Consider the following 57,671-nt stretch of genomic DNA (forward strand, 5'->3'; position numbering starts at 1 on the left):
ATCAGTAATCGAAGCTGCCTATGATGTTAAATCAGAAGACGGTCGCGTATGGTTAGATGGCGTATTAAGCCGTAAGAAGCAAGTTGTACCACCACTACAAGACGCTTTTGCAAAAATCTAATCAGAACTGTTAGATACAAAAAAGCCGATGTTACATCGGCTTTTTTTGTGTCTGAAATTTTCGCGGTAGTTAGATTTGCGTTGCATTACGCTGACGTAACACTTCAAATAAACAAATACCGGTCGCAACTGACACATTTAAACTAGATACCGAACCAGCCATTGGGATTTTAACTAATAAATCACAATGCTCACGAGTAAGGCGGCGCATACCATCCCCTTCAGCCCCCATAACAACAGCCATTGGCCCTGTTAGGTTTGCATCAAATAACTCAGTATCTGTTTCACCGGCAGTGCCGACAACCCAAACGCCAGCATCTTTAATTTCACGTAACGTACGCGCAAGATTGGTTACTTGAACTAATGGCACTGTTTCTGCTGCACCGCATGCTACTTTGCGCGCTGTGCCGTTCAGTTTTGCAGACTTATCTTTAGGAACGATTATCGCGTGCACGCCCGCAGCATCTGCACTACGTAAACAGGCACCTAAGTTATGTGGATCAGTAATACCATCAAGTACCAGTAAGAAAGGCGTTTCTTCACGGGCAATGATCTCATCTAGATCTTTTTCGTTATACATGCGCGCCGCTTTTACATTAGCGATAATGCCTTGGTGCTGCTCACCATTTGCTTTATTATCAAGCGCTTTACGCTGCATAAATTGTACAGAAATACCGAATTTACGTGCTTGGTCAATAACCGGGTTTAAACGTTTATCTTCACGCCCTTTTAAAGCGTATATTTCTAAAAAGCGCTCAGGCTCTTTTGCTAATATTGCTTCAACTGAGTGAAAACCAAAAATTAATTCATTACTCACGTATTATTTGCTCCTCGGCCATTACGTTTACGGGCATTCTTACCCGGTCTTTTTGCCTTTTTGGTGGCTTTTTTCTTACTCTTCTTTTTGCCGGCTTTTACAGCATCAGCTTGTTTACTATTAGGCTTTTTACGCCCTTTAGAAGATGAAGACATGCCACGTTTTTCATTCTCTTTGTCGCCTGATTTTGCCTCAAAGCTGCCTGACTGCGCTTTTTTACCAGGAATTTTACCTGCTTTAAGCTGGGCACGAACACTTGGTTTTGCAGGGGCACTACGGCCACGACGACGCGCATAACGGTCTTGTTGCGCTTCACCTGCTAACACTAAGTTTATGCGTCGCTCGTCAAGACTGACAGATGACACCTGAACCGTTAGTTTATCGCCTAAACGATAAACGGTGTGAGTTTGTTCACCAATTAAGCAATGCTTAGCACCATCGTAATGGAAGTACTCATTGCCCAGGTTAGTTACATGGATCATGCCGTCGATTTGTAAATCGTCTAAGCGTACAAATAAACCAAAGTTAGTTACCGATGAGATCACCCCACCAAATTCGTCACCAACATGGTCTTGCATAAATTCACATTTCAGCCAATCTGCTACTTCGCGAGTCGCATCATCAGCACGGCGTTCAGTGGTTGAACACTGCTCACCTAAAATATCAACTTCGTCATCAGTGTAGGCATACTCACCCGATGTTTGCTGACCTTGCGCTTTAAGTACCGCTTTAATTGCACGGTGCACCACTAAATCAGGGTAACGACGAATTGGCGATGTAAAGTGGGCATAGGCTGGTAAAGCTAAACCAAAGTGGCCAATGTTATCTGGCTGATAAACCGCTTGCTTCATTGAACGGAGCAACATGGTTTGAATAAGCTCAGCTTCTGGGCGGTCGCCTAATTTAGCTAACACTTGCGTTATTTCTTTTGGTGTTGGCTCATCAGAAATCGCAGTTTCGATACCAAGCTCTGATAAAAAGTTTCTGAAGAAACCAAGCTTTTCAGCATCAGGCTCATCATGCACACGATAAAGCGCACTCGCCTCGTGCTTTTCTAATAATCGGGCTGCCGATACGTTCGCTAAAATCATGCACTCTTCGATAAGTTTGTGCGCATCATTGCGAACCACAGGCACAATTGATTCAATCTTACGATGTGCATTAAACACAAAGCGCGTTTCTAAGGTTTCAAACTCAATCGCACCACGCTCTTGGCGAGCAGCTTTAAGTGCCATGTACATTTGCTGTAAGTCAGTTAAATGTGGCACCATTTTAGCGTACTCTTCACGTAGCTTTTCATCGCCTTGTAAAATCGCATTCACTTTGGTGTAAGTAAAACGAGCGTGTGAATTCATCACCGCTTCGTAAAATTTATACCCAGACAACTTACCCGCTTCTGACACCGTCATCTCAGCAACCATACATAAACGGTCAACTTCTGGGTTCAATGAGCACAAGCCATTCGATAGCACTTTTGGCAGCATCGGAATAACTTGCTCAGGGAAGTATACTGAGTTACCACGTTCAATCGCTTCTTTATTCAGAGGCGTGTTCATTCCTACGTAGTGCGACACATCGGCAATGGCCACCCATAAACGCCAACCACCTGATGGTTTGCGCTCACAATAAACTGCATCGTCAAAGTCACGGGCATCTTCACCGTCGATTGTAACTAGCGGTAAGTCACGTAAATCAACGCGACCTTGCTTTGCTTGTTCATCAACAAACTCACCTAAATGAGCAATTTGCTTTTCAACCGCTTCTGGCCAAACGTGGGGAATATCGTGATTGCGTAGTGCAACTTCAATTTCCATACCCGGTGCTAAGTGCTCACCCAGTACCTCAGTGACTTTGCCTACCGCATTCATATGTCGGCTTGGGTTTTGGGTAATTTGCACTTGCACCATTTGGTTGTGGCGCGCGCCATTTTCACTACCCGGTAGTATCATAATATCTTGCGTTATGCGTGGGTCTTCAGCCACAACAACTGCAATACCATGCTCAACAAAATAGCGGCCAACAATCGGTGCACGTTCATTGGTTAATACCTTAATGATGCGTGCATCGCATTTGCCACTTGAGCCTTTGCGATTGCCTTTAGCAAGCACAATGTCACCGTGCAACACCATATTCATTTGGTGCTTTGCGATAAACCAATCTTTACTCTCACCTTCAACTTCTAAAAAGCCGAATCCGTCACGATGACCAATGACCTTGCCTTTAACTAGCCCAGATTCATCAATCAATGCGTAGCATTTAAACTTATTGAAATACAGTTGACCATCGCGTTCCATAGCACGTAAACGACGTTTGAACGCAATTTGACGCTCTGTATCATTCACATGTAATTCGTCACAAAGTTGTGTGAAGTTTGCTGGTTTGGCGCGAGATTCTAAGTGAGTAAGTATAAACTCACGGCTAGGGACGGGGTTTTCGTACTTTTCTTGTTCTCGACTGAGATTGGGATCCTGTTTTGACATTCACTATCTTGTTAGTTGGTTATGTTGTTATTTTAACCCATAACCTAACAATGAGACAGGCAAAAGCTATGAAACTTTTAAGAAATTGATTAAACCAGTTTTCGCACTCAAATTGTTCAATAATTTAATAGCAAAATTAAGGACCTTATAACCACCCTTTTTGTCTTGCTATGCGAGCAGCATCTACTCGGTTTACCGCATTTAGTTTACTCATTGCTTCTGAAAGATAATTTCTAACCGTCCCTTCTGATAAAAACAATGTTTTTGCAATATCTTGAGTTTTTAAGCCATCACCGGCTAATTTTAATGCTTTGCGTTCTTTATTAGTCAATGGATCAGTGTCAGATAATGCAAGTAAAGCAAGTTCGGGATCAATGACTCTTCGGCCTTGATTGACTGATTTTATTGCATTAATTAAATGCTCTGATGGCGCTTCCTTTAAAATAAAGGCGCGAACATCTGCTTTCATAGCACGCTTTATGTAACCTGCCTTTGAAAATGTAGTTATTATCATGGTTTTAATATCAGAATGGCGCTTACTCAGTATTTCTACCAATTCGATGCCTGACATATTGGGCATTTCAATATCTGATAACACCATATCAATCTTATTTTGTTCAATAAATTTAAGTGCAGCTTTGCCATCCTCTGCTTGCCCAACGACATTAATAAATGGATCAAGTCCAACAAGCGCACTAATTGCTTCCCTAACCATTTGCTGATCTTCAACAATGAGTAAATTAATCATGATAAATTCGCTTGAAAATTCATAGTCAGGTTAAACCCTTTTTTATTTTCCACAATAAGCTCTCCGCCAAGTGCTTCAGTACGCTGCTTAATGCCATTAATGCCATTGCCACTTTTAAATGTGGTTACTATACCGTTATCCTTAATTGATATTAGTTCCTTACTAATATCAATTAAAACTTCATTCCCTTTACTATGCCTTAAAATATTAGTGCAAGCCTCAGTAAGAATAAGCGATACGGTTTTTTGTGTTGCTGTCGATAAGTTTGTTAATTCATTGTTTACTATTACATTAAAGCCATTTTGTGTTAGCTCTTCTTGTAAAAACTCTAACTGTTTAGTGAGGTTAAACTGTTTCATATTTGTTACTGCTTTACGAATATCACTGAGTAAATCTCGGCTAATGGCCGCCACTTGCTTTATTTCACTCTGTGCTTGCTCAACCTTATCATTAACAATTAACTTTTCGGCTAGTTCTGCTTTTAGAGCAATCGACGATAGACTGTGACCAGCTAAATCATGAAGGTCTCGTGCAATGCGTTCACGTTCAGCAATCATTGCCAACTGTTCTATTTGATGTTGACTTTTTTGTTCACTTAACTGGTGTATTCGTTCACGCCTCTCAGCACGTCCCATAAAATAAAGTGCAATGCTGATGATGAGTGCTGGCGCAATAAAATATGGATTATTCAAATCAAATAAATACACCGCGAAAAAAATACTTAAAGCAACAGCAACTAGCCCTAAAACGCCTTTTTGTTGTCTAAAGTTGAACCCAAAAAAATAGCAAGCAAAGCCAAATAAAGTTTGTGTTCCAAGAGTTAAATATGTACCAAAAGTTGCGATAATAACAATGATAGACACTGGAATGAGCGCATCTTCACCTTTTGCGTTAGCAGCTTTAACATAGTAAAAAATAAAAGTTATATATATCATAACTATAATAAAAATATCTAAAGCTGCGAATTGCTCAAAACTTAGAATCAACGGTAAAAAATAAAAACTTGAAAAAACAAGTGGCCCCCAGACCCAGTAAGGCTTTTTTTCAATTGCTAAGCTTTGTCTAAAACTATCACTTTTCATTTATGCTCAATCCCATTTTTTGGCTTTTTTAAATCTTATCTAAACTTGGGCAGCATATGGCTGCCCACGATTAGTTACTGCTTATTTTTATTTATCAAAATTTTAGGCCATGTATAGTTTGGTGCAAGGTCAAGTGATGTTTGCCAATCTTGCACTGCTTTTTGCACATCATTTAGTGCTAAATATGTTAACCCACGCCAGACATATGCTTCCGCCTGCCCCCATTTATAACCATCATTATTATCATTTTGATAGTGAATTAGAGACTCATTCAATGAACTAAGCGCTTGCTGTTTACTGCCACCAAACATGCTAGGTGTGTTTAAAGCAATTATACCTTTAACTAGATGAGCACGAGGATTACTTTTGTCAATTTGCACCGCATTATTTAACGCATTGTTCGATTTTATGCCGTAGTAAAAACCTGTAATAGGTTTAATCGAAATACGATAACCATACACTTGAGCAAGCAATGCGTTTGCCTCACTTTTATCTGCGTCAAGTTTATCGTCTAAAAGCGCTGTTTGTGCAATATCAAGTAAGGCAAGCGCTTTTTCAGTTTCACCCATGATATTATGTGTAATAGCAAGGCGATAATTCACAAGCGCTGCATCATACCCTGCTGCATTTTTTGCTATTTCGGTAAGTTCTGACAAGTTATGCTGTTGAGATGCAAGTTCAATACTATCTATAGTACTTTGTTCAGCAAATACGTAATTTGTGTTAAATGTAATTGCCGCAGCGAATAACGCGTAAAAATTTTTAGTAATTAGATTCATAGCTATACCCTTTATATTAATGAATGACAAACCGACATGTATCGGTACAGATATAGTGTTACTTAAAAAAGAATGAGTGTTTAACGACATTTGTAAGCAATACATCATGACAATTGTCATAAAAAAGCGATGAAACTTTTAAGAAATTGATTAATTCTGCCAAAAATGAAGCGTTGATATTCTTTGCAACAAACACTCTGTGTTAATATTTTCGGAAAATAACAACAAGCTAACATAATTATATGGATATTAACTTAACCCACTACCTCGCAACGATGGCCTACAACAGCGCCTATATTGGTCTGTTCATTGCGATCATAGCCGTTGCAAAACTGTCGTATAACTTAGCAACCCCTTATAACACCACCAGCCAATTAACCGATAATGCCAACAGTGCCTTGGGTTTATCTATTGGCGGCTACTTAGGGGCAATTACCATTATTTATGGCTTTGTTTTAGCTGGACCTAGCCAAGGTTTACTAAGAGATTTGATGAATGTATCACTGTACAGTGTATTAGGTATGGTGCTGCTAACCTGCTCACGTATTTTAAATGACAAATTACTGCTGCGCTTGTTCTGCAACCAAGAGCAATTAATTAACCAACAAAACGAGGCAGTAGGCCTAGTACAAGCGGCAAACTATATGGCTGCTGCACTGATCATTGGTGGCGCATTAACCGGCGAAGGCAGCTGGTTATCGGCCATTGTGTTTTATTTTTTAGGGCAACTAATGCTGATCATTTTTGCCAAAGGCTATGATCACCTCACTGCTTTTAATCTTCACGAACAGCTCGAAAAAGGCAACAAAGCCGTTGCACTTAGCTTTTCTGGCACTATGTTGGCGTTAGCTATTATCTTGTGTCATGCGCTCATTGGTGGCTTTCATACTTGGCAACAAAGCTTAAGCTTATTCTTTATTGACGCATTATTTGGCTTTTTAATTTTACCAATTGTGCGTTACCTCGTTGATAAAATTATCTTTAGCAAAATTTCACTCGACCAAGCAATGCACGACAAAAACACCGCCGTTGCGGTTATTGAAAGCAGCATTGCAATCTGTGTTGCTGTTATCATCACTATCGCTATTTAAGCTTATTTATGGAGTAATGGATGAACATCTATAAGCTTTTTATTATTGCCGCTATCACATTTGTTGTTTGCTTAGTGATACGTGCAGATCTACAAGCGCCACTTATTAGTGGCCAATATGGCAACTTTAAAGACTACGACGGACAAGACAAACCTTACCTATTTACAGTGCCAGAAGATGGCCAAATGATGCGCTTAGAAATTAAAGGCAGACTGCCTTTAAACTCTTGGAAAGCTATTGATATCGAAATTTTTGACCCTGATGGTAACTACTTATTTAGTTACTCTGATGAACTTTGGGCCGAAACCGGACACGATTCAGATGGCAAATGGACTGAGTACCGTGATTATACTCATCACGATGTCCACTTCCCAAAGAAGGGGCAATATAGCGCCTACGTCAGTAGTACGTTTGGCCCAAATAAGCGTGCCGAACATTTTAGTTATACGTTTCGTATTATCCCAATCAAAGGTAACAGTAATTTCATGCTACCGCTGTTATGGATTTCTGGCTTCATCGGCGGTGTAGCGCTATTTGTAATGCTGCATCGTTTAGAAGCTGAGCGTGAAGGCTCCGATATTACTTATAAACCAATCAATAAGTTAAACCCTGAGGCTATAAAAGCAATGGAATCGCGCATCTCTGTTTGGCCTATTGTGTTACTGTTTTTAGCACCCGTGCTCTTCTTTTCCTTCTTGGCATATAGCAAAGGTGACAAAGAGCAAGATTGGCAAGTTTACTCCTATCACCACCTCACAATAAGCGTTGATAAACAATTACGTGAGCAAAGTATTGGTAGTGCAGGTTTCCGTTCACGAGGCGGCCCTGGTGGTAAATAAATCAATTCGCGAAAGCCACATTTTACTGTTTAGTATTTTTGTTGCTGGCCTTTGCTCAATTATCTATGAGCTACTGATCGCAACCACTGGTGCCTACTTTTTGGGTGATAGCATCACTCAATTTTCCCTGACGATTGGCGTCTATATGGCAGCAATGGGGGTTGGCTCTTATTTTTCCCGCTTTGTGCCTGATAAGCCATTGCTGGTGTATTTTATTGGTTTTGAGCTTGCGCTTGCACTACTTGGCGGTTTGAGTGTGCCATTGCTGTATTTCTGCTATGCGTTTGGTTTACCACTGCAAGCAATTAGTATTTTACTCACTACGCTAATAGGGATTTTGATTGGCTTAGAAATTCCGCTGTTAAGTCGCCTAATGGAAAAACATTATGCGCTAAAAGCAAACCTCGCTAATGTGTTATCTATTGACTACTTTGGCGCCCTGCTTGCGACTTTACTGTTTCCTTTTCTATTTTTACCTTGGCTTGGGGTTTTTAAAACAGCCTTAAGCTTTGGCTTAATGAATCTAAGTATTGCGCTGTTATTGCTGTGGTACTTTATCGACCATATCAGCCCAAATCGTCGAAAAGTGCTTAGACTCACATTAGTTTTAGTCTGCTCAGTATTAGTGCTTTGCTTATTTGCTAGTAAACAGCTCACCCATCTTTGGCAAAGCCAAATCTACGATGACCGTGTTGTACACTCAGAGCAAACGCCCTACCAACAAATTGTACTGACTCGTCATAAAGATGATATTCGGCTTTATTTAAACGGTGGCTTACAGTTTTCATCGATTGATGAGTATCGCTATCACGAAGCGCTTATTCATCCCGCTATGGTGCGCCATGGTAATGCCAAACGTATTCTAATTTTAGGCGGTGGCGATGGCTTAGCAACCAGAGAGCTTTTGAAATACCCGCAAATAGAATCTATTACCCTAGTCGATTTAGACCCGGCAGTCGCTAGGCTTGCGCAAACTAATCACAACCTGACAACTCTTAACAAGCACTCACTCAGTGACCCTAAAGTGACGGTTATTCATCAAGATGCTTATGTGTTTGTTGAGCAAAACGAACAGCTTTTCGATATTATTTTTATTGATTTACCGGATCCAAAAGCAATCAATTTAGCACGGCTTTACAGTCAGCAGTTTTATCAACTAGTAAAAACACGATTACCAAATAACGGTATAGTAGTGACCCAGGCCACCAGCCCATTTTTTGCGAAGCAAGCATTTTGGTCTATCAATAACACACTCAGTGCAGCAGGCTTTGCGCATACCTTGCCATATCATTTAAATGTGCCCTCTTTTGGCGAATGGGGCTTTATTATGGCTTGCAACTTGATGTGCAGTAACCAACAAGTATTGCCAGTTAAAACCCGCTTTTACCGCCCAGAAAATGACGCACAATTGTTTATTTTTACGCCGGATATTAGCGCTAACAATGAAAAAGTATCGACACTTGATGAGCCTAATGTGCTGCACTATTACTTGCAGGGATGGAAATATTGGAACTAAACGAATGGATTAGCCCATTTGGGGAGTTTACAAAGTAAAGGATTACCGTTACAAAGAGAGTTAATAACAACAATAACAAGGTTTGTAATGCAGGCGCACAAACAGAGCCTAATATACTTACACATTGCAGTGCTACTCTTTGGTGGTACTGCATTATTCGCCAAGCTAGTCAGCTTAAGTGCATTAGATATTACCGTTTACCGAACAGCAATTGCAGGCTGTGCCTTACTGATCTTACTTACAATTCAACACAAAGCGATTAAGCTTCACTCGCGTCGCGACTACCTTATAGCCTTGTTACTTGGTATCACTGTTGGAATACATTGGCTCACCTACTTCGCAGGTATGCAACTAGCAGGTATTGCAGTCGGTATGATTGCCTTTTTTACTTACCCTGTTATCACGGTATTTTTAGAGCCTTTATTTCATGGCAGTAAACCACAGCTCAAAGATATTTTTAGCGCCTTGGTGGTGATGCTTGGTATTTATTTACTTATTCCTGATGCCAGCTTAGGCAATGATGTCACACTCGGAATTGCTATTGGTATTTTGTCAGCGTTCTTTTTTGCTTTTCGAAATATCGTTCACAAGCGTTACTTTAGCCAATATGGCGGCCCACAAACCATGCTTTATCAAACTTGGATCGCCTGCATTATGCTATGCGCCTTTGTCGAAGTACCGCCATTACAAGTTGATACAATAAATTGGCTGCTATTAATTACCGTAGGAGTTATTTTTACAGCAGCACCGCATTCACTGTTTGCAGCAAGCCTAAAAAACTTATCAGCTTCAACCGCTGGTTTGATATCGTGTTTGCAGCCTTTATACGGTACGTTTTTCGCTTTTTTAATTTTGCATGAGCAACCTTCAATTAGCACTCTTATTGGTGGCGCACTGGTGATTAGTGCCGCTTTTTATGAAACATGGTCAGTGACTCGTAGGTATAAGCAATGATGAAAGTATTCGCTCACAGAGGTGCCAGTGGTACCTACCCAGAAAATACTCAAAGCGCCATTATCGCAGCTGTTGATTTAGCAGTAGATGGCATCGAAATTGATGTGCAAAGCTGCCTTGATGATTACATGATTATTCACGACACTTGGCTTGATCGTACAACCTCTGGTCGCGGTAAAGTAAACGCCTGCTCAAAAGAGCAAATTCAACAATACGATGCAGGCAATGGCGAGTGCGTGCCCACTTTACAACAGGCAATCGATTGGGTTGCTGATAAAACTTTACTTAATTTAGAGCTTAAACATACTTTTTCGTTAGATAAATTTGTAGAGCTTATAGAATCAAACGTTAGCGCAGGGAAAATTTCTCGGGATAACCTGCTAGTCTCTTCATTCGATCACCATCAACTGATGTGGCTAAAGCAAAAATTGCCGTGGGTAAAGATTGGTGCACTAACCGCTTCTATCCCAATTAATTACAGCGAGTTTGCGCAAAAACTCCATGCCTATAGCATTCATGTAGATAAAAACTTTATAAACCATGAGTTTGTTGCTGACGCAAAACAACGCGGCCTTCAAGTTTATGCTTACACGGTCGATAAAGTGGAAGATATCGAATTAATGCTAGAGTATGGCGTAGATGGTATTTTTACTAATTTTCCGTGTCATACACAAATGACACTGCAGTCACTGTAACTCAACAAAACTAAGCTATACTGTTGAATTATGTGACATTGAATAATAAAAAATTACGCCAAAATGAATCAACACAACACCTTAATGAGTAGCTATATGCGCATTTACAATTTTATCGAACAAACTTTCTTTTACACTCTTACACGTAAAATTGTCGGTAATTTAGGTTTTGTGTTTGCGTTTCAAGCCATTACTTTGATCTGGCTTTATAGCAGCCTTTCAGAACAACAAGCTGGCATGGGACTATTTTGGTTAATGACCTTTGTTATCATCGCGAGCTTTATTTTTACTATTTTCTACATGCGCTTTTTAATTGTGCGCCCAGTGCAAGCAATGCGCGATACACTTGAGCAAATCAACCGCCATGATGCCGATTTATCTGCCAAGTTACCGCATTTTACCTACGATGAATTTCGTGATTTAAGTGAGCAGTACAATACCTTTACAGTTCATTTAGCAAACCTATTAGCAACTACTTATCAAAGTGCACAAGCCAGTGCAGATAGTAGTTCAAAGATGACTCATTCGATGCAGCAAACCGCAGAAATGAGCCACCAGCAAATAAAATTCAGTCAAACCATTACTGATTCAAGCAACCAAATTACTTCAAGCCTAGAGAATATCTCAGCAAATACTGACAGCGTGCACCATGTTAATAGTGAACACTTAAACTTTGTTAAGCACTCAGCCACTGAGTTATCGGCATTAGTTAAAAAGGTCGCGATGATTAGCCAAATTTTGGGTAACTTCTCAGCAACAGTGTCTGGCCTTAAAGAAAACAGCGAGAACATTCGTGCCATTTTAAAAATGGTTGAAGAGTTTTCTGATCAAACCAATTTACTTGCTCTAAATGCTGCAATCGAAGCGGCACGTGCCGGTGAAGCAGGCCGAGGTTTTGCGGTGGTTGCCGATGAAGTTAGATCGCTATCGGTTAAAGTTAACGATGCAACTCGCCAGATCAGTGACTTTATTAATCAAATGAATAGCCTTGTTAGCGAAACCAATAAAGAGTCTGAGCAGTTAATTAGCCACTCGAGTGAAGCGGAAACTGCCATTAGCAACACCTCAACAGGCTTTAGCAATATGCTTGGCGAATTTGAGCAAAACCAACAACAACTACAACAGATTGTCAGCGCGGTGCATTTACTAGAGCAAACCCAAACTCAGACCCATCAAACGGTTGAGCAAATAGTTGCTTTGGGTGAGCAAGCTAAGCAGCAAATTGATGAATCACTCGCTGATTGCCAACAATCACACAAACTGAGCCAACAAACCCAAGAGCAGTTAAAACGCTTTGTGTGATCGGCTTTTAACTGCTGCTCTGAGTCAAAATATGTTAAAGTAGCCGCTTCTTGGCTACTTTTTTATTGACCGTGACAACACCCGCTATTGATTATGAACAACTCGCACTGCAAATAAAGCAATGGGGTAAAGACCTTGGCTTTGCAGAAGTGGGGATCACTGATATTGACCTAACGAAGCATGAAGCGCAGCTACAGCGCTGGTTAGATTTAGGCTATCACGGTGAGATGGAATACATGGCAGCCCATGGTATGAAGCGAGCGCGCCCAGCAGAGCTGGTACCTGGCACGCAGCGAGTCATCTCAGTAAAAATGAACTACCTGCCGCCTGATGCAAGCTTTGCTAAAAACCTCAAACAGACTGATAAAGCGTACATTAGTCGCTATGCATTGGGTCGTGACTATCATAAGTTAATTCGCAACCGTCTGAAAAAGTTAGGCCAAAAAATAGAGCAGCAAGTTGGCCAGCTCGGTTTTCGCCCCTTTGTTGACTCAGCCCCCGTGCTTGAAAGACAACTAGCCGAAAAGGCAGGCTTGGGCTGGCGTGGAAAACATAGCTTATTAATCAATAAAGAGGCGGGCTCTTGGTTTTTCTTAGGTGAGCTGTTTGTTGATATACCGCTCCCTATTGATGAAGAAAATAGCTTTGAAGGCTGTGGGAAATGCGTTGCCTGTATGACGCTGTGCCCAACCGGTGCGATTGTCGAGCCTTATGTAGTCGATGCCCGTAAATGTATCTCTTACCTTACTATTGAACTGCAAGGCGCTATTCCAGAAGAGTATCGTCCACTGTTAGGGAATCGCGTCTATGGCTGTGATGACTGTCAATTAGTGTGTCCATGGAATCGCTATGGTCAGCTCACCGATGAAGCTGACTTTCACCCAAGAAAACAGCTTAAAGATCAAGACTTACTGACTTTATTTGCATGGGATGAAGCAACCTTTCTTAAAAATACCGAAGGCAGCCCTATACGCCGCATTGGCCACGAACGTTGGTTAAGAAACCTCGCTGTCGGATTAGGTAACGCTGATTACAACAAGCAAATAATCGAAGCTTTAGAGCAAAGGTTAACAACAGCTACAGCTTTGGTCGCTGAGCATATCGAGTGGGCGCTTGATCAGCAAAAAAATAAGCGCCAGTTAAAGCTTCGTAAAACTGCGCGCTTAATTCGCATTGTTGAAAAAGGCCTACCCAGAGATGCTTGATGACTAGCTCAAGCTTTGCCCTACCGCGTTAATAATAGCGATAGGTCATTCTCAATTTCTTTAAAGGCCGCTTTAACCCCTTTTACAGACTCCTCTCGAGCCACTGAGTTCTGAATGGTTTCGTCGACCTTTTGATAGATAAACACCTCTTGGTCTTCATCTAAGCCCATGGTCGGTATGCGACTTTCTAAGTCTTCTTGAAGCCGCTTAAATACAGCTTCGTTATTGATACGGTTTTCATTTAAAAGCTCAATCAAACCTGTAAATTTGCTGTGCACCTTACCTACAGCATCATTTAACTGTTGCTGTTGCTGAAGAAGCTCTTTTTTAGTGAGAATCGCTTTTAGCTGTTGCTCTGTAACACTGACTAAAAAACAGATATGGTCTCGAATTCGGCCATGCTTATCGGGGTCTTGCCCAGGCATATTTAAGATAAGCAAACTAATCATTTCATAGTTTACTAAAATCCGATTTGAGAACTCATGCAATCGACCTTTGCTTTTCAGCATTTCAAACAGCTCGATCACAATCGGCGAGCACACACCCGACACAGAGAAATGTAATACTTCGTTATCTAACCTAAACTCCACATTACTTTGTAAATCAAACGCACCTAAACAGTTTAAAAAGGCTTTGCCGAGCTCTTGTTCATTATCAATCGAACCAATATGCTCGATGTAATTAACAATTTGTCCCATTTCACTGCTGTTTGCCATGGCATTAAATGCCGTTGACGTAGCATCTTCAACTTGTTGTTCTAGCGATTCTTTTTCAATTAGTACTTGATTTAAATGTTGTAACTTAAGTTTTAATTCACCATGACTAAATGGTTTAACAATGTAGTCTTCTGCACCAACAGAATAGCCTTCCATGCGCTCCTCAACCGTGCCCCTGGCTGAGACAAACATCACAATAATTTTTTGTGTATTGGGGTTTTCTTTCAGCTTACGACAGACATCGTAACCACTCATTTGTGGCATGCTCACATCGAGTAAAATCACTTGTGGGTCGAACTGCTCTACGACTTCTAAGCATTCTGGGCCGCTATTAACCATTTTCAGTTCAAAATCGAGATCTTCAAGGATCTCTTCAATAATTTCTAAATTAAATGGTTCATCATCAACCGCTAAAATACGTTTCAAGGCCATAATTATCTCTTCCCTTTTATTAATTCATCGATATAGACTGTTGTTCATTTGCCAAGTGTTGCGGCAAGTCTATTTCTAAGGGCAGCCGTACCAAAATAGTGGCGCCCCCGTACTCATTGTTACTTGCCGAAATAGTGCCTTGATGTAAGGCTACAAATTCCCGGCAAATAGCTAATCCAAGCCCAGTGCCTCCCGCACCACTGTTGGTTTTACTGCTTTGCTCAAACTTAGCAAAAATCTTTTCAAGTTCCTGTTCAGGGATCCCTATTCCGCGGTCAATAACAGCGATTTGGGCCATCTGCTCATTCACCGCTAAACAAATATCAATTTCGCTATTTGGCTCACTAAACTTCAGTGCATTACCTATCAAGTTACGCATAATTTGATTAATTTGTTCTTCGTCGCACTCAAGCACAATGCCCTGTTCAAAACCTATAGGCCGAATAGCAATACTTCTTTCAAGGGCTGTGCCCGACACATCATCAATGCTGGTTTTTATAATATTGCTTAAGTTATGCTTTTGCGGATTGAACGGGAATTTCCCGACATCGAGCTTTGAGAGATCGAGCAAGTTATTCAGCAGCGATAATAATCGCTCACCACTTTGCTCAATTCTAGATAGATACTTGTTTAACTTGTCTTTACTTAAATCGTCATTAGCAACCTTATCAAGCCCAAAGCGAGCAAAGCTTAAAATAGAATGCATAGGTGTTCTAAGTTCATGAGACATGTTCGCTAAAAACTCAGATTTACTGTGATTTGCCGCTTCTGCCACATTTTTAGCATGCTCTAACTGAGCTGTGCGGGCTTTGACCTCTTCTTCAAGCAAATCTTTAGCTTCAACGAGTAAATCTTCTTTCTCTTTAAGATGCGTAACATTTTTAAAGATCACCGCTAGCGCAATTTCGCCGTGGTGGTCGATTTCGTTAAACGAGCCAACTAAAGGCACCTCACTGCCGTTTTTCTTGAGTAGTCGTAAGTCACAACTAAATTGTCGGTTTTTACTTAAAGTCGCAATCTTATCTTTGATGCGCTCAGTTGAAGCAACATCAAAAAATTCAAAAACAGAGCAATTCTCAAATTCTTTCAGCGGTTTTTCAAAAAGCTGCTCGCAGGCGTCGTTAGTTTCTATAACCTTACCACCACGCTCAAATAGAATAATGGCATCGGGTGTATGCTTAAAAATTACGCGTAGTAAGCTGTCTTTTTCTATGAGTGCATCGACTGTATTTTGCAAACGCTCGACTAATTCAGTGTTATGACGCCTTAATAGTTCTGTTTGCCACAGTTTATGTACTGATTGCAGCAGGCTATTATCATCAACCGGCTTGATGAGCACATCTTCTACCCCTTGACGAATAGCTGCCACCATCGAGACTTGATCAGGTTTAGAAGTATAAAGTAAACAGCGGCTATTAGGCTGACATGTTTTGAGCTTATTAAAGAGCTCAAGTCCAGTGCCATCAGTAAAAGTAAAATCACTTATGAGTAAATCAATGTTCTGCTCTTTAATAACATCCATAGCAGATGCAGTATTATCAGCTGTGAAGGTTTTAATATGTGCCCCTTTTAGGTTTAGGGCTATTTGCGCCAAACGTTCTGCGCAGTGATCAACGAGTAACACGGTAGGAAGTTGAAGAATATTATCGCTGTCGAGCTCAAGTACCCCTTCTAATAAAGAGCTAATTTCTTTATTAGCAAAGAAGGGGTAAATCACCACAGCATTAGGTAATAGGCGATTTACTTCACTAAAATGCTCTAGTAAATCACTACGCTGCGCTTTAGGCGCTAGCAGCAAGAAGTGCTCTTGTGCGAACACTCCCATTAGCGTTTTAATAACAGTGGTTGGTACACCATGAGAAGCTGCAACAAGATCAAAGTCTTGCTCTAAAACAGCATCATCAACCATTGCAAAATGTAATAGCTCAACTCGACAGCCAATCAGCTCTAGTAGCACCTTGACCCGCATTGCTAAAACACTATTGCTATCAACAATCAATATTCTTCGCACAGTAGACTAGACTCGCTTAATAATAAATACCTATTTTAGCGTAGCCTAAAATCGCAATGGGTCACAATTTGTACCGCATTTTTTATTAGCTTTTTAGCTAATTAACTGTCTAAACGCTTACCTAAAATAGTAAGGCTATAGGCTTTATCATCCATGATCGCAATCTCGGGAAGCTCTCCCCAGACCTTGTAATCAAAGCGATTAAACAGTTTTATACTTGGTAGGTTATGACTAAAGATAAAAGCTAATAACACCTTGATATCAAGTGTTTTTGCATGCTGTTCTGAAAATGTAAGCAATTGTTTACCAAGTCCCTTCCCTTGAGCTTGCTGGGTGATGTAAATGCTAATTTCAACGGTACCATCGTAGGCTGGGCGACCATAAAACGACTTATAACTCAGCCAAGCAAGCACTTTACCTTGTTGCTCAAAAACAAAAATAGGTCTTTTTTCTGTATGGCTATCAAACCAAGCTTGTTTGTCTGCAACCGACACCTCTTCAGTATCTGCGGTTACCATACGGCCAGGGATGGTCTCGTTATAAATAGCGACTATGTCAGTTAAATCGTTTTGTATTGCTTTGCGAATCGTCATAAATAGCTGAAATTAAATGATCACTTTGCTGCATATTAACGTATATTCATCACAAATAACTAGCGGGAAATAACTATGTATAAATATGCTTTGTTACTTGCAGCAGGTCTAATAACAACCAACCTTGCAGCACAAACTACTGAGGCTACGCCAACTGCTAAAGCAAGCAGCCAATGTGATGACTTTACCAATGTTACAATGAGAAAGTTACGTTCAAAAGAGTCAATTAACTTCTGCGAATTCAAAGACAAACCACTCCTAATAGTCAATACCGCTAGTAATTGTGGTTTTACCGGCCAGTTTGAAGGCTTAGAGGCTATTCATAAAGAATATAAAGACCAAGGCTTAGTAGTACTAGGATTTCCATCAGATGACTTTTTCCAAGAAGAAGACGATGAAAAAGACACTGCAAAAGTATGTTTCATTAATTATGGCGTAACCTTTAATATGCTTGCTACCAGTGCCGTTCGCGGTAGCGATGCAAACCCGATATTCAAGCACCTAAACGAAGCAACCAGCTCACCTAACTGGAACTTTTACAAATATTTAGTGTCTGCTGACCGTAAGACAGTACAGCGCTTTAATAGTAAAACTAAGCCACAATCGCAAACTTTACGCGATGCAATTGAAGCTGAGCTGACTGCAAAATAAATTTAATTTTTCGTTCGGTAAATATTGAACTAAACTAGTAATTTAATACTAAAACACACATTAGGAGATGTTATGGCAGTAGCCAGTGCAAGACACATTCTCGTAGACAGTGAAGCTCACTGTTTAGATTTAAAACAGCAAATTGAGCAAGGAGCTGACTTTGCAGAGCTTGCTCGTGCTCACTCTAATTGCCCATCTGGTCAAGATGGCGGTGCATTAGGTGAGTTTGGCCCTGGCATGATGGTTCCAGAGTTCGACAAAGTCGTATTCTCTGCACCAATTAACCAAGTTCAAGGCCCAGTGCAAACCCAGTTTGGTTATCATCTTTTAGAAGTAACAAGCCGTACTGACTAATTAACAAATTGATTTCAAAAAGCCGCTTCACAGCGGCTTTTTTTTGCAAAGGACACCATCATGCAATTACTAGGCTCTACTACCTCACCTTTTGTGCGCCGTATTCGGATTTGGGCGACACTTAATAACCTACCTATTGATTTTGTTAATTTGGATATTTTCTCTGAGCAAGACAGACAAACCATGATTGCTCATAACCCTGCCAGAAAAATTCCTGTATTAATCGACCATGATTTTACCTTATGTGATTCCAACTCAATTATCCGCTACTTGCTCGAGAAAGCTGATCAGCCGTTACTTAGCTGGCAGCAAGAGAACTACTTAACCATTATCAATGCCTGCAATGATTCACTGGTAGAAATTTTACTTAGTCAGCGTTCAGGGTTTGATACCAACAGCGACAAACTATTTTTTAATTTACAGAATGAGCGAATTGTTGAAACATTAGCCTATTTAAATACTCATTTATCGGAGCCAGTATTTAAAAGCTGTGAATACCTCAACATCAGTTTATACTGCTTGCTAGATTGGATCCGCTTCCGCGAATTAACTGATTTTAGCCAACTAGAAAACTTAGTTGATTTTTATCATAAATTCGCCGATAAAGCGGCGGTACAACAAACAGATCCACGAATATAAAGATAAGGGTTACGCAAATGAGCGATATCGAAATTGAATCAGAATTAGTTAGCTTTGTAGAAAAAGTTCGTTTGAACGAATCTATGTGGGCACTGGGTGCCGAAGATGGTGGTTTTGTTGTCTGTGAATCAAACCAATTTAGCGACACTGATGTGTTATTACTTTGGGGTACTGAAGACGCTGCAAAAGCGCAATGTAAAGATGAGTGGCAAGACTATACCCCTGTTGAAATTGGCCTAGACGAATTTCTTGATGAGTGGGTTGAAGACCTTAACGAAGATGATGCGCTTGTTGGTTTAAACTGGAACGATGATCAAGTATGCGTTGAAATCGAACCGGTTGGTTTAGCTAAAGCTCTTTGCGATTAATCGCAATCCTTAAGCTTATAACGACACGGCCGTATTTATGGCAGTGTCGTTTAGCTGGAAACTTGATACTTATATTGATTTTAACAATAGAACCACTATTACTTGCAATCAATGCCTTGCCTAAATCGCTTTTAATTCCAACTGAAGCTCGCATCTTGAGGTGGTTTGGGTATATCAGTTATACTCTTCGACACATCTTTATTATCAAGGTATTAGGTTGAAGTCCCATCTTGGTCGTAGGCCCTTTTCGGCCATGGAATTACATACCCTGTATAATGGTTACATTTATGGTGATCAGCGTTTAGCACGTGAACAAGCTAAGCATTGGCACTTTTGGCTGCCTTTATTTGCCTATTACACCGGTGCCTACAGCGATGAAATTGGCCATTTAACCCTTGATAATATTGTCACCCTTGATGGAATTCGCTGCTTTGATTTTCATACACATGGCAAGATAAAACCCCGCTATGTCCCTATCCACAATGCATTACTCGATGCAGGACTTGACCAATACTTAGGCTATTTAAATGAGCAAAATCAGCAACGACTGATGTTTGATTTACCCGCTAAATCAGGTCGCTATAGCGAAAAAGTACGTATTTGGTTTTCGGGTGAAGGTGAACGCGCTGGTTATTTACAAAAGTGCGCTATTCCTACAGTTGATCAGCAAGGTATGAAAACCGCGATAAGCAGTTTACGGCTCAACTTTGAACAACAAGTGCGAATTCATGCACTGCAAGCCAACTGCAAAGACGCCTTTAACTACTTGCTTGGTTTTAAAGATTTCAACGAGCAGCGCTTTACTGATATGCAGTTATTAAATACCGTGCTGCAAAACATACGACAAATAAACCCGCAACTGCATTGGCAGCGTTTCATTGAACGCCATAATTAACTGACAAACTTTGTTACTAACTATTTATTACTGTTCAAATTAAAACCTGATAGCATGGTGATTCGCCCCTCATAGCAGGTGCCTTTCTAACAACAAAAAATCAGGGATACTTATGTTCTTAAAAAGCCTATTAACGGTGAGTGTTGCACTTGCTGTTAGCTCTGCCCATGCCAATGAATATGTTATCGAAAAGCTTGCCAAGCCTAGCTCACAACAAGTAGAACTTACGCTTGATCCTGCCAAAGACAATTTTTCTGGTCATACCGAAATTGCTTTAGAGGTTCTAAAAGCAACGAATTATATCGAATTAAACGGTATTGATTATGCAGTTAGCATGGCGAAAATTTTAGGTGCAGAAAACTGTGACCTAAGTGCTGAAATGCTAAAAACAGGCAAAGTCAAATTCGCTTGCGAAGAAAAAATCCAACCAGGAAAATACACTTTAAAAGTTGATTTTACCGCACCTTATAATCGTCAAAGTGTTGGTTTATATAAAACTTTAGATCAAGGTACACCTTATCTTTTCACGCAATTTGAAATGAGCGATGCGCGTCGTGCATTCCCGGTTTTTGACGAGCCAAGTTATAAAATACCTTTTCAGCTAACTATCACAGCGCCAACATCACAAAAAGTGTATGCCAATACACCGGTTTTAAAAACCAAAGTAGACGGCGATATGACAACGCACTTTTTCGACAAAACGCCACCTATTCCTTCGTACTTAGTCGCTATGGCTGTGGGTCCGTTTGAAGAGCTTGAAATTAAAGGCATGCCAATCCCTGGCCGTGTACTGACTCCGCAAGGTAAAATTCACCTTGCTGATTACGCAAAAGAAAATATGCCGCGTGTGTTAAAAGCGCTAGAAGATTATTTTGGCATTCCTTACGTATACAAAAAGCTAGACTCAGTGGCAGTACCAGAGTTCCCATTTGGCGCAATGGAAAACGCAGGCCTAGTGACTTACCGTGAAGACATTTTACTAGTAGACCTAGCAACAGCAACGCGCAGCAAAAAAGAGCGTAATGTATCAATCATTGCCCATGAGTTAGCTCACCAGTGGTACGGTAACCTAGTGACTATGAAGTGGTGGAATGATTTATGGTTAAACGAAGCATTCGCAAGTTGGATGGCAGCGAAAATCACTGCACAAATCAACCCTGAATTTGAGTCGCACTTAGACTTACCACAAAACCATGTAATGGCACTGGATGCGCGTTTAAGTACTAAACCTATTCGTAAGCCAATCAAAACTGAAGCTGATATCATGGATGGCCTTGGCCTTGCCTACAGTAAAGGGAGTGCGGTTTTATCTATGGTTGAAAACTGGATTGGCGAAGAGGCATTCCAGCAAGGTATTCGTGCTTACTTGAAGAAATTCTCGTATAAAAATGCAGAAGCTGCTGATCTATGGCAAGCACTAGGCGAAGCGTCTAATAAAGATGTAGCAAGTGTTCTTAAATCGTTTATCGAACAGTCATCTTTCCCACTTATCAAAGTAACGCAAGATGGTAAGAAAATTAATATCAGCCAAAGCCGCTTTGTAAATGCTGGCGTTGATGCACCAGCACAACTTTGGAATGTTCCGGTTGCAATTAAGTATGGTGCGGGCGACAAAGTTAAAACCGCAAATGTACTGCTGAATAAAGAAACACAGCAACTGACTCTCGACTTTGAACCTGAGTGGATCTACCCAGATCAAGGTGCCATGGGTTATTACCGCTGGGTATTAGATGATGCTCAGTTTAATGCCCTACTAGAGAACGCAGCTGACAAGCTAACGGTGCGTGAACGCTTAGCGCTACTTTCTGCGGTTGATTCATTACTTGATGCAGGCGTTATATCTGCGGCTCACTTAATGCAAACTTTAGAAGCCTTTGTGAGTGATGCTCACCCATTAGTAGCAAACACAGCATTAGGTTACCTTGCTTCTCAAAAACGCGTATTCGAAGACGACAGCAACCGTGACTTATGGCCTAAGTTTATCCGTAACAGCATTGCACCAGCTGCTAAACAATATGGTTTAACAGCAAAAGCAGGTGAAGATGCAGCGGTATCGCAATTGCGTGCGCAAGTTATTGCCCGTTTAGGTTTTGATGGTCAAGACCAAAAAGTCATTGATACTGCAAAAGCACAAGCGGCACTGTACTTAAACAACCCTGAAAATGTTGACCCATATTTAGCCTCAACTTACTTAAACCTTGCGGCTTACCATGGCGATGCGAAGTTACTTGAAAAGTACAAACACACCTTTAAAACCACCAAAGATCCACAAGTGCGTACTAAGATGTTGGCAGCGATGGGTTACTTTGGTAAACCTGAGTTACAAAAAGCGGTTCTAGAATACAGCTTAACAGATAACGTAACAGCCTCTGATATGCGTACCTTACTAGGTGGGTTAGGCTACGGTAAAGAGCGTGAAGCACTGTTTATTGAGTGGATTTACAACAATTACGATGCCATCACTAAGAACTTACCGCCGTTCTTTGTTCCAAACTTACCGTTCTTCACGACGGCAAGCTGTGATGCGAAAAGCCTAGAGAAAACCAAAACCTTCTTCAACGATAAAATCACTGAAGTACCAGGTTATGCACGTTCTCTTAGTAAGCTTGAAGAAAGCATTAATGATTGTATTGCTCTGAAAAACCGTGAGTTAAACTCGGTGAATAGCTTCCTTAAGCGCTAATTAAAGCAAATGCAAAAAGGGCCACAATGTGGCCCTTTTTTATTGCGCTAAAATAGCAGTTAACTTAGTTATAAATTGCTCAGCAGCGTCAGGTGAGGTGACTTTAAATGCAATACCATAATGAATGGGCTGTGCACTTTTATGAATGCGAGTTGGAAAGCGGGTCATTTCACTACTGTGAAAGTAGTCTTTGATACGCGTAATGCCCTCTATTGACTCGAAATCAGCACTGAATACTTCAAATATAGGTCTAATAACAATTTTTGCTTGGCCACTTTGCTCATGAACATAAAATGCCTCTTTTGAGCTAGCTGGCATAAATTCGTTAATATTTTTAATCTTAAAATTACTGCGGCAGCCCGCTTTAACCAGCTGTACACTCACTTGCTCGGCAGAAAAAGACAAAGGCGTTCCTTACATATAACGGGATAGTTTAGCCACAGTACAGCAATCAAGCAAAAACCGTTACTCATTTATTACATACAAATGCCAGTTTGCTCTGCTTGTAATTTAAACGCGAGATTGAGCCTTCACAAAAGCGTCTTAAATCAAGCCACTGTGATACCACTTCAGGCTCTGTCAAACTGCGCTTATGAACTCGGTTATTAACCGCATAGGCTACAGTGTCTTTGTCAATTAAAGCAAAGTCTTGCACCGACTCCGGTAATCTAAATAAATCACTAACTTCCTCAGTTTGCGGCGCAAAGCGTGCAACCCAATGTTGGTTGTTTTTGTTATAACTAAACAAGTAACTGTTTGTGTGTTTATCAAAAATTAAAGTTCGGCCAATATCACCGGCAATGACACGCGGTTTAGCAGCTGCAACACGAGTGTATTGCAATGTATGCGGCTCACCTAAGATAAACATGATCAGGTCTTCATCAGCGCCCCAAGCGTGGTAGCCAACCGGCTCAATCCATTCAAAAACTCGGCTAGCAACAGATTCTTCTGCTAATGGATACTGCCATAACTTTTGCTTGCCATCTGCTTCGACCACGATTGCCGACAAGGCTTGCTGATTTGGCATCAGCGTAGGCGAGTATTCACTGACAGGCGTGTTGGTGATATTCACGCTGCTCTTAGATGTAAAGTCATAAAACGCAATATCGGTTTGTGACTGGCCATTTTCGTCAACAACCTCATGGGTATAGTAAAGCCCTGCATCAACTAAAAATGGTTGATTATTATAAGCTTTATCATCTGTTACTCGCGACACCTGCATACCATATGGGGTGTCTAACTCGGCAAGTAATATTTCGCTTTTAGGCATCGCTGCATGTAAGTGACTGGTAAAAAATGTCCCTGCTGCGACGAAAAGTAAAGACGAAATCGATTTCATGTTGTTCTCTCGTTTTAATTTTTATCAGCCCATGATAGCGTTAATTAATCCGCCAGTCACTTGACCTTACCATGCTCGACCTTTATAACTAGGACGTGTTCGTTTTTTATCAGTTTCTACTGATTGATTTTATGCACGATAATACCAATCGAGCTAAGTAACTGACCATTTAACACGCTAGAATGGTTAACAATTTAAGCCGACTGGTATCAACAATAACGAGAATAATTATGTCAGCTAAACACCCTATCATCGCTATTACCGGTTCATCTGGGGCGGGGACTACCACAACCACCAATGCAATTAAGCACATTTTTAGAAGCTTAAGCATTGATGCAGCCTTCATCGAAGGCGATAGCTTTCATCGTTATACACGTCCAGAAATGGATAAAAAAGTCCGTGAAGCACAGCAAGAAGGCAAGCATATTAGCTACTTTGGCCGAGAAGCTAACGATTTTGGCGCCCTTGAGGAGCTTTTTTATCAATATGGCGAAACCGGGCAAGGTAAAATCAGACGCTACTTACATACTTTCGACGAAGCGGTCCCTTATAACCAATTACCGGGAACATTTACCCCTTGGCAAGACTTAGAATCAAATACAGATATCTTATTCTATGAAGGTCTACATGGTGGTGCTGTCGATGAGAATCATGATGTTGCTAAGCATGTCGATTTATTGATTGGCATGGTGCCTATTATTAACCTTGAGTGGATCCAAAAGCTTATTCGCGACACCTCTGAACGAGGCCACTCTCGTGAAGCGGTAATGGGCTCTATTGTGCGCTCGATGGACGATTACATAAATCATATTACTCCGCAATTTTCGCGTACTCATATTAACTTCCAGCGAGTGCCAACGGTTGATACCTCAAACCCATTCAGCGCAAAAGATATTCCTTCTTTAGACGAAAGCTTTGTTGTTATTCGCTTTCGTGGCATAGATGACGTAGATTTTCCGTACTATTTGAGCATGATTGAAGGCAGCTTTATGTCTCGTATCAATACCCTTGTGGTGCCTGGAGGCAAAATGGGCTTAGCAATGGAGCTTGTGCTAACGCCGTTGATCAAAGATATTATTTTGAAAAAACGCGCCCTTGAAAATTTAGCCCCGGTTGACTTGCCGATTTAACTCACTCGGGTACACTGCTGACTCTGGTGAAAACAATGGAGTCGTCGGCTTGAAACAAACTTTACGTGTTATTGTTGGTTCAAAGAACCCCGTTAAAATTAACGCGGCTAAACATGTCTTTAGTCTTTATTTCCCAAATCATACCATTGAATGCAAAGGTGAAGATGCACCTTCTGGTGTGCCTGATCAGCCGCTAGGCGAAGATGAAACCCGTATCGGCGCTGAAAATCGTGTTAAGTATTGTCAAGATCACTTTGACGCCGACTTTTATGCAGCAATGGAAGGCGGCGCAGAACAATTTAGTTATGGCGCTGCAACCTTTGCCTTTGTAGTGATTGCAAACAAGCAGCAATTTAGCGTTGGTCGCAGTAGCAACCTACCGTTACCGCAACCTTTTTACGATGCCTTGCTAGCTGGTAAAGAACTAGGTGATGTCATGGATGAGGCATTCAATACCGTTAATATCAAACAACAAGGTGGTGCTATTGGCTTATTAACCAATCATCTTGCCACGCGCGAAAGTACTTATGTACAAGCGCTGACATTGGCCATGGCGCCATTTTCACACCCTACCCTATTTAATCAGTAATTAGGATAACCATGAAGTATAGCCACGTATTATTCGATGCAGATGAAACACTATTTAGTTTTAATGCATTCGAAGGTTTAAAAGTGATGTTTGCACATTACGGCGTAGAATTTACTGAGTCAGATTATCATCATTACCAAGCAACCAATAAGCCGCTTTGGGTTGCTTATCAAAAGCATGAAATTACCGCCAGCGAGCTACAGATAACTCGCTTTACAGAATGGGCTAATAGACTCGATGTGCCAGCAAAAGAACTTAACGATGGCTTCTTGGATGCTATGGCCTCTATTTGTGTGCCATTACCTGGTGCAGTTGACTTGCTTACAAAGTTAAAACCACACGCCAAGCTAGGCATTATTACCAATGGGTTTGCTAAGTTACAACAAAAACGCCTAGAGCACACCGGTTTACAGGATATGTTCGATTGGCTGGTTATTTCAGAGTTAGTCGGTAAAGCAAAACCTGCCCCAGAGATTTTTCAACATACATTTCAATTAATGGGGAATCCGCCAAAAGAGCAGATTTTAATGGTAGGCGATACAGCTGCCAGTGATATTTTAGGTGGTCACAATGTAGGTATCGACACGTGTTGGTTACAACACCCTGGGGTTGAGTTACCAGAGGACATTAAACCAACTTATCAGATCAATCAGTTGGTTGAGCTTGAAGCTATTCTAGGGTTATAAATCTTGATAATAGTTTGGCAAAAAAAATGACGCTTAAAGCGTCATTTTTTATAACTGTAATATGCTTGCGATTAAGCTGTCGCTACTTCTAGGCCTGGTGCTGGCATAGTCACTGGGGTATCGAATGTTGCCCATTCCCATGCTGACTCAGTCGCCATAATTTTACGAAGTAGTTTATTGTTTAAATCATGGCCTGATTTATAAGCCGTGATTTTACCTAGAATGTTGTGGCCAGTCATAAACATATCGCCCACACAGTCTAAGATCTTGTGTTTAACAAACTCATCGCTGTAACGTAATCCGTTTGGATTAAGTACTTTAAACTCATCCAATACAACTGCGTTATCCATGCTACCACCTAATGCTAGGTTGTTAGCGTGCATATACTCGATATCTTTCATAAAGCCGAAAGTACGTGCGCGGCTGATTTCTTCAGTGAAGCTTTGTGCCGTGATATCTAAACCGATACGTTGGCGGCTTTCATTGATTGCTGGATGATCAAACGCAATTTCAAAATCGATGTGGAAACCATCGTATGGTTCGATCTCAGCCCATTTATCGCCTTCTTCAATACGTACTTTTTCTTTAATACGAATAAAGCGCTTAGCTGCATTTACTTCTTTAATGCCGCCTTTTTGTAACAAATAGATGAATGGTAATGCACTACCATCCATAATTGGTACTTCTGAGCTGTCTAATTCAACAATTAGATTATCAATACCCATTGCCGCTACCGCCGCAATAAGGTGCTCAGTCGTTGATAAGCGAACGCCATCTTTGTTTGTTAAACAGGTACACAGTTGCGTATCACCAACGGCTTCTGGTGTTGTTTCAAAATCAACAACCGGATCAAGGTCTACGCGACGAAATACTATCCCAGTATTTGCGCTCGCAGGTCGGAGAGTAATAGTGACCTTCTCACCTTTATGAAGTCCAATTCCTATGGCTTTGACTACTTCTGCAATCGTACGCTGTTTAATCATAGGTTCGCTCACTTATAGTTACAGTTAGACGGCGAATTGTATCATAAATACATCCAGCTGCCAATTTGTTTATTTATCGAACAAAATAACCAGTAAAAGTCTATTTAGTCAGCTTGCTTTCTAAGAAAAGCAGGGATATCGAAATAATCTCCCCCTTCTGACTTATCAGATTTTTTGCTGCTCTCAGTGCTGCTAGATACTGAGCTGCTCGTTGTACTTTGTTGTACTGGCTCTTGCTTTTCAGACGCAGATGACATGCTTACATCATCGCTGCTACCTTGACTTGCAAAGCTTGGTACATACATGCTGCTAGTTGTTTGGTTCATTGAGCTTTGTACATCAGAACCTGATGCTTTCTTAAAGCCATTATCAACAATACCAAACTGTGGACGACGATCGCCGCCTAAACCTGTTGCAACAACCGTTACACGTAACTCGTCGCTCATTTCAGGGTCAATTACCGCACCCACAACAACTGTTGCGTTTTCTGACGCAAGTGCTTTAACGTGGTTACCAACAATTTCAAATTCTTCAATCGCAATATCCATACCTGCAGTGATATTAACTAGGATACCTTTAGCACCTGTTAAATCGACATCTTCAAGTAGTGGGCTTGAGATAGCCGCTTCTGCTGCTTCTTGCGCACGGTCAGGACCAGACGCAGATGCTGTGCCCATCATCGCAGTACCCATCGCTGACATTACAGTACGTACGTCGGCGAAATCCACGTTGATTAGACCAGAACGTGTGATTAGCTCTGCAATACCTTGTACCGCACCGAATAACACGTCATTCGCTTTTGCGAAGGCATCTAATAGTGTAGTGCCTTTGCCTAAAACTTTAAGCAATTTATTGTTCGGAATTGTAATAAGTGAGTCTACAGTTTCTGACAATTCATTAATGCCTTGTTCAGCAGCTGCAGCACGCTTTTTACCTTCAAAGTCAAACGGGCGCGTTACAACAGCAACCGTTAAAATGCCTAACTCTTTAGCAATTTTAGCAACCACTGGCGCAGCACCTGTACCAGTACCACCGCCCATACCAGCTGCGATGAACACCATGTCAGCGCCTTCAAGGCTGGCACGGATAGTCTCAGCGTCTTCTTCAGCAGAGTTACGACCCACTTCAGGGTTAGCACCCGCACCTAGACCAGAGGTGATTTGTGTACCTAGCTGTACAGTTACATCTGCTGATGAATTACGTAATGCTTGTGCATCCGTATTCGCAGCAATGAAACGTACGCCTTCAATTTGTTGTTTTACCATGTGCTCAACAGCGTTACCGCCGCCACCGCCCACGCCAATTACTTTAATGACAGCTTCTTCGCTGTGCTGTTCCATCATATCAAACATGTTTACTCTCCGACTTGAGTCTTAAAACTCACCTTGGAACCACTTAGTAATACGGTTCCACCAATTATTATCACCTTCAGCTTTCGACTTTTGTGCATTCATCGATTGCATTGTACGGCCGTATTGTAACAAACCAACCGCGGTCGCGTACGAAGGATCATCTACATAATCTGTCAAACCAACAATCCCGATTGGTTTGCCAATTCTGACTGGCATTTGGAAAATGTCTTCTGCCACTTCCATTGCACCTGTCATTTTTGCTGTTCCGCCAGTAATGACGAGACCTGCAGCAATTTGGTCTTCAAAACCTGAGCGGCGTATTTCTTCCATCGCCAACTCGAATAATTCTCTAAAACGTGGCTCAACAACCTCAGCTAAAGTATGGCGCGACATAATACGCGCAGGTCGGCCACCAACACTCGGTACTTCAATTGTGTCTTCGTTGCTTGCCATTTGGCTACTCGCACACGCATATTGTACTTTGAGTGACTCAGCATGTGATATAGGTGTTCTAAATATTTTTGCAATATCACCAGTCACTTGGTTACCCGCCACAGGAATAACCGCTGAATGACGAAGCGCACCATTAATATAAATGGTGATATCCATGGTGCCACCACCGATATCTAACACGGCTACACCGAGCTCTTTTTCGTCATCTGTGAGTACTGAATAACATGATGCCAGTGCAGTGAAGATCAACTGATCCACTTCAAGGCCACAACGCTCAACACATTTCTCGATATTCTTTGCCATATCGTTTGAGCAAGTAATGATGTGCGCGCGAGCTTCCATACGCACACCGCTCATGCCAAGTGGGTTTTTAATCCCCTCTTGCATATCGATGCTGTATTCTTGTGGCAATGCATGTAGCATTTTTCGTTCTGCCGAAATAGGCACTGAACGAGCAATGTGAATGACATTTTCAATATCTTCGTCAGTCACTTCCGTGTTATTAATTGCCACGACACCGCTTTCATTTTGGCACTGGATATGTTTTCCAGAAATACCTAAATAAACAGAGCTAATACGACAATCAGCCATCAACTCAGCTTCATCTATAGCTCGACGAATCGATTCAGAAACAAGGTTAAGGTCGTTAACGCCGCCTTTATCCATACCATGCGATACTTGGCTGCCAACACCCACAATGCTTAGTTTGTTATCTGCGGTGATTTCACCAACGGTGGCCACAACTTTCGATGTGCCAACGTCTAATCCAATCACTAGGTTTCTTTCTGCTGACTTGGTCATGCCTTACTCTTATTTTCTAATTGTTCTTCTTGCACTGGCTTCCAGCTCACTGCAAGACCGGTATCATACCGTAAATCAACAACATCGATTTGTGCATCTGCACGTTGTTCCATGCGCGGATACACGTCAATAAAACGCTGTACACGCTTTGCTTTTTCTTTGCGGCCTAAGTTCAGGCGAATGCCGTTATCAAGCCATAACTGCCACGAAAAGCGCTCAGAAAGCGCTAAACTGGTCAGCTCTAAGTTATTCACTTTGAGCATTTCTTGAAATTGACTAAAAGCAGTCCACGCCTCGATTTCACTGCCTTCTGGGCCATATAGCTGTGGCAAGCTTGTAGGCAATTTATCACTACTTGCTTGGAACACTTCGCCAGCTTGGTTTAACAGTAAGTCACTGTTCCAATGCGCTACAGCTTGATGCTCAACAACGTATACTTGCAAGGTATCTGGCCATTGCTTTCTGACCGATGCCGTTGCCACCCAAGGCAAGCCTTGTACTAAGCGTTGCACATGTTTTACGTCTAATTCAAAAAAACTCGATAAGTCGGCCTTTTTTATTGCACCAATAATTGCTTTCTCATCAGTATATTGGGGTTGCCCAAGTACTGATAAGTGCTTTATTTGTGCGTCTTTGTTCTCTACCAACCAATCTGAGACGCCTGTAGTGATTTTTACTAATGCAAAAATCACTACTAGAAAAAAGCTCACACCAAAAATCAACGACCAATTTAGCTGCTGTTTTAATTGTTGCGCTTTTTCTAAAAAAGGATGCATATTAAAGGGTTTGCTCCAAAATGCGAACAACTAATTGTTCAAAGCTTGCACCATTAGCTTTTGCTGCCATTGGTACTAAAGACTTTTCTGTCATGCCTGGTACTGTATTTACTTCTAATAAGTAAAAGTTACCTTGCTGATCACGCATCGCATCAACACGGCCCCAACCACTTGCACCCACTAAATCAAACGCTTTTAATGCCATATCTTGCAACAATTCAGTTTCTTGCACAGATATATCTGCAGGGCAATGATACTGAGTTGTATTCGATTGATACTTAGCTTGATAGTCATAAAAACCATTTGGCGTCGTCATCTCAATGACAGGCTGAACATCTTGCCCTAGTACAGCAACAGTAAATTCACGGCCAGTGATCCATTGCTCAACAAGCACTTGGCTATCAAACTTAAATGCAGCGTTAAGCGCAGCATCAAGTTGCTCTGCGCTGTTTGCTTCTGCCATACCAATACTTGAGCCTTCATGTGACGGTTTCACCATCACTTTACCAAATTCATTAATAATCGCTTGGCTATCAAACTCATGGCGGCTATCAACAACAGCATAAGGTGCTGTGCTCAGCCCCATTGCCTTAAATAAATGCTTACAACGTACTTTATCCATCGCAAGCGCAGAACCTAAAACATCACTGCCTGTATATGGAATCCCCATAAACTCAAGTGCACCTTGAATGGTACCATCTTCACCACCACGACCATGAAGGGCAATGAATACACGTTCAATGTTTAATTCTTTTAATTGCCATAACGGCTGATCTTTCGGATCAAAAGCAATGGCATCAACGCCAGCACTTTGCAAAGCATTCAATACAGCTTGGCCTGATTTAAGAGATACTTCTCTTTCGGCAGATGTGCCGCCAAAAAGTACCGCTACTTTGCCAAATTTGTCACTTAACTGGCTCATACGTTTACCTGCTTTAGTTGTTCAATGGACAACTCGGTTGCTGCTAACTTTTTCACTAACTGGCCTATGTTACCAGCGCCTTGTGTTAAAACTAAATCATTATCTTGCAGTGTATTTGCTAGGACACCGGCAAGCTCAGAGTTACTAGCAACATGTAATGGCTCTTTACCACGCTGGCGTAAACTACGACATAAACTCTTGCTGTCGGCTCCCACGATTGGCTCTTCACCCGCTGAATACACATCTAGCAGTAATAACTGATCGACATCAGCCAGTACTTTGACAAAGTCTTCGTATAAATCACGGGTTCGACTATAACGGTGCGGCTGATAAATCATCACTAAACGTTTATCTGGCCACCCTTCACGAACCGCCGCAATCGTCGCCGCAACTTCTGATGGGTGATGGCCATAATCATCAACTAACATGACATTGCCGCGCTCATTTTCAAAGCTTCCGTAATGCTGAAAACGACGGCCCACCCCTTCAAATTTTGTTAACGCTTCTAAAATTGCATGATTAGCGATGTTTTGATCTTTAGCGACCGCAATCGCTGCAGTCGCGTTAAGCGCATTGTGCTTACCCGGCATATTAAGCGTAACAGCTAGGCTTTCACCTTGCTTATTTACAACATTAAATGAACAAGTATTCGCTGTTTGGCTAAAATCAACCATTCGGTAATCAGCTTCTGCCGACTCACCATAGGTAATAACAGGACGCCCAAAGCGAGGGATCAGCTCTGCCGCAACCTCAGAGTCAATACACACCACAGCTAAACCATAAAACGGTAAGTTATGAATGAAATCAACATACGTGTCTTTCATTTTTTCTAAGCTACCGCCGTACGTATCCATGTGATCTTCTTCAATATTTGTGATCACAGATACCATAGGCTGTAAATGTAAGAATGACGCATCGCTCTCATCAGCTTCTGCAATTAAAAAGTCACTTTTACCAACCTTAGCATTACTCCCAGCACTGTTTAGCAAGCCACCAATAATAAAGGTTGGATCAAGGCCTGCTTGTGCATAAATGCTCGCGATTAAACTCGTGGTTGTTGTTTTACCATGAGTGCCTGCCACTGCAATACCGTGGCGAAAACGCATTAATTCAGCCAACATTTCTGCGCGGCGAACAATAGGAATACGCGCCGCTTTTGCTGCTTTAATCTCAGGATTTTGCTCGTTAATCGCACTTGATACCACCACCACGCTGGCATCTTTTACATTGTTTTCATCATGACCAATAAATACTTCTGCACCCACTTTAATTAAGCGCTCAGTCATCGCACTGTGCGCAATGTCTGAACCTGTGATGCGGTAGCCTTCAAAAGCAAGTACTTCGGCAATACCACCCATGCCTGCGCCACCAATACCCACAAAGTGGATAGTGTCGATACGACGCATCGCAGGACGAGTGTTGTTTTCTTTCATCGTGCTTTCTTTCACTACTAATCTCTTCTATCTGCTAGTTGCTCACAGCGTTTTGCAACATTGGCTGTGGCATCTAAAATAGCAAGCTGTTTTGCTTTACTTGCCATTGTTGAAATTTTTTCTGGTGCATTTACGTAAGGCGCTAATAACTCAACAACCGCCGCTTGGTTAAACTCACTTTGCTGCATAATCAACGCTGCTTGCTCAGTCACTAAATACTTTGCATTGGCAGTTTGATGGTCGTCGACAGCATGCGGAAAAGGCACAAATAAGGCCATTCTTCCTGCTGCCGCAATCTCACTCACCGTTAATGCACCAGCACGGCAAATTACCAAATCGGCCCATTGATATGCACTATCCATATCATCAATAAATTCAGCGACTTTACTATTTTCAGTTAATCCTAACTGTTGATAGCTGGCAGTCACATTCGGTTCATTATTTTTACCCGTTTGGTGCCATATATTAAGCGTTGTTAGCGCTGAAAGTTCACTGAATACAGCAGGTAAAGTCTCATTTAGTACCTGTGCTCCGAGTGAACCACCTACCACCAGCACATTAATCGGTGTCGTTGTTTGCTTAGCAGTGACATTAGCGACACTTTCTCTGACTGGGTTACCGACTACTTCACATTGTTCTTTTGCAAAAGCTGATGGAAAAGCGGCTAACACTTTGTTGGCAAACTTCGCTAGCCAGCGGTTACTCATGCCTGCAACAGCATTTTGCTCATGAATAACCAAAGGAATTCCTAAGCTCTTTGCTGCAATGCCAGTAGGTCCGGTCACATAGCCCCCCATAGCAAGAACAACATCTGGCTTTTGAGCTTTTAAAATTTTACGTGCTTGAAAAACCGCATTCATCACCATAAAAGGTGCCTTAATCAGGCGTTTAATTCCATTTCCGCGCACACCTTTCACATTGATAAAATCAATCTCAATGTTGTGCTTAGGTACTACCGTTGCTTCCATTCTGTCAGGCGTGCCAATCCAGCTAACTTGCCAGCCTTGCTGTTTTAAAAAGTCAGCAACTGCAATGCCTGGGAAAATATGGCCACCGGTACCGCCTGCAACAACAAGTAATTTTTTACTCATCGCTTACCTCCACGTGAGGTTGCCTGCTTAGTCGCCATCTTTGTTTCAAAATCTATTCGCAAAAGTACACCTGTTGCTATGGTCATAATTAATAAGCTAGAGCCACCGTACGAAATAAACGGTAGTGTTAGGCCTTTGGTTGGCAAAATACCGGCACTTGCCCCCACATTTACCATGGTTTGAAACGCAAACCAGATACCAATAGCAAAGGCAAAATAGCCTTCGTACTCTTTGCCACATTGCAGCGCTTTTTGGCCAATTAACAAGGCTCTGAATACAAATACAGCAAGTACAATCAAAATACTAAATACGCCAAAAAAGCCGAGTTCTTCACCAATCACAGCAAAGATAAAGTCATTATGTGCCTCTGGCAGGTATTGCAGTTTTTGTACGCTATTGCCTAAGCCTTGACCAAACCAACCACCTTGGCTGTACGCCATTAGCGATTGTACTAACTGATAACCTTTACCGAATGGATCTTCCCACGGTTCTAAAAAGCCTGTGACACGAGCCATACGATATGGCTCAGCGATAATTAGCACCACCACTGCAGCAATACCCGTTAAGATAAGGCCAAAAAACTGCCATAACTTAGCACCCGCTAAAAACAACAAACCAACTGTCGTCACAAACAGTACAACTACAGTTCCTAAGTCTGGTTGCATCAAAATCAAAAACGCATACACACCAAATACAGCTAATGGCTTAAAGAAACCTTTTAAGTTCTCTTGTACTTCTTCACGTTTACGCACTAAGTAACCAGCAATGTAGCTAAAGAAATACAGCTTGGCGGCTTCAGCGACCTGAAAGCCCACCGGGCCAATAGGTATCCAACGCTTTGCACCGTTCACTTCACGGCCAACAATCAGCACCAAAACGAGCAAACCTAAACCCAGCAACAATAAATAGGCGTTACTGCGCTTCCACCAATCCATAGGCACGTTAGTGGCAATCCAAAACAAGAAAAAGCCCATAATTAAGAACATGCCATGGCGAATGATAATGTGATACGGATTATCAAATAATCGCTCTGCTGTTGGCATAGAGGCACTGGTTACCATCACAAAGCCAACGCCAATCAACATCAACATGCAATACAATAACGGCACATCATAAAGTTGCGGCGATTGTTTTGGTGTTAATGCTTCACGGATGTCAGCAAATGCAATCATACTGTCTCCGCCAATACGCACTGCGCAAAGTCATCACCACGTTGCATATAATTGTTATACATATCAATGCTGGCACATGCAGGTGCTAATAAAACAATATCGCCACTGCTGCTTAACTGTTTTGCTAGTTGCACCGCTTCATGCATGTTGGTGGTTAGGTGGCCTTTTTCAGTTAGAGCCACTAACGCTTTAGCATCTTTACCAAAACAAACAAGCGCTTTTACTTTGTTGTTTAAGTATGGCTTTAAGGCATCTAAATCAGCCCCTTTTGCATCACCACCGGCAATAACAACTAATTGCTTTGCTTGATCTGCTAAGCTTTCAATCGCAGCGATAGTTGCACCTACATTGGTCGCTTTAGAATCGTTAAAGTATTTTACTTCATTAATTTCAGCAACAAACTGACAACGGTGTGCAAGCCCAGTAAAAGCACTAAACGCTTGCTGGTAATGCTCTTTAGCAATATCAAACGGGTTCAGTAATGCCATGACCGCTAAGGCGTTTTGTTGATTGTGAGAGCCAACAACATTTAAGCAGCTTGCTGGTAATACTGGCTTACCGTGTGCTGCAAAGTATTGCTCACCTTGATGTTCAACCAAGGCAAAATCTGCATTAGCGAGCGCAAAGCTCACTTGGGGCTGCTTTGCAGTATGAGTTGCCACATCAATGGCATTAACTACCGCGAGCTCAGAGCCGTTATAAATACTTTGCTTAGAGTCAATGTATGCTTGGTAGCTTGGATAACGATCGAGGTGATCTTCACTCACATTCAATACACAGGCACTTTTTGCTTTTAAGCTGTGTGTGGTATCAAGCTGAAAGCTCGACAGTTCAAGTACATACACATCATAGTCTTGCGATAGTAAATCAAGTACCGCAGTACCAATGTTGCCACCAAGGCCAACTTTATAACCGGCCGCTTTAAGCACTTCAAACGCCAATGTAACTACAGTCGACTTACCATTTGAACCTGTCACCGCAACAATTGGTTTATCAGTTAAACGAGCAAAAAGCTCAACGTCACCAATCACTTCAACACCAGCATCAATCGCTTTTGCTACTGCAGGTGTCGCGAGGCTTAGACCTGGGCTGATGATAATAATGTCATTGCTGGCTAAGTCTGCCTGTTCTAAATCACCAAAGTGAGTCGTTAACTCACTGGCATGCTCATTTAGCCAATCAGCACCCGGCGGCGCTGTGCGGCTATCAACAACAATTGGCTTAATATTCTGAGATAATAAAAAACGCACAATGCCCAGACCGGTTACACCGAGTCCGAGCACTGAAATTTGTTTGTTTTTAATCTCGTTAATAACTGTCATTTACCTGATCTTTAATGTCGCAAGGCCAGCAAGTACTAGCACGATTGAAATAATCCAAAAGCGCACAATTACGCGCGGCTCAGGCCAACCCTTTAATTCATAATGGTGGTGAATAGGCGCCATTCTAAAAATACGTTGGCCACGTAATTTGTAAGAGCCCACTTGTAAAATCACCGACAATGCTTCCATTACGAACACACCACCCATGATGATAAGTACTAGTTCTTGGCGAACCAGCACCGCAATAATACCCAAAGCACCACCGAGTGCTAATGAGCCTACATCACCCATAAATACCTGTGCTGGGTAGGTGTTAAACCATAAGAAACCAAGTCCAGCTCCCACAATTGCTGTACACACAACCACAAGCTCACTGGCGAGTGGCAAATGCGGAATATGTAGATAGCTTGAGAAATTAACGTTACCTGTTAAATAAGCAATAATGGCAAGTGCTGCCGCCACTAAAATGGTTGGTACAATCGCTAAACCATCAAGGCCATCTGTTAGGTTTACCGCGTTCGACGTACCGACAATTACAAAGTAAGTCATCACGATATAAAACAACCCTAGCTGTGGTAACACGTCTTTGAAAAACGGCACAACTAATGAGGTTTCGCTGCCTTGCTGCGAGGTAAAATAAAGCGCACTGGCAACCACTAACGCAATCACTGATTGCCAAAAGTATTTCCACTTAGCAATTAAGCCTTTAGGGTCTTTGCGGATCACTTTACGGTAGTCATCAACAAAGCCAACCACACCTAACGAGCCCACGACAAATAAGGTTGCCCAAACATATTTATTTGAAAGGTCAGCCCACAGTAATGTGCTGGTAAAAATCGCCCCTAAAATCAAAATACCGCCCATAGTTGGCGTGCCTTTTTTAGATAGGTGTGACTCTGGACCATCGTGACGAACCACCTGACCAATCTGCATTTTTTGTAATGCACGAATTAGCTTAGGGCCAAAATAAAGTGAGATAAGCAGTGCTGTTAAAATACCTAAAATTGCGCGCAGCGTTAGGTAAGAAAAAACATTAAAACCACTGTAATACTGTGTTAAATACTCGGCCAGCCAAACTAACATGACGATACTCCATTGTTGCCATTTTGCTGGCTATTTACTAAATCTGTGACCACAAGCTCCATACGAGAACTGCGCGAACCTTTTACAACAACTGTGGTTTTTTGCGTCGATTGAGCAAGTTCACTTTGTAATTGTTGTAATAATTGTTCACGGCTTGAGAAGTGGCGGTTTGGCTTTTCAAATACATCACTGGCTGATTTACTTAGTACACCTAGGCTATAAAGTTCATCAATGCCTTTTTGCTGTGCATATTCACCGACTTGTTGATGATAAAAACGCGCTTCTTCACCAAGCTCGCCCATATCACCTAACGCAAAAATACGACGCCCCGGCATATCACTTAATAAATCAATTGCCGCTTTAACCGATTGCACATTCGCGTTGTAGGTATCATCAATAACCGTCAATGTGTCTGACACTTTAAGGACGTTTACACGACCTTTAACTTCACCCATGGTTGCCAGCGCTGATGCAACACTTTCGAGGCTTACACCCAGCTCAGTGGTTAACGCGGTGGCTATTAATGCATTTGCAATATTATGTTTGCCCGGTAGTGCCAGAGTGACAGGTACTTTTTTATCTTTATTACAAAGCACAAAAGAAGCACGGGCTTGCTCATCAAGCACCACATCTTCTGCCCAATAATCTAATTGTTGGCTAGTAGAAAAAAGTTTTACGTTGCGATCAGTTAATTTATCAAGCCAAAAATCGGCATAGTCACTGTCGCAATTAACTACGGCAACACCATCAGGCTTTAAGCCGTCATAGATTTCGCCTTTGGCCGTTGCTACACCTTGTAGTGAGCCAAAGCCTTCTAAGTGAGAAGCTGCAACATTACATACCACAGCAACATCAGGTTTCGTCATTGCTACTGTGTATGCAATTTCACCAATGTGATTTGCACCTAATTCAATAACCGCATATTGGTGTTGTGGTTCAAGGCGTAATAACGTGAGTGGTACACCAATGTCATTATTAAAGTTGCCTTTTGTTGCCAGTACTTCACCATGGCCAGATAAAATCGCCGCACACATTTCTTTAACGGTCGTTTTACCCACGCTACCTGTGATAGCAATTGTTTTTGGTGCAACCTGTGCCATCACAGCTGCGCCAATTTGGCCAAGCGCAATTCGTGTATCACTGACCACAAACTGCACAATATCGACATTAACAGGACGCGCTACGATGGCAGCTATCGCGCCTTTTTCTTTTGCTTGCGCAACAAATTTATGACCATCAAAATTAGGCCCTTGTAGCGCTAAAAACACTTCATCATCGCACAAAGTACGAGTATCAGTATTGATATTTTTTACCGTTTGATTACCACCTTGGTAATCGGTTGCTAGAACTTTAGCTAGCCAATCAAAATCCATAGGGATCATAACTGCGCCCCTTGCGATTTTTCTTTTAATTGTTGTTGTACATACTGACGATCGCAGAAGTCGATTCGTTGGTCGCCAATAATTTGATAGTCTTCGTGGCCTTTGCCCGCAATTAGAATGACATCATCAGCACCTGCTTGCGCAATGGCATAACTAATAGCCTGCGCGCGGTCTGCTTCACAATGTGCGCGTTCAGGCCGCTCAAGCCCCGCAATCACATCAGCAATAATTGCGTCAGGGTCTTCACTTCTTGGGTTATCACTAGTGACAATAATACGGTCTGCATTAGCTTCAGCAGCTTTTGCCATCATCGGGCGTTTGCCTTTATCACGGTCACCACCACAGCCAAACACACAGCTGACGCCACCTGGAACATGCTTTTGCAATGCTTGTAATGCTAGTGCTAACGCATCAGGAGTATGGGCATAGTCAACAACACAAGTCGGTTGACCTGGCGCACTAAATGCCTGCATGCGCCCAGCAACAGGCTGCAATGATTTACACCCTTCAACAAGTAAATCAAGTGGGTAACCCATACCTAATAAAGTAGCCATTGCAGCGGCTAAATTATATAAGTTGAACTCGCCAAACAGGGTGCAATTAACTTCAGCCTGCCCCCAACTGGTATCGAACTTCGCCGATATACCGGCATTATCGTATGTTACATCGCTGAAATAAACAAAACGCGCATTTTTAGGCGTTAGGTTTTTATGGCCGTAACAAATTAGGTTATTGAAGTCGTATTTTTCTAACCATGCTTCAACTTGCGCATCATCTTGATTAAGCACCACAAGCTCAGGCATATGGTCACGCATTAACATCAACTTCGCATCACCGTAGGCATCCATCGTGCCATGATAATCTAAGTGGTCACGCGAAAGGTTAGTAAACACAGCGGCTTTAAATTTACACTGATCAACACGTTGCTGAACTAAGCCATGAGATGAGACTTCCATAGCCACAACATCATGCTGTTCTGTTACAAGTTCAGATAAAATACGCTGTAAATCAACGCTCGATGGTGTGGTGTTTGCAAGCTCAGTCAGGTTATCAGGGTGCCCATAACCGAGCGTACCAATCACAGCCGCACGTTTATGACAGTGCTGTGCTAAATGCGCGATCATCGCTGTGGTCGTTGACTTGCCATTGGTGCCTGTCACACCCACTAAATCCAACTGCTTTGATGGTTGCTGGTAAAAAGCAGCTGCAAGTGCAGGCAGCTTTTTCGCTAAATCGGTAACTAAATAAAGTGGTTCAAACTCACTTTCGAACTCACATAAACGGTCAGCAATAACTGCCACCGCACCATTTTCAATGGCTTTTTCAATAAACTGTCCGCCATCGAGTTGATGGCCTTTTATGGCAACAAACACATCGCCAGCTTTTACATCTCGGCTATCAAGACGTAGTTGATTGACCACTAAACTATTGGCCTCAACATCAATATGATTAAGAATCGGTTTTAAATCACGCATCGTTATCTTTGCCTTCTACGTACGCAACCGCATCTTTGTCCGGTGCAACGTTTAGAATTCTTAAGGCATTGGAGACAATCTCTGCAAATGCAGGACCTGCCGTCGCACCGCCGTAATAAACATCTCCACCCGGCTCATTAATCAATACTACTACCGCTAAACGCGGGTTGCTTGCAGGTGCGATACCAGCAAAATAACCAACGTATTCGTCACCGTAACCACCAACAGCGGCTTTTTTAGAGGTACCTGTTTTACCTGCAGCACGATAACCATCAACGTGAACTTTTTGTGCAGTTCCACCTTTCTCAAACACGCTTTCCATCATGTGAACAACAGCTTCAACATCTTTTTGTTGAAAAACGCGTTCACCTTCTGGTACCGACTCTTGTTTAAGTACAGTCAATGGGCGCATAACGCCGCCTGAACCTAACATGGCATAAAAACGCGCCATTTGTGCGGTACTTACTGCTAAGTTGTAACCAAATGATAGTGCGGCAATTTCATGATCAGACCAGCGGCGATTTGGATAAAATAAGCCACTGCTTTCACCAACCATGCCCGTACCACTGTCGCTGCCAAAACCGACTTTTTGATAAAGACCAACAAAGTAATCTTTTGGTAACTCTTGGCTGACCTTAGTCACACCCATATTGCTTGAATATTTTAAGATCTCTCTTAAAGTCATCTCACCATGATTACGAGTATCTTGCACAAGGCTTCCACCTACTCGCATCCAGCCAGGGTAAGTATCAACTATTGAATCCGGTTGAATTACGCCGTAGTCTAAACCAGCTAAAATGGCTAGCGGCTTAACAGTTGAGCCTGGCTCAAATAAATCGGTGATAGCACGGTTACGACGCTTATGCGGCGCAGCATCTGATAAGTTATTTGGGTTAAACGATGGGCTATTTACCATAGCCAACACTTCACCGGTTTTAACATCCACAACCATGGCTGAACCTGAGGTCGCTTTGTACGATAACACCGCTGATTTCACTGCTTTATAAGCAATTGCTTGAATACGTTGGTCGATACTTAAATGAATACTCTCTGGCTCTACACGCTCGCGCTCATCAAGAACTTCTACTTCACGGCCTTGCGCATCTTTACGAATAGTACGCTGACCTTCAACACCGGTTAACGCTTTTTCATAAAGCTTTTCGATCCCCTCAATACCATGACCATCAATGTTAGTAAAACCAATAACATGAGCTGTCACTTCACCGGCAGGGTAATAACGTTTTGACTCATCAAGTAAGTGGATACCTGGTAAACGAAGATCACCAATATAGTTAGCTACAGCAGGGGTAACCTGACGTTTTAAGTAGACAAAACGACGCTTTGGATTATCACGAAGGCGAGAGTTAACTTTACTTGGGTCAATACGTAATACATCCGCAAGTTCACGCCAGCGAATATCATTATTGTAATAAGCGGCAATACGTTTATCTAACTCAACAGTGTTTTCAGCAAGCGCTTGTTGATCTTCACCATTTTTACGTGCTTGACGCAGTACCTTACTGATCAGTGATTTATGTAGTGCTTTAGGATCGGCATACACACTTACCACAGGCACGCTGACTGCCAACTCTTTACCATTACGATCGAAGATCATGCCTCGCTGCACATGTTGTTTTTCAACTCGCACAGTACGTTTATCACTTTCTGAACGCGCTTTATCTGGCTCAATGACCTGTAAAAAAGCGGCACGCGCAACCAGCGTCATAAAGACTAGCAACACCACTGAGCACACGAGCAAAAAGCGCCATGTTATCAAGGTATTCGTTGGCTTTTTCCCTCTGCTTCTCATTGCAGTACCACCACCTGTTCGTCTTGGCTAGTTGGCCGTTTCATTTCTAATTGCATGGTTGCGACTTCTTCAATACGCGCATGCTGCGAATAAAATTCTTCTTCTACAAGCAAGTAACGCCACTCAAGATCAAGTTCATCGCGCTCTTGCAGTAATTTATCTTGTTCAATCAATTGTTGACGCGCTAGATGCGTCACTTGAACCACACTCAAGCTCGAAGCAAGGATCACAACCAACAAGGCCAAGGTCAGCTTATTAGCTCCTAGGCCTTTAAAAATCTCTACAAATAAATTGGGTTGGCGATGTGTCGCTTTAGCTTTCATTACAACCTCTGAGCAACCCTTAGCACAGAACTACGTGAACGCGGGTTAACTTCTATTTCCGCCTTACTCGGCTTAATGGCTTTACCCACTGCCTTTAACGTCAGATTTTTGTTTATTTGTGCGTCCGTCAAAGGCAGACCTCTGGGTATCGCCTCTCCCTTACTCTGTTTTTTTATAAACTGCTTAACAATGCGATCTTCTAACGAGTGGAACGAAATAACGACTAGACGCCCACCTGGTTTTAAAACGTCAACAGCGGCTTGCAGTGCAGTTTGAATTTCTTCAAGTTCACTGTTGATATAAATACGGATCGCTTGGAATGTACGTGTAGCTGGGTGTTTGTGTTTATCTTTCACTGGCACCGCTTCATCGACTAAGTCAGCAAGCTGCTTTGTGCTTGTGATAGCAGTGTGCTCACGTGTTTCAATTATTTTATGAGCGATACGGCGACCAAACTTTTCTTCGCCGTAGGTTTTAATCACATGGGTAATATCTTCAAGTTCAGCTTCAGCTAGCCATTGTGCAGCACTGCGACCACTGGTTGGGTCCATGCGCATATCAAGCGGGCCATCTTTCATAAAGCTAAAACCGCGTTCAGCATCATCAAGCTGTGGCGAAGAAACACCGATATCTAACAAAATACCGTCTACTTTACCGATTAAATCGTTATCTTCGGCAACTGTTTTAAGGTTTGAAAAACGAGTGTGGGCAATCGAAAAACGTGCATCATCAGCAAACTTTTCGGCGGCTTTAATAGCTTGTGGATCTTGGTCAATTGCTTGTAAACGACCTTGCTCACTTAAACGCGCAAGAATTTGTCCAGAGTGCCCACCGCGACCAAATGTGCCATCCATGTAAATGCCTTCGGGTTTAATATCCAAAGCATCTATGGTTTCGTCCATCAGTACAGAGACATGTTCAAATTGCGCTGTCATTAGCTAGTTTTTGCCTTTTTATTATTGTGGTTAGAGTGAGAAGTTATCGAACTCAGGATTCGCCTCAAAATCGCCTAGGCGTTCAATTTCAGTATCTTGGCGCATTTGTTCATGCCAACGATCTTCATCCCAAATTTCAAACTTGTTCATCAAGCCAACCAACATGATTTTTTTTCCAAGTTCTGCATGTGCGCGTAACGACGGCGCCAGCAAAATTCGGCCATTTTTATCTAGTTGATACTCTGTAGCGTTACCGAGCAGCATACGTTGCATACGGCGAGCACGTGGATTCATGTTCGAAATCTTTAATAATCGTTCTTCAATTTCGAGCCATTCTGCTAGCGGGTATAACCACAAACAAGGTTCATTTAAGGCCACAGTGCAGATAACCGTTCCCTGATCTTCAGACAAGATCGCATCTCGGTACTTAGTTGGTACCGCAAAGCGTCCTTTATCATCCAAACTCAGAGAGCTCGCACCCCGAAACATAACTTGCCTTAAAAATAGGTTGTTAATCGTTAATGATTATTTCCGATCCAGTTTGATCCACTAAAAACCACTTTTTACCACAGTGCTCCAGTTTAGGGCTTGACAAGCCATTTTGTCAAGTAAGCAGATCATCATAAGCGCCTTGTGAAGCCAGAAAAAATAAGGCCTCAAGCAAAGCCTATGAATTACGTGGGAAAAAGTGGAAAACATCGAAAAAAAATATTTTTTCAATTTTCTTGGCGATGTATTAGGGAAAAATGGTTAATGAATAACCAATGAATAATTACAAAATTATCGAATGTTGTAATTTTTACTTAATCACCCTGCAAGAGTTACGAATGTTCTCCCTCCGATAGCTGATTAAAAATTATAACGCATTGAAAAAGTTAGTTTTTACTGTTTGGTATGAAGGTTGCGATAGGTTAGCTACCAATTAAATGGCAATTTTTAAGGAATGATTATGACTACCGCAACTTCTAAATCGAACTCAAGCACAGAAACTAATAGCAGTGCAAACTCGAACGCGGCTCAAGTAGAGGCGCCATTCACAGAAAAAGCAACTGAAGCAGCACATCACGCTGTTGATGCACTTTCAACTCGTGCAGCAAGTGCTGAACATAGTGTTCGCCAAGGCGCATCGAGCTCTGCTCAAACGCTATCTGAAAAGCAAGCTGTAGCACGCGCTAAAATTAATGAGTACAGTGGTAAAACTCGTAAGCTTGCATCAGAAAACCCACTTGCAACAGCAGGTATTGCCTTTGCTGCAGGCATGTTAGTAACTGCTCTTATTCGTCGTAAGTAATTGTTATGCAGTCTTCTCAATCTACAGATGAGAAAACGCAAGATGCCACTGAACAGCCGTTAAACGCTGATCAGTGGCAAGATCATCTTGCTAAATTATCTGATTACGGCAAACAGCTATACATTGACTACCGTGAACAAACTGGAACTTGTAAAAAGCTTGCAGCTGCTGAGTGGCGCTTATCAACACGCTCACTCGCCTTAACTATTATCCTACTCGTCTGTTTTGCAGGCGGCTTGGTGCTACTTTGGGCTGGTCTACTTGCTACTGTAGGTATCGCAATATTTAGCTTTAGCCAATCATTGTGGTTAGCCGCTATTTCACTGATTGCATTACAACTGCTATGCCTTGCATGGCTTTGGAAAAATATTGGTTATGTAAGTAGTAAGATAGGCTTTGATCACACGCTAAAAAGCGTTCGCCAATTATTTAATATTAATAAGGATGAATGATGTTAATTGATTATTTTATTAATAAACCACAGCACAGAGTGACTGAACTAAGCCAACAAATGGATCTACAAGATGAGCTTAAACGTCAACACCATCAAGCATTCAAATACCGTTTAAAACGCTTTGCAGTAAGTAAAGTAGGTATTGCCAGTGCCTTCACTGCGGGAATGGGCTACGAAGCACTTAATAACTCAGACCACAAAGATGGTAAATTGAAACAAGTCAGCCGCTTCAGCTGGTTACTGCGTTTGTTGTGATCTTTATCATGTAATGTTTGCTTTTTACTTCTCTTTGCCACCTATTTTCATTACCTTAAACACAAACGAGCAATTTGTGAGAATGTAAGGTGAAAAAAAGGATTGTATTAACAGGCGGCCCTGGCGGTGGTAAAACAACAGCCATCGATCTATTAAGACGTGAATTTTCTAATCAAATTGTTGTTGTACCGGAGTCTGCGACCATGCTATTCAGCGGTGGTGTAGAACGTGGTGATGCAACTCACCTCATTAAAGCTCACCAACAAGCTATCTTCAGCTTACAAAAACACCTTGAACATATTCAGCGAACCATGCACCCAGATCGTTTAATGCTTTGCGATCGTGGTAGTTTAGATGGGCTTGCCTATTGGCCCGGTGAGCAAGATGAGTTTTTTCAGTGTTTAAACACCAGCCTAGAAATCGAACTTAACCAGTATGATGCAGTGATCTTTTTTGAAACAGCTGCTAAGTCTGGGCAAAGTATTCATTCTAATAACCCTGTTAGAAACGAATCTGATCAGCAAGCCATAATGCTTGATGACAAACTGCAAGCTGTTTGGTCACAGCACCCTAACTTTAATTTAGTGAAAAGTTCAGAGTCATTTATTCAAAAGGTGATGTTTGGCATCGACACTATCCGCAAGGTCATGGATAGTTATAACTAACAGCTTAATCAGTCATTAAACTGTTAGTTATCAGAGTCTATTAACCACGATTATGTGGTCGAGCGTAGTCTATATCAGGCCCTTTTGGCACAACTTGAGTTGGGTTGATCATGGTGTGGCTAAAATAGTAATGACGTTTTATATGATAAAAATCAACGGTCTTACTTACACCTTCAATTTGATATAACTCACGTAAATAGTTGCTGATCGCCGGATAGCTCTCAATAGTACGCAAATTACATTTAAAGTGGCCCACATAAACACTGTCGAAGCGAATTAAAGTGGTAAATAACCGCCAGTCGGCCTCAGTCAATGTATCACCCACTAAATAACGATTAGCTGTTAAGCGTTGCTCAATCTTATCTAGAGCAGCAAAGAGATCATCAAAGGCTTCCGTGTAAGCTTCTTGCGTTGTCGCAAAGCCTGCACGATACACCCCATTATTAATGTTGTGATAAACAAACTCATTAACTTCATCAATTTCAGAACGTAACGATTGCGGATAAAAGTCGCGTTCATTACCTGTTAGGGCATTAAACGCGCTATTAAACATTCTGATAATTTCAGCTGATTCGTTGCTAACAATACGCTGCGTTTTTTTATCCCAAAGCACGGGAACCGTAACACGACCTGAATAATCGGCTTTGTTACGCGTATAAATTTGATGCATAAATTCGCTATCGAAAAGTGCATCACCGGTGCTGTGATTGTCTTTATCAAAGGTCCAGCCATGCTCTAGCATGTCAGGACTTACAACCGACACACTGATATAATCTTCAAGGCCTTTTAAATGGCGAAAAATCAAAGTGCGATGAGCCCAAGGGCAAGCTAAAGAGACATAAAGATGGTAACGATCTTTCTCAGCTTTAAAGCCCCCATCACCACTTTGCCCTGCACTGCCATCTTCGGTAACCCAGTTACGTAACTGGGCTGCCTCACGTTTGAACTCACCTTGATTGTTATCGGTGTCGTACCATTTATCTTGCCATTGGCCATTTACTAGTAATCCCACAATAACCTCCTATAGTGTGCCAAATTTACCTAGCTGATAGTCACGTACTGCTTGCTGTAACTCAGCTTGGGTTGTCATTACAAACGGGCCCATATGAGCGATTGGTTGCTTAAGCGGCTCACCGGCTAGGATCAACGCCCCAGCACCAGTTTGCGAGTTAAACTCAATGTTACTGCCAGGCTCTAAAATCAATAAGCTGCCAGCTTTAACTGGACCGCCCTGTTCAGTATGAATTTCTCCAGTATGGATATAAATCATCACCTTAGTTTGCGCTAATGGTGCATGGTAAAACTGCGTACCAGCCGGTAAAGTCACATCAGCAAGCATACCATCAGCGGCGAGGTCTTGTAGGCTTGATACCTGCTCTTCACCGGCAAATTGCCAACTTCCAGCCAACGCTTTAAGCTCAACACCTTGCTCATTTTGAGTCGTTGGTGCTGGCGCTTCAGTGGTATCTTGATAACGTGGTGCTCTTAGTTTCTCGGCACTTGGCATATTGAGCCAAATCTGAAAACCGTGCATGCCTTCTTTAGCATCTGCTAAAGGCATTTCACTGTGGATCACACCAAAACCGGTACTCATCCACTGCACATCACCAGCACGAATCGCTTTTTTGTTACCCATTTGATCTTGATGCTCAAAGCCACCTTTAATAATATAAGTAAAGGTTTCAATACCACGGTGAGGATGCGCAGGAAAGCCGCCCATAAAATCACTGTGATCATCTGACTTAAGCTCATCGATCATTAAAAAAGGGTCTAAATACTTGCCATCAAAGCCAGGAATACGACTGATGTTTACGCCGTCACCATCTTGTGTGGCATGACTATTTAATTGTTGAATCACTTTCATAACTTTACTCCCGTAAATTGTATGAAATGATTGTAGGCGCTAATTTAACTAACAACCATGAGTAAAATTAGCGCTAATCATTCTATTTTTAAGAATGCTCATTTTGTTGTCTGGTTAATCTATCAGCCACTGTAGCACCCCGCTCTCCAACTTCTTTCTCTGGCCCTATGGTGCTATCTACTAAGGTTTGTTGTTCAGCACTTGCATTAATGGCCGCACCAAAAATGATGATGTATGCGCTGATATAAAGCCACATCAACATGATCACCACACCGCCTAACGAACCATAAGTTTCGTTATAACTCGCAAATTGCGATACATAATATGAAAAACCGATTGATGCGATAATCCACAGCAACGTGGCAAGTATTGAACCTGGTGTGATCCAACGCCATTTTGCAGGCGTTCTATGCGGTGCATAGCGATATAAAAATGCTAATGCGCAATTAAAAATAATGGCTAATAGCGGCCAAGTAATAAGCTGAATCATTAAATCGATAAGCTCAGTTAAGCCAACTAAGTTAAGCACTATCGGTAAAATACCAATGATCAATAACGCCACCAGCGCAACCACAATAGCACCTAGCGAAAATAAAAAGCGCACCACTAATGCCATAAAAAACTGGCGCTTGTTACGCTGATGGTAGGTAATATTACAGGCAGTGATGAGAGCTTGGCAGCCTTTGCTGCTACTCCAAACAGTCAATAATAAAGTACCTATGGCACTTGCACTCAATACCTTTTGCGATTGCTGAGTGATACCACTAACCTGTAGCAAAATGATGTCACGGCTACTTTCAGGTAAAATGGCAATCACTTTATCAAGCTGATCATAAATATCTGTTGGCGAGGCAAAATATGCATACACAGAGACAATAGCCGCCAGCGCAGGGAAAATAGCCAACAAGGCATAAAATGCCACACCCGCCGCCACAAAAGATAAATTGTCTTGTGATAGGTTGTGATAAACCCGCTTGCAGATATCCCACCAGCCTCGCATTGGGATCTCCATCGGTGAGCGAGCTTGGTAACCTCGATTATCCTTACTCATAAACGACCTAAAAAATTGCCTTTAACACTCTCAAACTGCAAACAACTTGCCAGTAATAATGGCGTCTGAATTGCATTAAGCTAAGCTTATAAAAACAGTATAAAGGTCCATGGAGCGGTGCGATGAATTATTATTTACTTATTAAAAATCAATTGGCTAGTTTGTTCAGCCCCACCATTTGGGTAACATCGCAAGCAATCCCTGAGAGCTTATCTTGGGAAGACTTAAACTCTCAAATTACGCAGTTTTTACATACTACATGGCAAATGTTACCTGCACTGACACTCGGTATTGTAGCCATCATTGTTTGCTACTTATTAGCCCGCCCTTTGTCGTATTTATTAATCAAACCGCTTGGTTTTGTCAGTGAAAGTAAACTTTTGCATGTGGTGACTAGGCGCTTTTTTAGCATCATTATCATCTTGTTTGGCGTGTACTTATTTTTGCGTCTTGCAGGGCTCACCAGTTTTGCTGTGGCGATTATGAGTGGGACTGGTTTAGTTGGGCTTATTTTAGGTTTTGCTTTTCGCGATATCGCCGAAAACTTTATTTCAAGTATGCTGCTTAGTGTGCAGCGCCCTTTTCGTATTGACGATGTTATCGAAGTTGATGGTCGTTTAGGGGTAGTTAAAAAAGTTACGGCTCGCGCCACCACCTTGGTTGATTTTGATGGCAATCACATTCAAATCCCTAATGCGACCGTATATAAAAACGTCATTAAAAACCTCACTGCGAACCCAAAAATGCGGGGTCACTTTAATGTTGGCATTGGCTACGATAATGACATTCGCTATGCCCAACAATTAGCAATGAAGGTGGTTAATCAACACCCTGCTGTTATTAATGATCCGCCAAGCCAAGTGTTAATTGATTCATTAGGCTCAGCGACTCTTAATCTAACCATTTATTTTTGGGTCAATAGTAACGAACACAGTACTATCAAAGTGGCATCACAATTAATGCGAGAGCTGGTCAATACCTATTTAGCAGAGCAAATAAGCATGCCTGATGATGCTCGCGAGCGAATTATTTTAAATAGCGAAAACGATAATGAGCAGCCAAACAATAATGTAAACGCAGAGCCTAAAACGGCAAAATCACTCGACGACCACAGCCTTGATGACGTTAGCAGTGATGCCGATGATATTCGCGAACAAGCGGATCAATCTCGCGATCCAGAACAAGGTAGCAATATAATTTAAAATACTTATGGGCTAGGCTTCATCATTAGGTTTATCTTGCATAGCGCGTTTAAACCCTTTGACTGACGTCCCTAAATCTCCACCTATTCGGGATAACTTTTTTGTGCCAAATAACAGCACCACAATTGCAGCAATAATGGCTAATTGCCAAACACTAATTCCTGCCATAACAACCTCATTTTAAAATAAAAGCGCCCTTACAGGCGCTTGTTCAACACTAACACTAGGAATACTAAAATTATACCAATCCGCAATAATACTTAGTCATTTTGAGGGATTAAACCTGTCGCTACCCGCGTTAAAAATTTCTGATTTACGACTGCATGGATGCAGAAGGTAGAGCAATGCAGGAGCAATTGCCGAGCACAACTAAATAACGAAATTTTTGCCTTGTTATCAACGAGGTTTTCTTGCCTCAAAATAGACCACTTAATTAAGCGAATTGGTATTAAAAACTAGCGCGAACACCCAAGGCAACTTGAGTACCAAAGCGCTCAAGGTAACTCACTTGGTCAGTACGCTTGGTGTAACCCCAATAACGTTCATTAGTTAAGTTCGTTGCTTCGGCAAACACTGTGAATTGGTCACTGATGTTATAGCTCATGCTGGCATCTAACTGACCATAATCAGAGATCCAATATGGACCACCCCATGCGTCAGGATCCGACAAGAACTTGCTACGCCAGTTATACGCTAAACGTGCTTGGAAACCATATTGCTCATAGTAAACCACGGCGTTATATGAGTTCTTCGACATGCCTCTAAATGGCAAACCTGATTCTTTTAGCTCTGGCTCATCGTAACTACTGTCAACATAGGTGTAGTTAAGCTGAAAGCCTAAGCCATTGAACGGTTCGGGGAGTAAGTTTTCTAGCGACTGCTGATAAGCAAACTCAGCCCCTTTAATAGTTGCACCATATTCACTCTTACCTGGGTAAGATGCAAAGTAACGCACACCTTCGATTTCAACTGGGCTTTCGACGTAATCGATAAATGATTTCAGGTCTTTTACAAACACCCCGCCACTTAACGAGCTACTGTCTTCAAAGTACCACTCTAAAGTCATATCTGCTTGATTAGCTTCTTCAGGTGTTAACGACGAATCACCCATAGAAAGTTGCGGTAAGCCTTCACGATATGTATCAAAGTTTGGCGCAAGCCACGGACGTAAGTAGCTTAAAGATGGGCGGCTAATCACTTGTGCCGCAGAGAAGCGGTAAATTAAATCATCGGTAATACTAAGCTTAAAGTTCATGCTTGGTAAAATGTTGCTGTAATCCCCTTTAAATGATTGCTCAACTGTTTCGCGCCAACCATTTTCAAGTGGTTTACCATCCTCTTGTAAGTCAATTAACGATAGATCATAAACCGACCCTTTAGAGCTCACTTCAGTTTGCGAGCCGCGAATACCAACGTTTAACATATACGGCATATTTGCAAGAGTGCTCTCGAGCGTCACTTGCGCATACGCAGTTAGAACTTCTTCGGTTACCTCATAAGTGCCCGAGGAATTAAGCGATGCAACAATGCTCTTATCGGTTGCTTCAGCATTAATTGAGCGATAATAAGCAAGTAACTTATCGTAATCGAAACTCGGCCATGGCTCTGGTGTAATGCTACTTTCGCCCTCTAAAAAGTTATCGAAATTTGCCTCAACAAACACATCACTTGGGATTTCAAAGAGGTTAAAATCACCAACATTGACCACGGTGCTGTCATCAAATTCATAGCCATCGCGCTCTAAATACTGACCACCATTACTGAATTGGCTGGCATTTTTTGATGCATATTCAAGCTGACTTTTAGTTTGTTCAAGGTAGGTTAAACCAAAATCAACACGGGTCACTAAATCACTTTCAGGCACAAACGTACCGGTAAACTTAAAGTCATTAACCGTGTCTTCAACCCCAGTACCTGTATTACGGCTATAGTGTGCACCGTAAGATTGATCCGCAGTTAAGCCCGGCGATAAGGTCACATCTGGCAACATATTACCTGTGGTGTAATCAATCCCAATCGAGTCAATAAAACCACGCGCAACAATAAAGCGGTTATCACCGCCGTTTTCGTTTTTCGCTTTTGAATGGGCAACATCTACAGCCAGTGTTAGGCCATCCATTGGATACCATTTGGCATTAAGGGCAAACTGATAAGTATCGGTTTTACGTGGGTTGGTTAAGTTGAGTAGCTCCACCATGGTGTTACCGGTTTGCGTCATAGACACTACACGACCTGAGTCATCAAATTCTGCATCAGTAAACACTGGCGTGCCTGGCGTCCAGCTTTCATCATAGTTAACAAAACCAATTTGATAGCGATGACCATCGGTGTTGTAACGTGAATAAAGAGCATCAAAGTTAATGTCTAGGGTATCTGTTGGGCGCCATTGCATTGCTAACGTCGCACCGACGCGTTCACGCACATCCTGCGCGTTGGCAAAATACATGTAACTCGGGATTTTTGAGGCAAATATTTCACTTTGCCCATCAATTTCTCCGTTGCCGTTCATGTCGACTGGCACACCAGCGCTGTCTGCCCCCCAACCTTCTTCTTCGTCAAAAAAGCCGCTTGCCGAGTATGTGTCTGCACGTAAGGTTTTCTTAGAATACGCACCCGAGAAAAGCACACCAAAAGTATCATCATTAAAGTTGTCACCGATGATGAATGAAGCATGCGGGTGTACATCGCCTGTTCGAGATTCATAAATCCCTTTTGCTGAAGCGCTCAAGGTAAAGCCATCTTGGTCTAGTGGTTTACGCGTTTCGATATCAACAACTGCACCAATGCCCCCTTCAATTAACCGTGCTTCTGGCGACTTATACACCTGAAGCGCACCCACTAACTCTGAAGCAATGGTGTCAAAGTTAAAGTCGCGGCCTGAGTTTTCAGAAGCCAGTTTACGACCATTCAACGTGGTAATGTTGTAGCCGCCACCTAAACCACGGACTAAAATATTTTGCCCCTCACCGCCATTACGAGTAATGGTGATGCCCGGAATACGCTGCAATGCTTCCGCTAAGTTTTCATCGGGGAACTTACCGATGTCATCAGCGACAACGACATCAACAACCGTCGTTGCTTCTTTCTTTCGAAAGTTTGATTCTTTAATACTGCTACGGATCCCTGTAACTTCAATAACCTCAACATCCTCTTCGGCCCTACTGTCGTTTTCTTGTTGTTGGGCCGTTGCAGCGAAACTGACTGATGAGGCCAGAATCGAGCTTATCAGCACGCTCAAATATGTTTTTCTAGTTGTTGTTGCCATGATGATTTCCTGTTTTTAAATGTTCAGATTTTTTCACCATAAAAATGGTAATGAGTAAGGCCTTATATTTAATCTATAACAAAATGAAACAATCTAGCAACAATAAATCACCTTGTGAAACTTTCGATAGTTACGAAATTTGTTTTGCATATGAAAAAAATGGCTTCGAATGCCTTTAAATATGGGACTTTAATTTCGAAAGTTACGATAATGATTTTTTTTAAAAGATTTTCTTTCGGCGGGCTGGTACGATTTATTTTGGATAATAAAAAAGGCGGCAAAAGCCACCTTTCATTAATCCTATTTAACTAGAGAGTTAAACAGTAATCACCTCAATACCTAAGCTCGTTAATGATTCAACAAACTCTGCTGGCATATTTTTGTCGGTGACCAGCACATCGATTGATTTAAGCGGCAATACATTATACAAAGCACGCTTACCAAATTTACTTGAATCTGTGACTGCAATGACTTTATCTGCGCGGGTGCACATGGTGCGATTCAGCATTGCCTCGGGCTCATAATGGGTGGTGATCCCTGCTTCTGAGTCGATACCATCAACCCCTAAAATAACCTTTTTAAAGTTATATTTACTAAGTGCTTGCTCGACTTCATTTGAGTAAAAAGACATTGATTTCTTTCGTAATTGCCCACCCAGCATAAACACATTTGCATCTTCAATATCAGCCAGTACATGGGCAATATTAAGGCCGTTTGTCATCACAGTAAGGCCCTGCTTATTGGTTAATGCTTTGGCAACTTCTTCTGTGGTGGTGCCAGAATCAATAATCAATGAATCGCCATCATCAACCAAACTTGCCACAGCTTTCGCTAATAACACTTTCACAGCATAGTTTTCGTTATGCTTATCTTTTACCGAAAGCTCTTTAGCCAATTTATCGCAGGCAATTGCCCCACCACGTGAACGGACAACTAAGCCACGCTTACCGAGCTCGTTAAGATCATGGCGAATGCTAACCTCCGAAATATCAAAGGTCTTTGCAAGATCTTTAACATTTACTTTGCCATTTTCCTCAGTCATCAGGACGATTTTTTGTCTTCTTTCTATTGTGGTTAGCATAGCTGGCCTGTTGTTTTAATAGCTGCTTTCAAATTTGTAGTTCAATATTACACAATTTACAGTTTCAAAGCCAAATTTAGTTTCGAAATAAAATAAAACTTTCAAAACTTACGAATTTTGTTTTATGATTATTTCACAACAAACTTCTTTGGTGACAAAAATGACAACACAAAGCTCACTGTTAGAGCAAACAGAACACACCAATCGCACGCAATTACTGCCTATGATGATCATAGGTGGCTTGTTTTTCTTATTTGGTTTTATAACTTGGCTCAACGGCTCCTTGATCCCATTTTTACAAATGGTCTGCGATCTCAACCATATTGAAGCTTACATGGTGACACTGGTGTTTTATATCGCCTATACCGTGATGGCACTGCCAAGCGCTAAGATTTTGCAAATATTCAGTTATAAACATGGAATGTCGTTTGGTTTAGGCACCATGGCATTGGGTGCACTGTTGTTTATTCCTGCGGCACAAATTCAAGCGTATTGGTTATTTTTGGTTGCCTTATTTACGTTAGGTAGCGGCCTCACCTTATTACAAACCGCTGCGAATCCTTACATCGTGCTAATAGGCTCTAAAGACACGGCAGCCGTGCGCATTAGCATTATGGGTATTCTCAATAAGAGTGCAGGTGTGGTTGCTCCATTGCTCTTCTCAGCGATTGTATTTAGCGACATTGCCAGCTTTAGTCCAGAGGCTTTGGCCCAATTAAACAGCATTCAAAAGCAATTACAGTTACAAGAACTGGCTAATCGTTTAATTACTCCTTACTTTGTAATGGCAATCGCATTAGTGATATTAGCCGCGTTAATCATGCTGGCTCCGCTACCTGATATTGAGCAACCAAAAGCCAGTAATAACAGCGAGAGCAAATCAGTCCTGCAATTTCCACACTTAGTTTTAGGGGTGATAGCCCTATTCTTTTACATAGGTGCAGAAGTTATTGCCGGCGACACTATTGGCCTTTACGGCAAAGAACAAGGGGTATTGCAGTTCGCAGAGCTCACCTCTTACACCATGGGCTTTATGGTGCTAGGTTATATTTTAGGTATCGTGTTAATTCCTCGCTTTTTTAGTCAGCAACAGGCGCTGATATTTTCTGCGTTAAGTGGTTGTGTGTTTTCACTTGGTATCATTTTGATTGAACCGCAACAAACTGCGATTGCAAACGTAGTGCTCTTTTGGCTTGCTGATAACAGTTTTCCAGATACCGTGTTATTTGTTGCATTACTTGGCTTATCGAATGCGCTGGTATGGCCGACCATTTGGCCAATGGCCCTTGCAAATCTTGGCGATAAAACCCAAACCGGCGCGGCATTACTGATTATGGGGATTTCAGGTGGCGCGCTATTGCCTTTGGTATACGGTGTATTTGCAGAATATACGGGCAATGCACAACAAGCTTACTATCTGTTGATCCCTTGCTATGCGTTTATTCTTTATTACGCACTGATTGGTCACAAACTAACAAGTTGGCGTAAGTAACGACATGAGCAGGCTTAGTTGTTTTACTATTTAACTAGCCTGCAATTTTTCTGATGTGAAATAGCCCAGTAGCAAAAGTTCACGCAGGGTAAAAATACACTTATATATTAAGTACTCGTCACGCTTATCAGGGCTCACTTCTGAAATAGGTAAGGCTTGCTGCGCTATTATGCGCTGTTGCTGCTGCAAAGAGATAGAAAATAAACCTGTGAGTTTATCTGCTAATTGCGACGATGAAAGAGCACCTTCTGCAATCAACTCTGCGCCTTTTAAGCATGCCGCACGTTCAGTCGTAGTTAGTGTATTTGCTAGCATTAAATCTGTGAAAGCAACTAAATTAAAATACAGTTGCTCATTTGGCTCTAGCTCTAAAATAACCGCCTGCATTTGCGTGACCACATCCCGATGAGCCGCTGTTTTAAGCACCTCAAAATGATTGTCATCCACTTTATCAAATAGCTGAGTCGCAGCCACTGGCGTAATAGCCGCACCGAATAATGCTGCTAAACATTTAATCGCATTTCGCCTTTGTAGATCAGCCATTGAACACCCCATTTTGATAATGTCGTGCAGCATGATCGGCGGCTCTTGCAGTAAATGCCATATAGGTTAACGAAGGGTTCTGATAACCCGACGAGCACATAAACGAGCCGTCAGTGACATAGACGTTACGCACACTATGAATTTGGTTGTAACGATTAAGCACTGAGGTTGTAGCATCATGTCCCATGCGCGCAGTTCCCATTTCGTGGATGGCCTGCCCCGGGGCTGAGCCTTTATCGTACGCTTGCACATTTTGATAACCAGCTTTGCTTAGCATCTCGACGGCTTGCGCTTTCATATCCTCGCGCATGCGCTGCTCGTTTTCAGCAAATTGGCAATCGAAATTAACTAAAGGTAATCCCCATTGATCTTTTAATACCGGATCTAAGCTCATTTTATTACGATGATAAGGCAGGCATTCACCAAAACCTATCAATGCAACTTGCCAAGGCCCAGGCTTGGCAAGCTCTTCTCGAAAAGC

The 57,671-nt window shown here is 41.9% G+C and carries 57 protein-coding genes (2 of these 57 running past the window's edge); 23 read left to right on the plus strand and 34 right to left on the minus strand.

Annotation, left to right across the window (positions count from 1 at the left end; all coding sequences use genetic code 11):
- A protein-coding gene (locus tag AOG26_RS02240; protein ID WP_054561022.1) for a manganese-dependent inorganic pyrophosphatase crosses the window boundary here: on the plus strand, nucleotides 1-121 show its 3' portion. It extends 806 nt beyond the left edge of the window; the window shows 121 of its 927 coding nt (coding positions 807-927); its start codon lies beyond the left edge, outside the window; the stop codon is at nucleotides 119-121.
- 69 nt (nucleotides 122-190) lie between these two features.
- Here AOG26_RS02240 and rlmB read toward each other — a convergent pair whose 3' ends face one another.
- From rlmB to AOG26_RS02265, 5 genes are all read right to left on the minus strand, one after another.
- Nucleotides 191-937 carry a 23S rRNA (guanosine(2251)-2'-O)-methyltransferase RlmB gene (rlmB, locus tag AOG26_RS02245; RefSeq protein WP_054561023.1) on the minus strand — a complete coding sequence of 249 codons (747 nt, stop codon included), beginning with the start codon at nucleotides 935-937 and terminating at the stop codon, nucleotides 191-193.
- Nucleotides 934-3,417: a ribonuclease R gene (rnr, locus tag AOG26_RS02250; RefSeq protein ID WP_054561024.1), complete on the minus strand. Its 2,484-nt coding sequence runs from the start codon at nucleotides 3,415-3,417 to the stop codon at nucleotides 934-936. The genes rlmB and rnr overlap by 4 nt, the downstream gene beginning before the upstream one ends.
- Before the next feature lie 145 nt (nucleotides 3,418-3,562).
- Nucleotides 3,563-4,165: a response regulator transcription factor gene (locus tag AOG26_RS02255; RefSeq protein ID WP_054561025.1), complete on the minus strand. Its 603-nt coding sequence runs from the start codon at nucleotides 4,163-4,165 to the stop codon at nucleotides 3,563-3,565.
- Nucleotides 4,162-5,247 carry a sensor histidine kinase gene (locus AOG26_RS02260; protein ID WP_054561026.1) on the minus strand — a complete coding sequence of 362 codons (1,086 nt, stop codon included), beginning with the start codon at nucleotides 5,245-5,247 and terminating at the stop codon, nucleotides 4,162-4,164. The genes AOG26_RS02255 and AOG26_RS02260 overlap by 4 nt, the downstream gene beginning before the upstream one ends.
- Before the next feature lie 74 nt (nucleotides 5,248-5,321).
- Nucleotides 5,322-6,026: a tetratricopeptide repeat protein gene (locus tag AOG26_RS02265; protein WP_054561027.1), complete on the minus strand. Its 705-nt coding sequence runs from the start codon at nucleotides 6,024-6,026 to the stop codon at nucleotides 5,322-5,324.
- A 242-nt stretch (nucleotides 6,027-6,268) separates the two neighbouring features.
- On the opposite strand from AOG26_RS02265, the gene AOG26_RS02270 reads away from it, so the two are divergent.
- The 7 genes from AOG26_RS02270 to queG all read left to right on the plus strand — a co-directional run bounded on the left by AOG26_RS02270 (nucleotide 6,269) and on the right by queG (nucleotide 13,628).
- Nucleotides 6,269-7,117 carry a DUF350 domain-containing protein gene (locus AOG26_RS02270; RefSeq protein WP_054561028.1) on the plus strand — a complete coding sequence of 283 codons (849 nt, stop codon included), beginning with the start codon at nucleotides 6,269-6,271 and terminating at the stop codon, nucleotides 7,115-7,117.
- A 20-nt stretch (nucleotides 7,118-7,137) separates the two neighbouring features.
- Nucleotides 7,138-7,956 carry a hypothetical protein gene (locus AOG26_RS02275; protein ID WP_054561029.1) on the plus strand — a complete coding sequence of 273 codons (819 nt, stop codon included), beginning with the start codon at nucleotides 7,138-7,140 and terminating at the stop codon, nucleotides 7,954-7,956.
- The gene (locus AOG26_RS02280) at nucleotides 7,946-9,472 is read left to right on the plus strand and encodes a polyamine aminopropyltransferase (RefSeq protein ID WP_235575456.1); all 1,527 of its coding nucleotides are present in this window, start codon (nucleotides 7,946-7,948) and stop codon (nucleotides 9,470-9,472) included. The genes AOG26_RS02275 and AOG26_RS02280 overlap by 11 nt, the downstream gene beginning before the upstream one ends.
- A gap of 87 nt (nucleotides 9,473-9,559) precedes the next feature.
- The gene (locus tag AOG26_RS02285) at nucleotides 9,560-10,426 is read left to right on the plus strand and encodes a DMT family transporter (protein WP_054561031.1); all 867 of its coding nucleotides are present in this window, start codon (nucleotides 9,560-9,562) and stop codon (nucleotides 10,424-10,426) included.
- On the plus strand, nucleotides 10,423-11,121 hold the full coding sequence (locus tag AOG26_RS02290) for a glycerophosphodiester phosphodiesterase (protein ID WP_054561032.1): 699 nt from the start codon (nucleotides 10,423-10,425) through the stop codon (nucleotides 11,119-11,121). Before AOG26_RS02285 ends, AOG26_RS02290 begins: the two co-directional genes overlap by 4 nt.
- Nucleotides 11,122-11,205: 84 nt before the next feature.
- The gene (locus AOG26_RS02295) at nucleotides 11,206-12,423 is read left to right on the plus strand and encodes a methyl-accepting chemotaxis protein (protein ID WP_054561033.1); all 1,218 of its coding nucleotides are present in this window, start codon (nucleotides 11,206-11,208) and stop codon (nucleotides 12,421-12,423) included.
- Nucleotides 12,424-12,494: 71 nt separating this feature from the next.
- Entirely contained in the window at nucleotides 12,495-13,628 is a 1,134-nt protein-coding gene (queG, locus tag AOG26_RS02300) for a tRNA epoxyqueuosine(34) reductase QueG (RefSeq protein WP_054561201.1), read from the plus strand.
- Between the two features lie 20 nt (nucleotides 13,629-13,648).
- On the opposite strand, the gene AOG26_RS02305 is transcribed toward queG, so the two are convergent.
- From AOG26_RS02305 to AOG26_RS02315, 3 genes are all read right to left on the minus strand, one after another.
- A complete protein-coding gene (locus AOG26_RS02305) occupies nucleotides 13,649-14,776 on the minus strand; it encodes a response regulator (RefSeq protein ID WP_054561034.1) in 1,128 nt (375 codons plus the stop codon).
- A 19-nt stretch (nucleotides 14,777-14,795) separates the two neighbouring features.
- Nucleotides 14,796-16,745 (minus strand): hybrid sensor histidine kinase/response regulator, encoded by a 1,950-nt coding sequence (locus AOG26_RS02310; RefSeq protein WP_054561202.1) that lies wholly within the window; start codon nucleotides 16,743-16,745, stop codon nucleotides 14,796-14,798.
- Nucleotides 16,746-16,888: 143 nt separating this feature from the next.
- Nucleotides 16,889-17,380 carry a GNAT family N-acetyltransferase gene (locus AOG26_RS02315; RefSeq protein WP_054561035.1) on the minus strand — a complete coding sequence of 164 codons (492 nt, stop codon included), beginning with the start codon at nucleotides 17,378-17,380 and terminating at the stop codon, nucleotides 16,889-16,891.
- Between the two features lie 75 nt (nucleotides 17,381-17,455).
- Between AOG26_RS02315 and AOG26_RS02320 the strand changes: the two genes are divergently transcribed.
- From AOG26_RS02320 to AOG26_RS02345, 6 genes are all read left to right on the plus strand, one after another.
- Nucleotides 17,456-18,031 (plus strand): glutathione peroxidase, encoded by a 576-nt coding sequence (locus tag AOG26_RS02320; protein WP_054561036.1) that lies wholly within the window; start codon nucleotides 17,456-17,458, stop codon nucleotides 18,029-18,031.
- A 72-nt stretch (nucleotides 18,032-18,103) separates the two neighbouring features.
- Nucleotides 18,104-18,385, plus strand: coding sequence for a peptidylprolyl isomerase (locus AOG26_RS02325; protein ID WP_054552716.1), 282 nt, complete (start codon nucleotides 18,104-18,106; stop codon nucleotides 18,383-18,385).
- Nucleotides 18,386-18,445: 60 nt separating this feature from the next.
- Entirely contained in the window at nucleotides 18,446-19,024 is a 579-nt protein-coding gene (locus AOG26_RS02330; RefSeq protein ID WP_054561037.1) for a glutathione S-transferase family protein, read from the plus strand.
- 17 nt (nucleotides 19,025-19,041) lie between these two features.
- Nucleotides 19,042-19,392 (plus strand): DUF2750 domain-containing protein, encoded by a 351-nt coding sequence (locus AOG26_RS02335; RefSeq protein WP_054552718.1) that lies wholly within the window; start codon nucleotides 19,042-19,044, stop codon nucleotides 19,390-19,392.
- Between the two features lie 217 nt (nucleotides 19,393-19,609).
- Nucleotides 19,610-20,287, plus strand: a complete 678-nt coding sequence (locus AOG26_RS02340) for a hypothetical protein (RefSeq protein WP_054561038.1) — start codon at nucleotides 19,610-19,612, stop codon at nucleotides 20,285-20,287.
- 112 nt (nucleotides 20,288-20,399) lie between these two features.
- The gene (locus AOG26_RS02345) at nucleotides 20,400-22,970 is read left to right on the plus strand and encodes a M1 family metallopeptidase (RefSeq protein ID WP_054561039.1); all 2,571 of its coding nucleotides are present in this window, start codon (nucleotides 20,400-20,402) and stop codon (nucleotides 22,968-22,970) included.
- 39 nt (nucleotides 22,971-23,009) lie between these two features.
- On the opposite strand, the gene AOG26_RS02350 is transcribed toward AOG26_RS02345, so the two are convergent.
- Together AOG26_RS02350 and AOG26_RS02355 are read right to left on the minus strand one after the other, a co-directional pair.
- Nucleotides 23,010-23,375, minus strand: a complete 366-nt coding sequence (locus AOG26_RS02350) for a hypothetical protein (RefSeq protein WP_054561040.1) — start codon at nucleotides 23,373-23,375, stop codon at nucleotides 23,010-23,012.
- Between the two features lie 64 nt (nucleotides 23,376-23,439).
- A complete protein-coding gene (locus AOG26_RS02355; protein WP_054561041.1) occupies nucleotides 23,440-24,309 on the minus strand; it encodes a hypothetical protein in 870 nt (289 codons plus the stop codon).
- 230 nt (nucleotides 24,310-24,539) lie between these two features.
- On the opposite strand from AOG26_RS02355, the gene AOG26_RS02360 reads away from it, so the two are divergent.
- The 3 genes from AOG26_RS02360 to yjjG are packed head-to-tail and all read left to right on the plus strand — an operon-like array spanning nucleotide 24,540 to nucleotide 26,714.
- Nucleotides 24,540-25,439: a phosphoribulokinase gene (locus tag AOG26_RS02360; protein ID WP_054561042.1), complete on the plus strand. Its 900-nt coding sequence runs from the start codon at nucleotides 24,540-24,542 to the stop codon at nucleotides 25,437-25,439.
- Nucleotides 25,440-25,488: 49 nt separating this feature from the next.
- Nucleotides 25,489-26,028 (plus strand): inosine/xanthosine triphosphatase, encoded by a 540-nt coding sequence (gene yjjX, locus AOG26_RS02365; protein ID WP_054561043.1) that lies wholly within the window; start codon nucleotides 25,489-25,491, stop codon nucleotides 26,026-26,028.
- Between the two features lie 11 nt (nucleotides 26,029-26,039).
- Nucleotides 26,040-26,714 (plus strand): pyrimidine 5'-nucleotidase, encoded by a 675-nt coding sequence (gene yjjG, locus AOG26_RS02370; protein ID WP_054561044.1) that lies wholly within the window; start codon nucleotides 26,040-26,042, stop codon nucleotides 26,712-26,714.
- Between the two features lie 71 nt (nucleotides 26,715-26,785).
- Here yjjG and lpxC read toward each other — a convergent pair whose 3' ends face one another.
- From lpxC to mraZ, 16 genes are all read right to left on the minus strand, one after another.
- Nucleotides 26,786-27,697, minus strand: a complete 912-nt coding sequence (gene lpxC / locus AOG26_RS02375; RefSeq protein WP_036971181.1) for a UDP-3-O-acyl-N-acetylglucosamine deacetylase — start codon at nucleotides 27,695-27,697, stop codon at nucleotides 26,786-26,788.
- Between the two features lie 104 nt (nucleotides 27,698-27,801).
- Nucleotides 27,802-29,049 (minus strand): cell division protein FtsZ, encoded by a 1,248-nt coding sequence (ftsZ, locus tag AOG26_RS02380; RefSeq protein WP_054561045.1) that lies wholly within the window; start codon nucleotides 29,047-29,049, stop codon nucleotides 27,802-27,804.
- A gap of 21 nt (nucleotides 29,050-29,070) precedes the next feature.
- Nucleotides 29,071-30,303 (minus strand): cell division protein FtsA, encoded by a 1,233-nt coding sequence (ftsA, locus tag AOG26_RS02385; RefSeq protein WP_054552726.1) that lies wholly within the window; start codon nucleotides 30,301-30,303, stop codon nucleotides 29,071-29,073.
- Nucleotides 30,300-31,079, minus strand: a complete 780-nt coding sequence (locus AOG26_RS02390; protein WP_054561046.1) for a cell division protein FtsQ/DivIB — start codon at nucleotides 31,077-31,079, stop codon at nucleotides 30,300-30,302. Before AOG26_RS02390 ends, ftsA begins: the two co-directional genes overlap by 4 nt.
- A 1-nt stretch (nucleotide 31,080) precedes the next feature.
- A complete protein-coding gene (locus tag AOG26_RS02395; protein ID WP_054561047.1) occupies nucleotides 31,081-32,001 on the minus strand; it encodes a D-alanine--D-alanine ligase in 921 nt (306 codons plus the stop codon).
- On the minus strand, nucleotides 31,998-33,434 hold the full coding sequence (gene murC / locus AOG26_RS02400; protein ID WP_275669095.1) for a UDP-N-acetylmuramate--L-alanine ligase: 1,437 nt from the start codon (nucleotides 33,432-33,434) through the stop codon (nucleotides 31,998-32,000). The genes AOG26_RS02395 and murC overlap by 4 nt, the downstream gene beginning before the upstream one ends.
- 17 nt (nucleotides 33,435-33,451) lie before the next feature.
- The gene (gene murG, locus AOG26_RS02405; RefSeq protein ID WP_054561049.1) at nucleotides 33,452-34,525 is read right to left on the minus strand and encodes an undecaprenyldiphospho-muramoylpentapeptide beta-N-acetylglucosaminyltransferase; all 1,074 of its coding nucleotides are present in this window, start codon (nucleotides 34,523-34,525) and stop codon (nucleotides 33,452-33,454) included.
- On the minus strand, nucleotides 34,522-35,697 hold the full coding sequence (gene ftsW / locus AOG26_RS02410; protein WP_054561050.1) for a cell division protein FtsW: 1,176 nt from the start codon (nucleotides 35,695-35,697) through the stop codon (nucleotides 34,522-34,524). Before ftsW ends, murG begins: the two co-directional genes overlap by 4 nt.
- A complete protein-coding gene (murD, locus tag AOG26_RS02415) occupies nucleotides 35,694-37,019 on the minus strand; it encodes a UDP-N-acetylmuramoyl-L-alanine--D-glutamate ligase (RefSeq protein WP_054561051.1) in 1,326 nt (441 codons plus the stop codon). Before murD ends, ftsW begins: the two co-directional genes overlap by 4 nt.
- On the minus strand, nucleotides 37,020-38,102 hold the full coding sequence (mraY, locus tag AOG26_RS02420) for a phospho-N-acetylmuramoyl-pentapeptide-transferase (RefSeq protein WP_054561052.1): 1,083 nt from the start codon (nucleotides 38,100-38,102) through the stop codon (nucleotides 37,020-37,022).
- Entirely contained in the window at nucleotides 38,096-39,484 is a 1,389-nt protein-coding gene (locus AOG26_RS02425; protein WP_054561053.1) for a UDP-N-acetylmuramoyl-tripeptide--D-alanyl-D-alanine ligase, read from the minus strand. The genes mraY and AOG26_RS02425 overlap by 7 nt, the downstream gene beginning before the upstream one ends.
- A complete protein-coding gene (gene murE / locus AOG26_RS02430) occupies nucleotides 39,481-40,959 on the minus strand; it encodes a UDP-N-acetylmuramoyl-L-alanyl-D-glutamate--2,6-diaminopimelate ligase (RefSeq protein ID WP_054561054.1) in 1,479 nt (492 codons plus the stop codon). Before murE ends, AOG26_RS02425 begins: the two co-directional genes overlap by 4 nt.
- Nucleotides 40,952-42,769: a penicillin-binding transpeptidase domain-containing protein gene (locus AOG26_RS02435; RefSeq protein WP_054561055.1), complete on the minus strand. Its 1,818-nt coding sequence runs from the start codon at nucleotides 42,767-42,769 to the stop codon at nucleotides 40,952-40,954. Before AOG26_RS02435 ends, murE begins: the two co-directional genes overlap by 8 nt.
- Nucleotides 42,766-43,092 carry a cell division protein FtsL gene (gene ftsL, locus AOG26_RS02440; protein ID WP_054561056.1) on the minus strand — a complete coding sequence of 109 codons (327 nt, stop codon included), beginning with the start codon at nucleotides 43,090-43,092 and terminating at the stop codon, nucleotides 42,766-42,768. The genes AOG26_RS02435 and ftsL overlap by 4 nt, the downstream gene beginning before the upstream one ends.
- On the minus strand, nucleotides 43,092-44,027 hold the full coding sequence (gene rsmH, locus AOG26_RS02445) for a 16S rRNA (cytosine(1402)-N(4))-methyltransferase RsmH (protein ID WP_054561057.1): 936 nt from the start codon (nucleotides 44,025-44,027) through the stop codon (nucleotides 43,092-43,094). The genes ftsL and rsmH overlap by 1 nt, the downstream gene beginning before the upstream one ends.
- Nucleotides 44,028-44,057: 30 nt before the next feature.
- On the minus strand, nucleotides 44,058-44,516 hold the full coding sequence (gene mraZ, locus AOG26_RS02450; protein WP_054552739.1) for a division/cell wall cluster transcriptional repressor MraZ: 459 nt from the start codon (nucleotides 44,514-44,516) through the stop codon (nucleotides 44,058-44,060).
- 460 nt (nucleotides 44,517-44,976) lie between these two features.
- On the opposite strand from mraZ, the gene AOG26_RS02455 reads away from it, so the two are divergent.
- The 4 genes from AOG26_RS02455 to AOG26_RS02470 all read left to right on the plus strand — a co-directional run bounded on the left by AOG26_RS02455 (nucleotide 44,977) and on the right by AOG26_RS02470 (nucleotide 46,692).
- On the plus strand, nucleotides 44,977-45,318 hold the full coding sequence (locus AOG26_RS02455; protein WP_054561058.1) for a hypothetical protein: 342 nt from the start codon (nucleotides 44,977-44,979) through the stop codon (nucleotides 45,316-45,318).
- A gap of 5 nt (nucleotides 45,319-45,323) precedes the next feature.
- The gene (locus tag AOG26_RS02460; protein WP_054561059.1) at nucleotides 45,324-45,770 is read left to right on the plus strand and encodes a hypothetical protein; all 447 of its coding nucleotides are present in this window, start codon (nucleotides 45,324-45,326) and stop codon (nucleotides 45,768-45,770) included.
- On the plus strand, nucleotides 45,770-46,027 hold the full coding sequence (locus AOG26_RS02465; protein WP_054561060.1) for a hypothetical protein: 258 nt from the start codon (nucleotides 45,770-45,772) through the stop codon (nucleotides 46,025-46,027). The genes AOG26_RS02460 and AOG26_RS02465 overlap by 1 nt, the downstream gene beginning before the upstream one ends.
- A gap of 89 nt (nucleotides 46,028-46,116) precedes the next feature.
- Entirely contained in the window at nucleotides 46,117-46,692 is a 576-nt protein-coding gene (locus tag AOG26_RS02470; RefSeq protein WP_054561061.1) for an AAA family ATPase, read from the plus strand.
- 40 nt (nucleotides 46,693-46,732) lie between these two features.
- On the opposite strand, the gene AOG26_RS02475 is transcribed toward AOG26_RS02470, so the two are convergent.
- From AOG26_RS02475 to AOG26_RS02485, 3 genes are all read right to left on the minus strand, one after another.
- A complete protein-coding gene (locus AOG26_RS02475; RefSeq protein WP_054561062.1) occupies nucleotides 46,733-47,704 on the minus strand; it encodes a glutathione S-transferase family protein in 972 nt (323 codons plus the stop codon).
- Nucleotides 47,705-47,713: 9 nt separating this feature from the next.
- Entirely contained in the window at nucleotides 47,714-48,556 is an 843-nt protein-coding gene (locus tag AOG26_RS02480; protein WP_054561063.1) for a pirin family protein, read from the minus strand.
- Between the two features lie 88 nt (nucleotides 48,557-48,644).
- Nucleotides 48,645-49,607, minus strand: coding sequence for a YihY/virulence factor BrkB family protein (locus AOG26_RS02485; protein WP_054561064.1), 963 nt, complete (start codon nucleotides 49,605-49,607; stop codon nucleotides 48,645-48,647).
- Nucleotides 49,608-49,729: 122 nt separating this feature from the next.
- Between AOG26_RS02485 and AOG26_RS02490 the strand changes: the two genes are divergently transcribed.
- Nucleotides 49,730-50,809, plus strand: a complete 1,080-nt coding sequence (locus tag AOG26_RS02490) for a mechanosensitive ion channel family protein (protein ID WP_054561065.1) — start codon at nucleotides 49,730-49,732, stop codon at nucleotides 50,807-50,809.
- Nucleotides 50,810-50,821: 12 nt separating this feature from the next.
- Here the strand turns inward: AOG26_RS02490 and tatA are convergent, their stop codons facing one another.
- From tatA to agaR, 3 genes are all read right to left on the minus strand, one after another.
- Entirely contained in the window at nucleotides 50,822-50,977 is a 156-nt protein-coding gene (gene tatA / locus AOG26_RS20425) for a twin-arginine translocase TatA/TatE family subunit (protein WP_082401550.1), read from the minus strand.
- A 280-nt stretch (nucleotides 50,978-51,257) separates the two neighbouring features.
- Nucleotides 51,258-54,074 (minus strand): TonB-dependent receptor, encoded by a 2,817-nt coding sequence (locus AOG26_RS02495; RefSeq protein WP_054561066.1) that lies wholly within the window; start codon nucleotides 54,072-54,074, stop codon nucleotides 51,258-51,260.
- Nucleotides 54,075-54,390: 316 nt separating this feature from the next.
- Nucleotides 54,391-55,155 (minus strand): transcriptional repressor AgaR, encoded by a 765-nt coding sequence (agaR, locus tag AOG26_RS02500; protein WP_054561067.1) that lies wholly within the window; start codon nucleotides 55,153-55,155, stop codon nucleotides 54,391-54,393.
- 160 nt (nucleotides 55,156-55,315) lie between these two features.
- On the opposite strand from agaR, the gene AOG26_RS02505 reads away from it, so the two are divergent.
- On the plus strand, nucleotides 55,316-56,647 hold the full coding sequence (locus AOG26_RS02505; protein WP_054561068.1) for a sugar MFS transporter: 1,332 nt from the start codon (nucleotides 55,316-55,318) through the stop codon (nucleotides 56,645-56,647).
- A gap of 30 nt (nucleotides 56,648-56,677) precedes the next feature.
- On the opposite strand, the gene AOG26_RS02510 is transcribed toward AOG26_RS02505, so the two are convergent.
- Nucleotides 56,678-57,190 carry a hypothetical protein gene (locus AOG26_RS02510; protein ID WP_054561069.1) on the minus strand — a complete coding sequence of 171 codons (513 nt, stop codon included), beginning with the start codon at nucleotides 57,188-57,190 and terminating at the stop codon, nucleotides 56,678-56,680.
- On the minus strand, nucleotides 57,183-57,671 hold the 3' portion of the coding sequence (locus tag AOG26_RS02515) for a GMC oxidoreductase (protein ID WP_054561070.1). 1,206 nt of this gene lie beyond the right edge of the window; 489 of the gene's 1,695 nt are visible here — the last part of the coding sequence; its start codon lies beyond the right edge, outside the window; it ends in the stop codon at nucleotides 57,183-57,185. The genes AOG26_RS02510 and AOG26_RS02515 overlap by 8 nt, the downstream gene beginning before the upstream one ends.

This window comes from Pseudoalteromonas sp. UCD-33C (assembly GCF_001306895.1).
GTDB lineage: Bacteria > Pseudomonadota > Gammaproteobacteria > Enterobacterales > Alteromonadaceae > Pseudoalteromonas.

Bases quoted from the DNA above. Each gene is read 5' to 3' on its own strand.
- AOG26_RS02485 (WP_054561064.1), bottom strand. From the start codon at position 49,607: ATGAGTAAGGATAATCGAGGTTACCAAGCTCGCTCACCGATGGAGATC.
- ftsW (WP_054561050.1), bottom strand. From the start codon at position 35,697: ATGATTGCATTTGCTGACATCCGTGAAGCATTAACACCAAAACAATCG.
- AOG26_RS02455 (WP_054561058.1), top strand. From the start codon at position 44,977: ATGACTACCGCAACTTCTAAATCGAACTCAAGCACAGAAACTAATAGC.
- AOG26_RS02390 (WP_054561046.1), bottom strand. From the start codon at position 31,079: ATGCATCCTTTTTTAGAAAAAGCGCAACAATTAAAACAGCAGCTAAAT.
- rsmH (WP_054561057.1), bottom strand. From the start codon at position 44,027: ATGACAGCGCAATTTGAACATGTCTCTGTACTGATGGACGAAACCATA.
- AOG26_RS02315 (WP_054561035.1), bottom strand. From the start codon at position 17,380: ATGACGATTCGCAAAGCAATACAAAACGATTTAACTGACATAGTCGCT.
- AOG26_RS02255 (WP_054561025.1), bottom strand. From the start codon at position 4,165: ATGATTAATTTACTCATTGTTGAAGATCAGCAAATGGTTAGGGAAGCA.
- murG (WP_054561049.1), bottom strand. From the start codon at position 34,525: ATGAGTAAAAAATTACTTGTTGTTGCAGGCGGTACCGGTGGCCATATT.
- AOG26_RS02465 (WP_054561060.1), top strand. From the start codon at position 45,770: ATGTTAATTGATTATTTTATTAATAAACCACAGCACAGAGTGACTGAA.
- AOG26_RS02510 (WP_054561069.1), bottom strand. From the start codon at position 57,190: ATGGCTGATCTACAAAGGCGAAATGCGATTAAATGTTTAGCAGCATTA.
- tatA (WP_082401550.1), bottom strand. From the start codon at position 50,977: ATGGCAGGAATTAGTGTTTGGCAATTAGCCATTATTGCTGCAATTGTG.
- AOG26_RS02260 (WP_054561026.1), bottom strand. From the start codon at position 5,247: ATGAAAAGTGATAGTTTTAGACAAAGCTTAGCAATTGAAAAAAAGCCT.
- AOG26_RS02490 (WP_054561065.1), top strand. From the start codon at position 49,730: ATGAATTATTATTTACTTATTAAAAATCAATTGGCTAGTTTGTTCAGC.
- rnr (WP_054561024.1), bottom strand. From the start codon at position 3,417: ATGTCAAAACAGGATCCCAATCTCAGTCGAGAACAAGAAAAGTACGAA.
- mraZ (WP_054552739.1), bottom strand. From the start codon at position 44,516: ATGTTTCGGGGTGCGAGCTCTCTGAGTTTGGATGATAAAGGACGCTTT.
- AOG26_RS02265 (WP_054561027.1), bottom strand. From the start codon at position 6,026: ATGAATCTAATTACTAAAAATTTTTACGCGTTATTCGCTGCGGCAATT.
- AOG26_RS02425 (WP_054561053.1), bottom strand. From the start codon at position 39,484: ATGATCCCTATGGATTTTGATTGGCTAGCTAAAGTTCTAGCAACCGAT.
- AOG26_RS02505 (WP_054561068.1), top strand. From the start codon at position 55,316: ATGACAACACAAAGCTCACTGTTAGAGCAAACAGAACACACCAATCGC.
- AOG26_RS02275 (WP_054561029.1), top strand. From the start codon at position 7,138: ATGAACATCTATAAGCTTTTTATTATTGCCGCTATCACATTTGTTGTT.
- AOG26_RS02395 (WP_054561047.1), bottom strand. From the start codon at position 32,001: ATGAGCCAGTTAAGTGACAAATTTGGCAAAGTAGCGGTACTTTTTGGC.
- AOG26_RS02325 (WP_054552716.1), top strand. From the start codon at position 18,104: ATGGCAGTAGCCAGTGCAAGACACATTCTCGTAGACAGTGAAGCTCAC.
- AOG26_RS02480 (WP_054561063.1), bottom strand. From the start codon at position 48,556: ATGAAAGTGATTCAACAATTAAATAGTCATGCCACACAAGATGGTGAC.
- murE (WP_054561054.1), bottom strand. From the start codon at position 40,959: ATGCGTGATTTAAAACCGATTCTTAATCATATTGATGTTGAGGCCAAT.
- AOG26_RS02330 (WP_054561037.1), top strand. From the start codon at position 18,446: ATGCAATTACTAGGCTCTACTACCTCACCTTTTGTGCGCCGTATTCGG.
- murC (WP_275669095.1), bottom strand. From the start codon at position 33,434: ATGAAAGAAAACAACACTCGTCCTGCGATGCGTCGTATCGACACTATC.
- yjjG (WP_054561044.1), top strand. From the start codon at position 26,040: ATGAAGTATAGCCACGTATTATTCGATGCAGATGAAACACTATTTAGT.
- AOG26_RS02320 (WP_054561036.1), top strand. From the start codon at position 17,456: ATGTATAAATATGCTTTGTTACTTGCAGCAGGTCTAATAACAACCAAC.
- AOG26_RS02305 (WP_054561034.1), bottom strand. From the start codon at position 14,776: ATGGCCTTGAAACGTATTTTAGCGGTTGATGATGAACCATTTAATTTA.
- AOG26_RS02355 (WP_054561041.1), bottom strand. From the start codon at position 24,309: ATGAAATCGATTTCGTCTTTACTTTTCGTCGCAGCAGGGACATTTTTT.
- AOG26_RS02310 (WP_054561202.1), bottom strand. From the start codon at position 16,745: ATGCGGGTCAAGGTGCTACTAGAGCTGATTGGCTGTCGAGTTGAGCTA.
- AOG26_RS02345 (WP_054561039.1), top strand. From the start codon at position 20,400: ATGTTCTTAAAAAGCCTATTAACGGTGAGTGTTGCACTTGCTGTTAGC.
- AOG26_RS02495 (WP_054561066.1), bottom strand. From the start codon at position 54,074: ATGGCAACAACAACTAGAAAAACATATTTGAGCGTGCTGATAAGCTCG.
- AOG26_RS02270 (WP_054561028.1), top strand. From the start codon at position 6,269: ATGGATATTAACTTAACCCACTACCTCGCAACGATGGCCTACAACAGC.
- AOG26_RS02285 (WP_054561031.1), top strand. From the start codon at position 9,560: ATGCAGGCGCACAAACAGAGCCTAATATACTTACACATTGCAGTGCTA.
- lpxC (WP_036971181.1), bottom strand. From the start codon at position 27,697: ATGATTAAACAGCGTACGATTGCAGAAGTAGTCAAAGCCATAGGAATT.
- AOG26_RS02360 (WP_054561042.1), top strand. From the start codon at position 24,540: ATGTCAGCTAAACACCCTATCATCGCTATTACCGGTTCATCTGGGGCG.
- ftsZ (WP_054561045.1), bottom strand. From the start codon at position 29,049: ATGTTTGATATGATGGAACAGCACAGCGAAGAAGCTGTCATTAAAGTA.
- AOG26_RS02435 (WP_054561055.1), bottom strand. From the start codon at position 42,769: ATGAGAAGCAGAGGGAAAAAGCCAACGAATACCTTGATAACATGGCGC.
- ftsA (WP_054552726.1), bottom strand. From the start codon at position 30,303: ATGACCAAGTCAGCAGAAAGAAACCTAGTGATTGGATTAGACGTTGGC.
- AOG26_RS02295 (WP_054561033.1), top strand. From the start codon at position 11,206: ATGAGTAGCTATATGCGCATTTACAATTTTATCGAACAAACTTTCTTT.
- agaR (WP_054561067.1), bottom strand. From the start codon at position 55,155: ATGCTAACCACAATAGAAAGAAGACAAAAAATCGTCCTGATGACTGAG.
- ftsL (WP_054561056.1), bottom strand. From the start codon at position 43,092: ATGAAAGCTAAAGCGACACATCGCCAACCCAATTTATTTGTAGAGATT.
- AOG26_RS02460 (WP_054561059.1), top strand. From the start codon at position 45,324: ATGCAGTCTTCTCAATCTACAGATGAGAAAACGCAAGATGCCACTGAA.
- AOG26_RS02290 (WP_054561032.1), top strand. From the start codon at position 10,423: ATGATGAAAGTATTCGCTCACAGAGGTGCCAGTGGTACCTACCCAGAA.
- AOG26_RS02335 (WP_054552718.1), top strand. From the start codon at position 19,042: ATGAGCGATATCGAAATTGAATCAGAATTAGTTAGCTTTGTAGAAAAA.
- mraY (WP_054561052.1), bottom strand. From the start codon at position 38,102: ATGTTAGTTTGGCTGGCCGAGTATTTAACACAGTATTACAGTGGTTTT.
- murD (WP_054561051.1), bottom strand. From the start codon at position 37,019: ATGACAGTTATTAACGAGATTAAAAACAAACAAATTTCAGTGCTCGGA.